Source organism: Mycobacterium sp. SM3041 (genome assembly GCF_039668335.1).
Lineage (GTDB): Bacteria > Actinomycetota > Actinomycetes > Mycobacteriales > Mycobacteriaceae > Mycobacterium.
The window spans coordinates 229,626-286,433 of record NZ_JAYXBQ010000001.1; the positions used below are offsets into that span (position 1 = coordinate 229,626).

Genomic DNA, 56,808 nt, shown 5'->3' on the forward strand with positions numbered 1-56,808 from the left:
ACGGTCCCGGACCGGTCAACAACATCCCGTTCGCGGCCCGGATCACCGGACCATGCGACGTCGACGCCTTCGTCGCGGCGCTCGGTGACCTGGTCGAGCGGCACGAGGTGCTGCGCACCACGTACACCGAAATCGACGGCGTGCCATACCAGGTCGTGAACGACCCGGCGCCGCTGCCGGTGCGCCGCGCGCGCGGCGCCGACGAGGAGTGGCTGCAGGCCGAACTCGACGCGGAACGTCGCTACGTGTTCGACCTGGAAGCACAGTGGCCGATCCGCGCCGCGGTGCTGTCCATCCCCGGGCAGCACGTGTTGTCGATCATGGTGCACCACATCGCCGCCGACCACTGGTCGGCCGGCGTGCTGTTCACCGACCTGGTCACCGCCTACCGGGCGCGCCTCGAACAGCGGGCACCCGAGTTCGCGCCGCTGCCGGTGCAGTACTCGGATTACGCGGCCTGGCAGGCCACGCTGCTGGCCGACGAGTCGGGAACGCTTGCCGCGCAACGGGACTACTGGCGCAGCCAGCTGGCCGAGCCGCCCGCCGACCCGGGTCTGCGTCCCGACTTCACGCGGCCGCCGGTGCTCTCGGGTGAGGGTGCGTCGGTGCCGTTCGTCGTCGACCCCGAGGTGCGGACCAAGCTGACCGCGCTGACCCGCGAACTCGGTATCACCGACTTCATGCTGCTGCAGTCCGCGGTGGCGGTGGCGCTCGCGAAATCGGGTGAGGGGCTCGATATTCCGCTCGGTACTCCGGTGGCCGGGCGTACCGAGGCCGAACTCGACGCGCTGGTCGGCTTCTTCATCAACATCCTGGTCCTGCGCAACGACCTGAGCGGGGACCCGACACTGCGCGAGATTCTGGTCCGGTCCCGCGACACCGCGCTGGCCGCCTACGCGCACCAGGACCTGCCGTTCGATCACGTCGTCGACGCGGTGAGCCCGGCGCGTTCGCTGTCACGTAACCCGCTGTTCGGTGTCGTCGTGCACGTACGCGAGGACCTGCCCACCGATCACGTCATCGATTCCCGGGCCGACGGCGACACCACGTTCACCGCGCTCGAGCCGACGTTCGACGTGGCGCACGCGGACCTGTCGGTGAATTTCTTTGCCACCCAGGACAGTTACCGTGGCCACCTGATCTACCGCACCGATCTGTACACGGCGGAGACCGCGCAGCGGCTCGCCGACCGGTTGGTCCGGGTGATCACGGGCATCGCCGAGAACGCCGATCAGCGGCTGCGGGACCTGCGGGTCGACGAAGCCGTCCGAGGCAAAGACGGGGTGCAGGTGCTCGATGAGTGGCAGCAGCCCGTGGGCGTCGGCGTGGTGGGCGACATCTACCAGGATTCGGCACCCACCGGCGAACGCGGCAGGTGGCTGGCCGACGGACGGCTCGAGCGCATCGAGGCCGTCCAGTTGCGCGCCGTGCGCACCGGGTCGGCGGTGGCAGAGCCCGCGCGTACCGACACCGAACGCGCCCTCATCACCCTGCTGACCGAGGTGCTCGACGCCGAAGGCGAGATCGGCCGGGGCGACGACTACTTCAGCCTCGGCGGCGACAGCATCAAGGCGGTCCAGCTGGCGGCGCGCGGCCGCGACGCGGGCATGAAGCTGACGGCCCGCATGGTCTTCGAGTACCCGACGGTGCACGAGCTGGCCGCGGCGATCGACGCCCGGTCGTCGGCGGAAACCCAAGGGGCACCAGGTGAGGACCGCGAACACGCGCCGATGACGGTCTCGGGCCTGTCGGCCGACGAACTCGCCGAGCTGACCGCATCGTTCGCGTCATCGTGGAACGCACCGCAGGAGCCGCAGTGACAACGGTGCAGCCGGCGCCGGTCATCGAGGACGTCCTGGCGCTCAGCCCGCTGCAGCAGGGGCTGTACTCGATGGCGCAACTCGATCAGGCGGACGACCCGTATCTGATCGCGATGTCCGCCGACATCGACGGCGACGTGGATGCGGCGCTGCTGCGGGACTGCGCGGCCGCATTGCTGGTGCGTCACCCCAACCTGCGGGCCAGCTTCGTGCAGGCCGGAGCCCGCACGGTGCAGGTCATCCCGAGTGCGGTCGACCTGCCGTGGCGGCAGCTGACCGCCGCGTCGCCCGATGCCGCCGACGACCTCGAAGCGCAGGAACGGCGCCGGCCCTTCAGCCTGGAGCGCGGCCCGGCGATCCGGTTCCTGCTCGTCGAAATGCCTCAGCAGCGTTGGCGTTTCGCGGTCGTCGCGCACCACATCGTCATCGACGGGTGGTCGCTGCCGTTGTTCGTCGGTGAACTGCTCGCGCTGTATGCCGCCGGCGGCGACATCTCCGTGCTGCCTGCCGCGCCACGCCCGTACCGCGACTACATCGGCTGGCTCGCGGCCCGTGACCCGGAGACCAGCCGCGGTCTGTGGCAGCAGCACCTGGCCGGGCTCGACGGCCCCACGATGCTGGCTCCGGCCCTCGGCTCCGGTGAACTCGGCGACGACCTGCCGCACACCACCGAGATCAAGGCACCTCGAGACGAGACGCACCGTCTGGCCGAGGCCGCGCGGGCCCGCGGTGTCACGCTCAACACCCTCACCCAGATGGCCTGGGCGGCAATCCTGTCAGTGCTCACCGACCGCCGCGACGTCGTCTTCGGCGTCACGGTCTCGGGCCGGCCGGGCGAGCTCGCCGGCGTCGAGACCATGGTCGGTCTCTTCATCAACACCGTGCCGCTGCGAGTTCGCCTGGACCCGCTGCGCCGCGTCGGCGAGCAGTGCCTGGCCCTGCAGCGGGACGCCGCCGAGCTGCGCGAGCACAGCTACCTGTCGCACACCGAGCTGCGCTCGCTCGGCGGTGTCGGCGAACTGTTCGACAGCCTCCTGGTCTATGAGAACTTCCCGCCGGGCGGGCTTGTCGGCAGTGGCGAATTCGACGTCCGCGGAGCCACTTTCCGGCCCCGGGCTCTGCAGAGCCTGGCGCATTTCCCGATCACTGTCGCGGCGCACCTGACCGATGGCGAACTGACCATCCTGGTCGAGACGAAAGACGGTGCCACCGGGCTCGTGCCACCGGAGAGCCTCGGCCGGCAGGTGCTCGCGGTGATGCAGCGCCTCGTCGACGGCTGGGACCGCCCGTTGCGCGACGTCGGTATCCATCTCAACGCGCCCACGGTGGCAGCACACCCCGCCAGCACCGAAACCGGTGGCATCCACGAGAAGTTCACCACTACCGCGCGCAGCAAGCCGGGTTCGGTGGCACTGAGCTATGACGGCGGCGCGCTGACCTTCCGCGGTCTCGACGAGGCGTCCGACCGCGTCGCCACCGAACTGCGGCGCCGGGGCGTCGAGACCGAGACGCCGGTGCCGGTGCTGCTGCGCCGGGGACCCGACTACGTGGTGGCGATGCTCGGCGTGCTCAAGGCCGGTGGGTTGATCGTGCCGCTGGATCCGTCGATGCCCGCCGACCGGATCGAGGAGATCCTCGGCCAGACCAACGCGTCGGTGGTCGTGGACGACGCCCTGCTGGCGGCCGCGGGCAACCACCCCGCCGGTGAATTCACGCCGCTGCCAACACATCCCGGACAGGGCGCCTACATCGTGTTCACGTCGGGTACCACCGGCAAGCCCAAGGGCGTCATCGGTACCCATGACGCGGTGCTGGCCTATGCTGCAGACCATGCCGCCCGGGTGCTGCGGCCCGCGGTGGCGAAAGCCGGTCGGCCACTTCGGGTCGCGCACGCCTGGTCGTTCACGTTCGACGCGGCCTGGCAGCCGCTGGCCGCGCTGCTGGACGGCCATGGTCTGCACATCGTCGGCGACGAGGTGCAGCGTGATGCCGAGGCACTGGTGGCGACCATCGGACAGTACGGCGTCGACCTGATCGACACGACACCGTCGATGTTCACGCAGCTGCAAGCCGAAGGCCTCCTGACGACGGTGCCGCTGACCGCGCTGGCGCTGGGCGGTGAAGCCGTCGACCCGAACGCGTGGGCGGCCATCCGCAACGAGTGCGACCGCACCGGCATGTCGGCCTACAACTGTTACGGCCCAACCGAAACCACGGTCGAAGCCGTCGTGGCCGCATTCACCGAGCACGACACCCCCTCGATCGGGCACCCGACCACTGCGACGCGCGCCTACGTCCTCGACGCCTGGCTGCGCCCGGTGCCGGACGGTGTCACCGGTGAGCTCTACCTGGCCGGTGGACAGCTCACGCGCGGCTATCTGGGCCGCGCCGCCGAGACCGCCGCGCGATTCGTCGCCGACCCGTTCGTCGCCGGCGCGCGGATGTACCGCACCGGCGACGTGGTGCGCCGCGATCCCGGCACCGGTGGCCTGCAATTCCAGGGGCGGTCGGACGATCAGGTGAAGATTCGCGGGTTCCGGGTGGAACCCGGTGAGGTCGCCGCGGTCCTGCACGCGCACCCGGGTGTGCGGCAGGCGCACGTCACCGTCCGGCGGCACGGCAGCGGGCCGCGGCTGGTCGCGTACGTCGCCGGGGCGGCAGGGGCCACCGAGTTGCGGCGCATGCTGGCGTCCCGGCTGCCCAGATACCTGGTGCCGCACCACATCATCGCCGTGGACGAGATTCCGCTGACGGTCAACGGCAAAGTGGACGACGCGGCATTGGCCGCGATCGATGCCGCCGCCGGCACCGGGCAGGCGGCAGCGCCGGCCACCGCGACCGAACTGGCCGTGGCCGAGTTGTTCGCCGACGTGCTGGAGGTGGCCGACCCGGCCGGACTCGACGTCACCGCCGATTTCCTGGATCTGGGGCTCGACAGCATCGTCGCGCTGTCGGTGGTCCAGGCCGCGCGCCGCCGCGGCCTGGCGCTGCGCGCGCGGATGATGCTGGACTGCAGCAGCATTCGCGAACTGGCCGACGAACTGGACGCCGAGAACGAATTGGCCGCCACGGCGGTCGAGGAGGCGGGCCCGGTACCCGTGCTGCCCAACGTGCATTGGCTGTATCAGTACGGCGACGGCCGCCGCCTGGCCCAGACCCAGGCGGTGCGGCTACCGGATGCCATCACCGCCGAGCACCTGACCACGTTGCTGCACAGCGTCATTGCCGCGCACCCCGCCCTGCGCAGCCGCTTGGACCGGGCCACCATGACCCTGGTCGACCATCCGGTGGACGACGTCCTGTCCGAGGTCACCGTCGACGGTGACGTCGTGGCCGCGGTGGCCGAGCAGACCGATCTCGCGGTCGAACGACTCGATCCCGAGCAGGGGCGCCTGCTGCAGGCGGTGCTGCTGAACACCAAGTCCAGCGGCAAGGTGCTGGTCCTCAGTGCTCACGTGCTGGCTGTCGACCCGGCATCCTGGCGAATCGTGCTCGGCGAGTTGGAGAATGGCTGGCACGCGCTGGCCTCCGGTGCCCGGCCCGCAGTCATCCGCGAGCACACCAGCTACCGGGCCTGGTCACGGCTGGTCGCCGAACGGGCGCAGCACCTCGACACCGTGGACTTCTGGGAGGCACAGGTCGCCGGCCCGGATCCCGCGCTCGGCCGTCGCCGCGTGCAGCCCGAGACCGACTGTGCCGCAGACGTGGTGGTCGCCATGTCGATCCTCGACACCGACCTGACGGCGCGCGTACTGGGCGCCGGCCAACCGGTCACCGATCTGCTGGCCGCGGCGACCGCGCGCACCATCACCCGGTGGCGGCAGCGTCGCGGCCAGGACACCCCGGCGCCGCTGGTGGCGCTGGAGACCCATGGCCGCGCGGACACCGTGGTCGCCGGTGACGAGGTAGACACCGGCGACACCGTCGGACTGTTCAGCGCCATCTACCCGGTGCGCATCAGTTCCGAAGCGCCACAACAGGTCAGCGCCGAGATCGCCGCGGTCCCCGGCCACGGCATCGACTTCGGGCTGCTGCGGTATCTGCGCGCGGACACCGCGGAGCGGTTGGCGGCCTACCCCGAACCACAAGTGCTGCTGAACTACCTGGGCCGGGTACACCTCGGGGCGAGTGGGGCCGCACTGCAGCTCGACGGTGCGCTCCTGGCCGGTGCGTCACCGGTGCCCGAACCGAACTACGCGGTGCACCACGACCTGACCCTCCTGGCGGGAATCATCGACCATGACGGCACCGCGGCGCTCGGTGTCCAATGGCGCACGGTGCCAGACATTTTCAGCGCAGACGACATTGCCGAATTGCAACAGCTGTGGGAATCGCAGCTCAGGGAAGTGATGAAATGACCGACACCCGAAATACCCTGGCCGTCATCGGCGCCGGCGCCAAGGCGGTCGCCGTGGCCGCCAAGGCCGCCGAGCTGCGGGCCATGGGCGTGGACGCGCCCGACGTCATCGCGGTGGAGCGCCTGGGCGTCGGCGCCAACTGGCAGGCCGCAGGCGGCTGGACCGACGGCCGGCACCGGCTGGGCACCGGCCCGGAAAAGGACGTCGGCTTCCCGTACCGGTCGGCGCTCGTGCCGCGCCGCAACGTCGAGCTCGACGAACGCATGATGCGGCACAGCTGGCAGTCGTACCTGATCTCGACGGGACAGTTCGCCGAGTGGATCGACCGCGGCCGGCCCGCACCCACCCACCGGCGCTGGAGCCAGTACCTGGCGTGGGTCGCGGAAAGCGTTGCCATGCAGGTGGTCACGGGTGAGGTCACGCAGCTGTCGGTCGACGGCGACCAGTGGGTGCTGCACTGCCGCGATCAGCAGGTGCGCGCCGATGGCGTGATGATCACCGGTCCGGGACAGGCCGAGCGGTCCATCCTGCCGGGGCATCCGCGGGTGCTGTCGATCGCTCAGTTCTGGCACCGCGTCGCCCAGGACGAGCGCATCAATGCCGAGCGGGTCGCCGTCATCGGTGGTGGCGAAACCGCCGCCACCATGCTCGATGAGCTGTTTTCGCACCGGGTTTCGACCATCACGGTGATCTCCCCGGGCGTCACGCTGTTCACCCGCGGCGAGGGCTACTTCGAGAACACCCTGTTCTCCGACCCCACGGGCTGGGCCGGGCTCAGCATCTCCGAGCGCCGAGATGCCATGGCCCGCACCGACCGTGGCGTGTTCTCCGCCCGCGTCCAGGACTCACTGCTGGCCGACGACCGCATCCGGCACCTGCGCGGCCGCGTCGCCCATGCCGTGCCCCGCGAAGACCGGATCCGGTTGACCCTGCAGACCGAACGCGACTCCGGCTGCCTGGAGACGGTGCACGGCTTCGATCTGGTGATCGACGGTTCCGGCGCCGATTCGATGTGGTTCGCGCCGCTGTTGAGCCAGGACGCGTTGGACGTGCTGGAGCTCGGTATCGGTGCGCCGCTGTCGGCCGACTCCCTGCAGCGGTCCATCGGCTACGACCTCGCCGTCAGCGGCGTCACACCGAAGTTGTTCCTGCCCAGTCTGTCCTGGCTCACGCAGGGCCCCGGATTCCCCAACCTCAGCTGCCTCGGTCTGCTCAGCGACCGCGTGCTGGGGGCCGAATATGCCACACCATCCGTGAGGAGAAGCGATGAGCAGCAATCCGTTCGATGACGACAGCGGCGCGTTCTACGTCCTGATCAACGACGAAGAGCAGCACAGCCTGTGGCCGGTGTTCGCCGACGTGCCCGCCGGCTGGCGGGTCGTGTTCGGTGAGAGCACGCGCGCCGACTGCCTGGCCTACGTCGAAGAGACCTGGACCGACATCCGGCCGAAGACGCTGCGGGAGACCCTGGCCGGCTGAGCCGGGGTAAAGTCGCGGAAGCCAGAGCTGACCAGGGGGAGTGCAGCAATGACGTATCCGGATCCGCGGTATCCGCAGCAACAACCGCCGGCGGGGTCGTATCCGCAAGGCCATCCCGCCAGGCATGGGTACGGATATCCGCCGGCCGGCGACCCGTACCCCCAGCAGCCATACGTCCCACAGCAACCGCCCGAGCCGAAGAGCAATGGCAACTCCGCGGGCTGGCACGCCGCGAGCATCGCGATGGCCACGTTGTTCCGTGGCACCTACCGGCTGGGTGGCGACGCCCGCAGCCGCGTCGTCACAGCGCTGATGTGCCTGGGCATCGGGCTCGTCGCGCTGGTGCTCGTAGTGCTGGTCGGCACGTACCTGCGCTAGCGCACGCTCATTCGCCGGCCGGCGAAAGCTGCTGCGACAGCGGCACATCCATGTCGTACACCCGGGCGTGCAGCACCACCCGGTTCCGCAACGCCGACCGCACCGCACGGTGCAGGCCGTCCTCCAGGTAAATGGTGCCCTGCCAGCGCACGGCATGCGGGAACAGATCGCCGTAGAACGTCGAATCCTCGGACAGCAGCCGGTCCAGGGCGAGCACCGTCGTCGTGGTGACGATTTCGTCGAGACGCAACTGGCGCGGCGGAATCTGGGCCCATTCGCGGTAGCTCAGCCCATGCTCCGGGTAGGGCTTTCCGTCGCGTACCCCTTTGAAAATCATGAGTAGATCACTCTGCAAAGCTCCCCGTGAGCCGAGCGGGTCCGCGGTGACAGCGTCGGCATACAGGTGACCCTAGCGGGTCGACTCGGCGTTTGCCGAGGCATCCGACCACCAGATGCTGCCGAATGACGTCTGTCGACCGCCCGAATCCATCGTCACCGTAAAATGGCGGTGAAACTGGAGGTGACGAATGGGTAGTGCCGACGACCGTCGCTTTGAAGTGCTGCGTGCCATCGTTGCCGACTTCGTCTCCACGAAGGAGCCCATCGGCTCCAAGACGCTTGTCGAGCGCCACAACCTCGGCGTTTCGAGCGCCACGGTGCGCAACGACATGGCTGTGCTGGAGGCGGAGGGCTACATCACGCAGCCACACACCAGCTCGGGCCGGGTGCCCACCGAGAAGGGCTATCGCGAGTTCGTCGACCGGATCGACGACGTCAAGCCGCTGTCGTCCAGCGAGCGCCGGGCCATCCTGAGTTTCCTCGAATCCGGCGTCGACCTGGACGACGTGTTGCGCCGCGCGGTGCGCCTGCTCGCGCAGCTCACCCGGCAGGTCGCCATCGTGCAGTACCCCACCCTGTCGCGCTCCACGGTGCGCCACCTCGAGGTCGTGGCGCTCACCCCGGCCCGGCTGTTGCTGGTGGTCATCACCGATACCGGACGCGTCGACCAGCGCGTCGTCGAGCTCGGCGACGCCATCGGTGAGCACGAGCTGTCGCAGCTGCGGGAGCGGCTCGGCGCGGCCCTGGAAGGCAAGCTGTTGTCGGCCGCGTCGGTCGCGGTGGCCGACCTGGCATCGCAGATGGACGGTCACGGCGGCCTGGGCGACGCGGTGGGCCGCGCGGCGACGGTCTTGGTCGAGACGCTGGTCGAGCACCAGGAGGAGCGGCTGTTGCTCGGCGGCACCGCCAACCTGACGCGCAACACCGCCGATTTCGGCGGGTCCCTGCGGTCGGTGCTGGAGGCGCTGGAGGAGCAGGTCGTGGTCCTGCGGTTGCTGGCCGCCCAACAGGAGGCAGGTAAAGTCACGGTACGCATCGGCCACGAAACCGAGGCCGAGCAGATGGCTGGGACGTCCGTCGTGAGCACCGCCTACGGCAGTTTGGGCAAGGTTTACGGCGGCATGGGCGTGGTGGGCCCCACCCGGATGGACTATCCGGGCACCATCGCCAACGTCGCGGCTGTCGCCCGGTACATAGGCGAGGTACTGGGCACCCGGTGAGGGTGCCCAGCAGTTCGAGAGATTAGGCAAGGTTCTTAGGCGTGGCACGCGATTACTACGGCCTGCTCGGCGTGAGCAAGGGCGCCAGCGACTCGGAGATCAAGAAGGCCTACCGCAGGCTGGCCCGGGAGCTGCACCCCGACGTCAATCCCGACGAGGGTGCACAGCAGCGGTTCGCCGAGATCAGCACCGCGTACGAGGTCCTCAGCGACCCGGAGAAGCGGCGCATCGTCGACCTCGGCGGTGATCCCATGGAGAGCGGCGGCGGTGGCGGCGGTGCCGGTGGCTTCGCCGGTTTCGGAGGCCTCGGCGACGTGTTCGAGGCCTTCTTCGGTGGCGGCGCGTCCGCGCGCGGTCCGATCGGCCGGGTGCGCCCGGGCTCGGACTCGCTGCTGCGCCTGCGGCTGAACCTCGAGGAGTGCGCGACGGGCGTCACCAAGCAGGTCACCGTCGACACCGCGGTGCTGTGCGACCTGTGCCAGGGCAAGGGCACGCACGGCAATTCGCAGCCCGCCCGCTGTGATACCTGCCACGGCCAGGGTGAGGTCCAGACGGTCCAGCGCTCGCTGCTCGGGAACGTCATGACATCGCGGCCCTGCCCGGTGTGCGGTGGTGTCGGCGAGGTCATCCCCGACCCGTGTCACCGCTGCGGCGGCGACGGCCGGGTGCGCGCACGGCGCGACGTCAGCGTGAAGATTCCGGCCGGCGTCGGTGAGGGCATGCGGGTGCGCCTGGCGGCGCAGGGCGAGGTCGGCCCGGGCGGTGGCCCCGCCGGCGACCTGTACGTCGAGGTCCACGAGCAGCCTCATGAACTGTTCCTGCGCGACGGCGACGACCTGCACTGCACCGTCTCGGTGCCGATGGTCGACGCCGCGCTGGGCACCACCGTCACCGTCGACGCCATCCTCGATGGGCCCACCGAGATCACCATCGCGCCGGGTACCCAGCCCGGTTCGATCACCACGCTGCGCGGCCACGGTATGCCGCACCTGCGGTCCGGGGTCCGCGGCAACCTGCACGCGCACATCGACGTCGTGGTGCCGACGCGGCTCGACAACCGTGACCTCGAACTGCTGCGCAAGTTCAAGGAGCAGCGGTCCCGCGACGTCACCGAGGTGCGCTCGACGCAGGCCGTCGCCGGCGGCGGGGGCGGCCTGTTCAGCCGCCTGCGCGAAACCTTCAGTGGCCGTTAGCCTTCGGGGCTATTGGTGAGCCGGGCGCTGTTCTACGTCGACGCGGTACCGGAGGTCGGCGGTCTCGCCGTCGTCGACGGCGACGAGGGCTTCCACGCGGCGACGGTGCGACGCATCCGTCCGGGCGAGGAACTCGACCTGTCCGACGGTGCCGGGGCGCTGGCGCACTGCGTCATCGAAGACGCCGTGAAGGGCCGGTTGACAGCACGGGTGCTGTCGATCACCGACGTCCCGGCCGCGGTGCCGGCGGTGACGGTGGTGCAGGCCCTGCCCAAGTCCGAACGCTCCGAGCTGGCCATCGAATTGGCCACCGAGGCCGGTGCCGACGCGTTCGTCGCGTGGCAGTCCGAGCGCTGCGTCGCGCGCTGGGACGGTACGGCCAAGGTGGAGAAGGGTTTACGGCGCTGGAGTGCGGTGGCCCGGTCGGCGGCGCGGCAGTCCCGTCGCCCGTACGTACCTTCGGTCAGTGGCCCGGTGTCGACGGCTGAGCTGGTCGCGTCGATCGGCGAGGGAAGCGACGGGACGGGTCACGTCACGCTCGTGTTGCACGAATCCGCGGAAGTTCCCCTGCGCGAGGTGGTTTCGGCAGCCACCGAGGCGGTGACGCTGATCGTGGGTCCGGAAGGCGGCATCACCGACGGCGAGGTGGCGGCGTTGGTGGGCGCCGGCGCCGTTGCCGTTCGGCTGGGGCCGTCGGTGTTGCGCACGTCGACTGCGGCCGCGGTTGCCTTGGGTGCGCTGGGTGTGCTGACGCCGCGCTGGCAGGTCTAGAACTCAGCGCGGCCGGTCAAGGGCAGCCGAACCTCTCAGCCGCCCAACCATGTTCGGGCAGGTGTCGCCGGCCGGCTAGCGATGCTCACCGCGCAGGTATGCCGCCTCTGCCTCGGCGACCGCGTCGTCGGCCTGTCGCGGTGTCGGCAGGTCGGGCGCGTTCATCTCGATGATGGTCTCGACGCGCTCTTCGTCGAGCCCTTCGGCCGCGAGGACGCCTTCGATGAGTGCCCGTTGCACCGCACGGCCCTTCATGTTCGCGAGCTTCGCGGTCGCCAGGATGTTGCGGGCAAGTTCGGCCTCGGGCATCGAGGCCGCCTTGGGCGCCAGCTTGATCCGCTGGATCGACCCGGCGATGGACGCCTCGGCCGTGACGTTTCCTGCGGGGTCGGAGACCGCGAACACCACCACCCGGGGTGCGTCGTCGTCCGGCGTTTCGTCGTCGGCGTCGTCCACCGCGCCACCGACATTGGGCGCCATGGCGTCCGCATAGGAGCCCGCCGTCTCGTCGTCGTACGTCTCGTGATCCGACGTCACCAGGTGGTCGAGACCCGAATCGCCCGGGTCCGGGTCGTCACTGCCGTCGGTGGTGAAGTAGTCGAGCGAGCTCTCGGGTTCGGCGAGATGCTCGTCGTCGTCGTGGTCGTCCCAAGAATGGTCTGACATCGATCAGATCTGCATCTGCTTGCCGAGGTTGGAACCTTCCTGCGCATCCGTCTGGTCGTATTGCGCCGCGGCCTTGTTCAGGTTCGAGGCCAGGTTGCGCGACTTGTTCATCATCTGCTCGCAGGCGGCCTTGCGCGCGTTGTTCGCAGCACTCAGTGCCGATTGCGTCGACATGCACAGCGGCCCGTGGGTCGCGAGCACCTTGACCTCGACGTAGGACGTGGTGTTGCCGGCGGCGCTGAACGTCGCGGCCGCATCGGTCTGCTTGGTGGAGAGCGCCTGCAACTCTGAGGTCTCCACGGTGAGCTTGCCGCCCATGTGTTGCTCCTTTCGGGAAAGCCGGAAAAACTAGGTTTCGGTCGTGATGCGCGGGGGCGCAGTGGGATTCGACGGGTCCAGGCTCACGTGCACGGGGCCTTTGGCGGTGTCGGGATCGACGGCCACCTCGACGTGGTGCGCGCCGTCGTCGAACGACACCTGGATGGGCGCCCGTCCCGCGCGCGACTCCGTCCCGGCTGCCGCGCCCGGCGGATTCGCTTCCGCGGGTTGGGCATTGGGGTCGGCGGCCGGATCGTCCGGCTTGCCGTCGCCGTCTTTGTCTTCGCCGAGCGCGTTGGGGTCCTGTGCGTTCGGATCCTGCTTGCCCTGCTGGGCGGCCTGGGCCGCCTGCGTCGCGGTCTGTGCCGCCTGGCCGGCCAGGCCGGCGAGGGTGCCGAGGAGACCGCCGCCTCCGCTGCCGGAGCCACCGCCGCCCATCTGCGGCAGCGACGGCATACCGCCCATACCGGACCCGGACCCGGCGCCGGTGCCGGCACCCGATGCCGCTGGGGCGGAAGGCATCTCGGGTACCTCGGGCATCTTCGGCATGCTCGGGGTGCCGCCGCCACCGGCGCCCGAACCGCCGCCGGAGCCCGAGCCGCCGCCACTGCCCGAACCGCCACCGCCGCCACCGGTGCCCGTCGGGCTGCCGGTGGCGGGCGGGTTGCCCGTGGGCGGACCGGACGGCGTGCCCGTCCCCGGCCGCCCGGGCTGGTTGGGATTGCCCGGCGCGTTGGGGTCGGCATTGCCGAAATCCGGTCCGTCGCCCGGCTTTTTGGCCGGGGGCGGCATGGTGCTCAGCGGCGGAGCGTGCGAGGCGCTCTGGTACATGCTCGTCGCCTGGCTCAATTGCGCTGCGTTGCTCGATGACTGAGCCATCATGTTGTTCATCGTCACGGCCGAAGCCGCGGCGGCGACGGCGACGGATGCGGCCTGCAGCGCGAGCGACTCGGGAGCGCCGATGACCGTCGCCTCCAGGGCGAGGCAGACGGGGATCATCGCGCCCAGGCAGGTGGCGATGTTGTCCATCTGCTGGCGGCCCGCGTCGACCTGCTCGGCTTCGGCGCTCAGGATTTGTACGACGAGATTGTCGGCCTGCAGCAGCTGTTCGGCGCTGCCGATCTGTTCGGCGTTCCGGTTGGAGTAGGCCGTGGAGGAGGTGCCCTGCCAGACGGTCGGATAGGCGCTGCTGAGTCCGTCGCCGGCGGCCTGGAAGAGCTCGGCACCGTCGGAGAACGATTCGCCGGTGTCCGGATCGCCGATGCCGAAACCGAGCCCCGCGAGATCCAGGGCCCACAAGCCGCCCTCGATGATGGGCGTGCCGGCGGCCGCGGGCATCAGCATCTTGGCGATGTCGCCGGCATCGCTGATCAGCCCGACGGCGCCCATCGGATCGCCTTCCATCAGCTTCTTGACGTTGTCGGCGATGTCCGAGGCGGTGTCCAGGACGTCGTTGGCCTTGTCGAGGATGTCGTTGATCTTCTCGCCGAGGCTCGGGCTGTCACCGCCGTCGTGGTCACGCCGGTGCGAGTTGCCGTCGTGATCGTCGTGGCGCCGCGGGTTGTGGTCGTTGCGGTCGTTGTGGTTCGGCCGGGGGATGCGCACCGTGGGCTCGTCGTCGTGGCGCGGATGGCGGTTGCTCGGCGAATTGTGCGAACCGCCGTGATGACCGCGACCCCTACCCATGCAGAACCCTCCCCGATTCCTCATCGCCCCGGCGGACCCTCGCCGGTGAATCGAGCGTAACAGCGGCCGGCGCCCCTCCAATGCGCTAATTCCGAACTCCGCGACGTGGCCTTTCGGGCCATTCCTGTGGCCTGGGTTACAGCAATTCCTGCCAGTAAACACTAATTTCCTGCCAGCGGAATTAATCCTTTGACCTGCCTGTTTACATGGATGTCACAGCGGCTCGGGCCGCCAGGGGACAAAGACGGACAGAAGACGCGAAGGGAACACTCCATGAAGAATTTCGGAATTGCAGCAGTTATCGCCGGTGCATTGGCCGCCGGTGCCATGGGGTTCGCCGTTCCCGCCGTAGCCGCCACCGGACCGGCCCCGACAGGGGTGCAGGCAACAGTGGTGCCGACGGGAGTTGATCACCTGAACTGGCTGGACGACGTGCACCAGGGCGCCAAGTCGCCCAAGGTCGACACCAACGTCCACCAGAGCCGGTAATCGGCGACCCAACTACTACGCAACCCGCGGGCGGTACCGAAAGGTGCCGCCCGCGGCTTGCGTGACCAGCCAACTCGTTGGGCGTGCCTTCGGCCCGGCGGTAGAATGTGCTCCTCAGCTCGACACCAGAAAGCAGGCATCGAAAACCACGTGACGCCCCGCGATACGAACGCCGCCGCGTCGCGCTCCCCGGAGCTCGACCCGTCGGTTCGAAGCAGCATCACTGTTCCGCCTGATCTTGTCGTGGGCCTGCTCGGCTCGGCCGACGAGAATCTGCGAGCTCTCGAGAACCTGCTCGCGGCCGACATCCACGTCCGCGGCAATTCGCTCTCGATATCCGGCTCGCCCGCCGACGTGGCGAAGGCCGAGCGCGTGGTCAGTGAGCTCATCACGATTGCCGCCGGCGGGCAGACACTGACCCCGGACGTCGTGCGCCGCAGCGTCGGCATGCTCGACGGCGCCGACGCCGAGTCGCCGGCACAGGTGCTGACGCTCGACATCCTGTCGCGCCGCGGCAAGACCATCCGGCCCAAGACGCTCAACCAGAAGCGCTACGTCGACGCCATCGATGCCCACACCATCGTCTTCGGCATCGGCCCCGCCGGTACCGGCAAGACCTATCTGGCAATGGCCAAGGCCGTCAGCGCTTTACAGACCAAACAGGTCAGCCGGATCATCCTGACGCGTCCCGCCGTCGAAGCGGGGGAGCGCCTCGGCTTCCTGCCGGGCACGCTCAACGAGAAGATCGACCCGTATCTGCGGCCGCTGTACGACGCGCTGCACGACATGATGGACGCCGAGATGATCCCGAAGCTGATGGCAGCCGGGGTGATCGAGGTCGCGCCGCTGGCATACATGCGCGGCCGTACGTTGAACGACGCCTTCATCATCCTCGACGAGGCGCAGAACACGACCGCCGAACAGATGAAGATGTTCCTGACCCGCTTGGGTTTCGGTTCGAAGATCGTCGTCACCGGTGACGTCACACAGGTCGACCTGCCCGGCGGATCGAAGTCGGGTCTGCGGTCGGCCATCGAGGTCCTGGACGGTATCGACGACATCCACATCGCTGAGCTCACGAGTGCAGACGTGGTGCGCCACAAGCTGGTTTCGGAGATCGTCGACGCGTACGAAGCGGCGGAAGCCAAAGTGAGCGAGCACGGTCTGGCCAACCGCGCGCACCGTCGAGCCACCGGCCGGACGAGGCGGTGACGCAGTGACGGTCGAGGTTTCCAACGAGTCGGGAATCGACGTATCCGAAGACGAGCTGATCAGCGTGGCGCGGTTCGTCATCTCCAAGATGGACGTCAACCCCGCCGCTGAACTCTCGATGGTCCTCGTGGACCAGTCGGCCATGGCCGATCTGCACATGCGCTGGATGGACCTGCCGGGCCCCACCGACGTGATGAGCTTCCCGATGGACGAGCTCGAGCCCGGCGGCCGGCCGGATGCGCCCGAGCCCGGGCCGTCGATGCTCGGGGACATCGTGCTGTGTCCCGAGTTCGCCGCGAATCAGGCTGAGGCCGCCGGACATTCACTGGGTCACGAGCTGGCGCTGTTGACCGTGCACGGCGTGCTGCACCTGCTGGGCTACGACCACGCCGAGCCGGACGAGGAAAAAGAGATGTTCGACCTGCAGCGTCAGCTGCTCGAAGAGTGGGTCGCCGACCAGGTGCACGCCTACCACAAGGATCGGCAGACCGAGAAAGACCGCCGGCTGCTGGACAAGTCGCGGTACTTCGACGAACCGTGACCGGGTTGACGCCGTTGATCGGCGCCATAGTGCTCGTCGTGATCGGCGGGGTGTTCGCGGCGATCGATGCCGCCATCAACACCGTCTCGATCGCGCGGGTCGACGAGCTGATCCGTGACGAGCGGCCCGGTGCGGTGCGGCTGGCCAAGATCGTCCGGAACCGGCCGCAGTACGTCAATCTCGTTGTGCTGCTGCGGGTTGTCTGCGAGGCTTCGGCGACCGTCCTGCTGGTCGACTACCTCGACGAGCTGATGACGCGCGGGTGGGCCCTGGTGTCCGCCGCGGCCATCATGGTTGTCGTCAGCTTCGTCGCCATCGGCGTCGGCCCCCGCACCGTCGGCCGGCAGAACGCCTACTCCATCTCGCTGCTGTCGGCGCTTCCGCTGCAGGTGATCGCGGTGCTGCTGACCCCGATCAGCCGGCTGCTGGTGCTCATCGGTAACGCCCTGACGCCGGGCCGCGGTTTCCGCAACGGACCCTTCGCCTCGGAAATCGAACTGCTCGAGGTCGTCGACCTCGCGCAGCAGCGGGGTGTCGTGGCCGCCGAAGAGCGGCGAATGATCAAGTCCGTCTTCGAACTCGGCGACACCCCGGCACGTGAGGTCATGGTGCCCCGCACCGAGATGGTGTGGATCGAGAGCGACAAGTCGGCAGGCCAGGCGACCTCGCTGGCGGTCCGCAGCGGACACTCCCGCATCCCGGTGATCGGGGAGAACGTCGACGACGTCGTCGGCGTCGTCTATCTCAAAGACCTTGTGGAGCAGACCTACAACTCCACCAACGGCGGTCGCGAGACCAAGGTGGCCGCGGTGATGCGCCCCGCGGTGTTCATGCCGGACTCCAAACCGCTCGACGAGCTGCTCAACGAGATGCAGCGCACCCGCAACCACATGGCGTTGCTGGTCGACGAGTACGGCGCGATCGCCGGCCTGGTGTCCATCGAGGACGTGCTCGAGGAGATCGTCGGTGAGATCGCCGACGAATACGACACCGACGAGGTGCTCCCGGTAGAAGAACTGGGCGACAACCGGTTTCGGGTGTCGGCGCGGCTACCGCTGGAGGACCTGGCCGAACTGTGCGGCTTCGAGGTCGACGGCGACCTCGACGTGGACACCGTCGGCGGGCTCCTGGCGCACGAACTGGGGCGCGTGCCGCTGCCGGGCGCCGAGGTCCGGGTGTCGTTCCCGTCGCATCGATCGCAGTACCCGGCGACCCTCCAGCTGCGGGCCGAGGGCGGCCGGGACCATCGCGGCCGGGTCCGGATCGGCACCGTCCTGGTGACGCCGGTGGAGCCGGAACGCACTGATGACGTGGAAGAAGGAGAACCCGATGAGTGACGAATTCCGTTCCGGCTTCGTCTGTTTGGTCGGCCGGCCGAACACCGGCAAGTCGACGCTGACCAACGCGCTCGTCGGCACCAAGGTCGCGATCACGTCGAATCGCCCGCAGACCACGCGGCACACCATCCGCGGCATCGTGCACCGCGAGGACTTCCAGATCATCCTGGTGGACACGCCCGGTCTGCACCGGCCGCGCACGCTGCTCGGCCAGCGGCTCAACGAACTGGTCAAGGACACCTATTCCGAGGTCGACATCATCTGTCTCTGCATCCCGGCGGACGAGGCCATCGGGCCCGGCGACCGCTGGATCTACCAGCAGATCCGTGCTGTCGCACCGCGAACCACGCTGCTGGTGGTCGTCACCAAGACCGACAAGGTGCCGCGCGACAAGGTGGCCGCGCAGCTGCTGGCGGTCAGTGAGCTCACCGAGGGCAAGGCCGAGATCGTGCCGGTGTCCGCGGTGGCCGGCGAACAGGTCGACGTCCTGATCGACGTGCTGGCCGGCAAGCTGCCGCCGGGGCCGGCGTTCTACCCGGACGGCGAACTGACCGACGAACCCGAGGAAGTGCTCATCGCCGAGCTCATCCGCGAAGCCGCGCTGGAAGGCGTCCGCGACGAGCTGCCGCACTCCCTGGCGGTGGTCATCGAGGAGTTCACCGAGCGCGAAGGCCGCACCCCCGAGCAGGGCGAGATGTGCGACATCCACGCCATCATCTACGTCGAGCGCGACAGCCAGAAGGGCATCGTGATCGGCAAGGGCGGCTCCCGCTTGCGTGAGGTCGGGACGGCGGCGCGGACGCAGATCGAGAAGCTGCTCGGCACCAAGGTGTACCTGAACCTGCGGGTCAAGATCGCCAAGAACTGGCAGCGTGACCCGAAACAGCTTGGCAAGCTGGGCTTTTAATCACCCGCGAGCGGCCGTGTCTGTACGCGACACGCGGGTCTTGGTGCGCCGTCCGCGCACGCTCGCGGCCGGCGAGCGCGACGATAGTGCTCGGCTCACGCGGCGTGTCGCGGGCAGACACGCACGCTCGCGGAAAATGAATGGCCAGGGCCTCGGGGCAATGGCCAGGGCCTAGGGCTGAGTCCACCAGTTGTCGGGCTGCTTGGTGGCCCAGCCGGTGATGGCCTCCAGGCTGGCGGCCAGAGAGATCAGGAGCGGCTCGCTGCCTTCCGGGCCCATGAGCTGCACACCGATGGGCAGCCCGTCGGCGGCGAAGCCGGCCGGGATGTTGATCGACGGCCAGCCGAGTGCGTTCCACGGCCAGCACACCGGGCAGGCCGCGATGATCGCGCGGTCGGTGGCGGTGCTGCCCAGACGGTCGAAGGCATCGATCAGCGGTGGCGGCTGCGCCGTCGTCGGCGCCAGCACGACGTCGACGAGGTTGAAAATCCAGCCGATGCGGCGCGCCAGCGTCTTCTCCCGCTGCCGTGCCTGCCGGAGGGCGTGTTCCGACATCAGCCACCCGGTCCGGATGTTGCTGCGGGTGCGCGGGTCCAATGCCACACCGGGTCCGACGCGGTCGCGCCATTCGGCGAGCCCGGAGGTGGAGCGGGCCAGGAAGTCCAGGGACAGCCGCAGCCCGTACTCGGGATCGGCCGGCCGGACCGTGTGACCGAGCTCCTCCAGTTGTCCCGCAACGGTATTCAGCGCGGCCCGGATCTCCGGATGCAACCGGGCCGGGAACAGCGTGAACGGAAACTTGGTCGACAACGCGACGCGCAGGGGCCCCGGCGCTCGGCCGACGGCCTCGGCCGCCGCGATGGGCGCCGGCTTGTGCAGATCACCGTCGACGTTGCCGGCGGCGGCGTCGAGAACCAGCGCCGCGTCGGCGACGGTGCGGGCCAGCACCCCGTTGACCGTGATGCCGTTGAAGGCTTCGGGCAGCGGCCAGGTGGAGATGCGTCCGCGCTGCGGTTTGATGCCGACGAGATGCGTCCAGGCGGCGGGGATGCGGACGCTGCCCGCACCGTCGGATCCGATTGCGGCGGTGACCAATCCGGCCGCGACGGCCGCGGCGCTACCGCCCGACGACCCGCCCGGGGTGTGCTCGCGCGACCAGGGGTTGCGGGTGTGCCCGAAACCGGGCCCGCTGGTGAACGGCCACTGGCCGAGCTCGCAGGTGTTGGTCTTGCCGACGATCACCGCGCCGGCCGCCTTCAGCCGGCGCACCACCTCGGCGTCCGCGGTGGCCGGGGGCACGTCGCCGTCGGTGCCGAACCGGGTGGGCACGCCCGCGACGTCGACGTCGTCCTTGATCGCGATGGGTACGCCGAGAAGCGGAAGATGTTGTCCGGCAGCACGTTTGCGGTCTGCTTCGGCGGCGTCGGCGAGCGCCTGTTCGGTGAAGACCACCCGGAAGGCGTTCAGCTCGAGCTGACTGGCCGCGATGGCATCCAGCGACTGCCGCACGATCTGCTGTGACGTCACCGTGCCGCTCGCGAGGCGGTACAACTGCTGGGTCAGAGTCGGGAATCGGGGCTGCGCGGAACGTTCGGCCATGTCGGTTCCGAGGATAGTGGTGCGCACTTGCCCGGCGCTGCCTAACGGAAGTTGTCGGTCCGTGATGGGACAATCGCCCGATGCGGTTGTACCGGGATCGAGCGGTCGTGCTGCGCCAGCACAAGCTCGGCGAGGCCGACCGGATCGTCACGCTGCTCACCCGCGAACACGGGCTGGTCCGCGCGGTGGCCAAGGGCGTGCGGCGGACCCGCAGCAAGTTCGGCTCGCGGCTGGAGCCGTTCGCCCACATCGACGTGCAGCTGCATCCCGGCCGCAACCTCGACATCGTCACCCAGGTGGTGTCCCTCGACGCGTTCGCCGCCGACATCGTCAACGACTACGGCCGCTACACCTGCGGCTGCGCCATCCTGGAGACCGCCGAGCGGCTGGCCGGTGAGGAACGCAACCCGATGCCGGCACTGCAGCGGCTCACCGTCGGCGCACTGCGGGCCGTCGCCGACGGCAGCCGGCCCCGTGAACTGGTGCTCGACGCCTATCTGCTGCGGGCCATGGGGATCGCCGGCTGGGCGCCGGCCATCACCGAGTGCGCGCGCTGCGCCGCACCCGGTCCGCACCGGGCGTTCCATGTCGCGGCAGGCGGCAGCGTGTGTGTGCACTGCCGGCCGTCGGGATCGGTCACCCCGCCGCAGGGTGTGCTGGATCTGATGGCCGCGCTGCACGACGGCGACTGGGAGTTTGCGCAGGCCTCGCCGACCGGGCACCGCAGCCAGGCCAGCGGGCTGGTGGCCGCGCACCTGCAGTGGCATCTGGAGCGTCAGCTGCGGACATTGCCCCTCGTCGAGCGTGCGTACCGTCCCGATACCGCACTCATTGAGCAGCGCGTGACCCTACTCAGGCAGGATATTGCCCATGGCACTCAACCGGGCGCGCAAGACCAGCTATCCACAGCTGCCTCAGGCGCCTGACGACTATCCGATCTTCCCGGACGTTTCGACCTGGCCCGTGGTCTTTCCGGAGCTCCCACCGAACTCCAACGGCCGCTTCGCACGGCCGCCGCAGCACCCGTCCAAGGCCGTCGCACCGCAGATTCCCGCCGACCAGGTACCCAACCACGTCGCCGTCGTCATGGACGGCAACGGCCGGTGGGCCACCCAGCGCGGGCTCGGACGCACCGAGGGCCACAAGATGGGTGAGGCGGTGTTGATCGACATCACCTGCGGAGCCATCGAACTGGGCATCAAACACCTGTCGGTGTACGCGTTCTCCACCGAGAACTGGAAGCGCAGCACCGAAGAGGTGCGGTTCCTGATGGGCTTCAACCGCGAGGTGGTGCGCCGCCGCCGCGAGAACCTCAACGCGATGGGCGTCAACATGCGGTGGGTCGGGTCGCGGCCGCGCATGTGGAGCAGCGTCATCAAGGAGTTCGACATCGCCGAGCAGATGACCGTCGGCAACGACGTCATCACCGTCAACTACTGCGTGAACTACGGCGGGCGTACCGAGATCGTCGAAGCGGCGCGCGAACTCGCCGAGCAGGCGGCGGCCGGCAAGATCAACCCGAACCGCATCTCCGAGGCGTCGTTCGCCAAGCACCTGCACCGCCCCGACATCCCCGACGTCGACCTGTTCATCCGCACCTCGGGCGAGCAGCGCGCCAGCAACTTCATGCTGTGGCAGGCGGCGTACGCCGAGTACGTCTTCCAGGACAAGCTCTGGCCGGACTACGACCGCCGCGACCTGTGGGCGGCGTGCGAGGAGTACGTCAACCGCAACCGACGGTTCGGGAGGGCCTGATGGCGGACTTGTTGCAGCGGTTGGCAGCCGTGCTCGCGGATTCGGTGACCATCGTCGAAGAGACCGACGGCGCCCTCACCGTCGCACACGACGGGACGGTGGCGTCACTGCGCGTGGTGAACATCGGCGAGGGACTCGACCTGGTCTCACTGACGCAGCCACTGGCATGGGATATCAAGCTGGACAACAAGGTTCGGGACCGCGTGGCCGATCACGCGGGTCGCACCATGCTCGGCTCGGTGGTGCTGGTGGAGCGGGCCGGTGATCCGCGGTCCAACGGCGCCAAGAAGGTCGGCGACGTGATGCTGCGCTACAACTTCCCGGCCGCCGGACTCAGCGACGACGCCTTGTCCACCCTCGTCATGCTGGTGCTGTCCACCGGCGTCGACGTGCGGGCCGACCTGACGTCGTGACGCCGGCGTGACCGTCATCCGGATCGTCGCCGCGGTGGTCGCCGACGAACGCGGGCACCTGCTGGTCGTCCGCAAACGTGGCACGACGACGTTCATGCAACCCGGCGGCAAGTTCGAACCGGGGGAGTCGCCGGTCGACGCGCTGGCCCGCGAGATCCGGGAGGAACTCGGGGTCGGCATCACCGACGTGCGGGAGTTGGGTCACCACACGGCGGTCGCGGCCAACGAGCCCGGGCACACGGTCGACGCCGAGCTGTTCCTCGTGCAGCTCGACGGCGCGCCGCAGATCGCGGCCGAGATCGAGGAGATGGCCTGGATCGATCCGTCGGCACCCGGCGACATCAGGCTGGCGCCGCTGACGGCCGAGGCGGTGCTGGACTGGGCGCGGAGCCGGGCGGCTCTGGAGCCCTGAACGTCAGGCGCCGGTGCAGGCCGAGCACACCCCGAAAATCTCGATGGTGTGACTGACATCGGAAAAGCCATGGGCGGCAGCGGTTTCGGTGGCCCACGCCTCGACCTCGGTGCCGGCCACCTCGACCGTGGCGCCGCACTGCCGGCACACGAGGTGATGGTGATGGTGGGCCTGCGAGCAGCGCCGGTAGAGCGCCTCACCGCTGTCGTTGCGCAGGCTGTCGACCTGTCCGGCCGCGGCCATCGACTGCAGGGTGCGGTAGACGGTCGTCAGGCCGATGCCCTCGCCGCGGCGGCGCAGTTCGTCGTGCAGCTCCTGTGCGGACCGGAATTCTTCGACGTTGGTGAGCAGCGCCGCGATCGCGGTGCGCTGCTTGGTGGACCGGGTGGGAGCGCTCACGACCGGTCCTCCTCGACGTGCGCGATCGCGTCGACGACGATGTGCGCGAGGTGATGGTCGACCAGGCGGTACATCACCTCGCGGCCGGCGCGTTCACCCGCGACGACCCCGGCCGACTTGAGGATGCGCAGGTGCTGGCTGACCAGGGGCTGCGGGACTTCCAGGGCGTCGACGAGTTCGTGCACGCAGCGCTGTGACTCGCGCAGCTGCATCACGATGGCGATGCGGATGGGCGCGGCGAGGGCGCGCAGCAGGTCGCCGGCGGCGTCGAGCGTGTCCCGCGGCGGGGACGACGGAAACGGCGCGCCGCTGTGCTGGTGGTCGAGCTCGTCATGCGTAGTGGTGGGTGGCACCCCGGCAACTCCCGGCTATTGGAAATAGTTTTCATTTAGCTTTCCATGCGCGCATACGCATGTCAAAGGTGGGTGCGACATTGGCCGATCAGCGGGGCCTTTAGGCTGGACGGGTTGCATCCCAGCTGACTCGAGGAGTGCTCGAACATCGTGGCGTCCATCATCGACACCGTTGCCAACCTGGCCAAACGCCGTGGTCTGGTCTTCCAGTCCGGCGAAATCTACGGCGGCACAAAGTCTGCGTGGGATTACGGGCCACTGGGTGTCGAGCTCAAGGAGAACATCAAGCGCCAGTGGTGGAAGTCCGTCGTCACGTCCCGCGACGACGTCGTCGGCCTGGACAGCGCGATCATCCTGCCCCGTCAGGTGTGGGTGGCCTCGGGCCACGTCGCGGTGTTCAACGACCCGCTGGTCGAGTGCCTGAACTGCCACAAGCGGCACCGTCAGGACCACATGCAGGAGGCCTACGCCCTGAAGAAGGGCCTCGATGACCCCGATGCCGTGCCGATGGACGAGATCGTCTGCCCGGACTGCGGCACCAAGGGCCAGTGGACCGAGCCCCGTGACTTCAACATGATGCTCAAGACCTACCTCGGGCCCATCGAGTCCGAGGAAGGCATGCACTACCTGCGCCCGGAGACCGCGCAGGGCATCTTCGTGAACTTCGCCAACGTGGTGACCACAGCGCGCAAGAAGCCGCCGTTCGGCATCGGCCAGATCGGCAAGAGCTTCCGCAACGAGATCACGCCCGGCAACTTCATCTTCCGCACCCGCGAGTTCGAGCAGATGGAGATGGAGTTCTTCGTCGAGCCCTCGACCGCGCCGGAGTGGCACAAGTACTGGATCGACACCCGCTTCCAGTGGTACGTCGACCTGGGCATCAACCCGGAGAACCTGCGCCTCTACGAGCACCCGCTGGAGAAGCTGTCGCACTACAGCGCCGGCACCACCGACATCGAGTACAAGTTCGGCTTCGCCGGCAACCCGTGGGGTGAGCTGGAAGGCATCGCCAACCGCACCAACTTCGACCTCAGCACGCACGGCGAGCACTCGGGCGTCGACCTGTCGTTCTACGACCAGGCCACCGACACCCGCTTCGTGCCGTACGTCATCGAGCCGGCGGCCGGCCTGACCCGGTCGCTGATGGCGTTCCTGGTCGACTCGTATCACGAGGACGAGGCCCCCAACGCCAAGGGCGGCGTCGACAAGCGCACCGTGCTCAAGCTCGACCCGCGCCTCGCGCCGGTCAAGGCCGCGGTGCTGCCGCTGTCGCGCAACGCCGATCTGTCGCCCAAGGCCCGCGACCTGGCCGCCGAGCTGCGCAAGAACTGGAACGTCGAGTTCGACGACGCCGGCGCCATCGGCCGCCGCTACCGTCGCCAGGACGAGATCGGCACGCCGTTCTGCATCACGGTCGACTTCGACTCGCTCGAGGACCACGCCGTGACCATCCGCGAGCGTGACGCCATGACCCAGGAGCGCGTCGCCATCGACGCCGTCAGCGACTACCTCGCGGTGCGCCTCAAGGGCTGCTGACGGGCAACTGCCAACCGTCGTATGCGCACCGGTGAGAAATTGCCGCCGGGGACCCGCCGCGGGCTCGAATAGGCTTGTGGGCCAGGGGCAAGGGACGCCGGAGGGGGCGACAGTGACGGTTCTCGGCGCATTTCTTTCGACGTGGGACGACGCGCGCGCGACGTTCGGGTCCGGGACGCCGGTCGGCGGTGCCGAATTCGACATGAGCGACCAGTTCCACGAACTGCGCAGCACAGTGCTGTCGGCGGCGAGCGGCGGCGAGTGGACGGGCACCGCGGCCGAGGCGTACGACGATCGCAATCGCGCGCATGCCGGGGCCATCGGCAGGCTCGCCGAACTCGACCGACGGCTCGGTGTCGAGGTCGACCGGTCGGCTGCCGTGGTGACGGCGGGCCGCCGCGATCTCGACTCCGTCAAACAGTGGGTGGTCGACGCGGCCGCCAGCGTGCCGCCCACCGCCGCGGGCGACCGTGTACTGCTTCCCGTGGTGGTGAAGGGGACGGCCGAGATCGCCGACATCATCAGTCGGTCGAACGCCGATATGGATGCCATCGCGGCACGCATCCGCGAGATCGGTTCGGGCTATGAGGAAATCGCCGGGCGGGACGGACGCGATCCCGGCGATCCGAACGGAAAACCGGAGGACCCGCCGGCCGACAAACACCCGGGCGACACCATTCCGGCGCCGCCGCCATGGGCGAAACATGATGGCGGGGCTGGAGAGTGGGGTTCGCAGCCGTGGTACGCGCGGGGTGACGACGCCGCCTTCAAAGCCGCCATCGAGGCCGGGCTGCCATTGATCGGGCTCAAGTGGCCGCATGCGGCCGACCTGATGGATCACTATCTCGACAACACCGGGAAGCCCTACAACCTCGATGTGAATTCGATGATGAACGACATCCCGCAGATGCGCGCGCGAGCCGACGCCAAGATCAACGACGAGGTCAACCGGATTGTCGCGGACGCCGCGGCGACGGGGCAGTACGGCCGGCCGGTGGCGTTCCGGACGGGCTGGGACGGCTATTACATGGACGCCGAGGCCAATCCCGACTGGTACCACGCTGTCGGCGGCGTCGACATGTCGGTCGGTGGGGTGGTCACCGTCTACCCGCCGGACAGTCCGGGCGGGCCGCCTCGCGTCCACGTCGAATCGCAGGTGAACGTGGCGGATCAGTACAACTGGGACGAAGGGAAGGAGACCAAGGTGGGACCCATCACGATCACCGACAAGGACATGGGCGGCCTCCAGACCGCAGGCATGGCAAGGGAATTCGAGATCGCGGGTGCGTCGTCGGTCGCGACGTACGACGGGGTGCCGCGGTGATGCGGCACCTGGGAATGTTGGCCGCCGTCCTGGTGATGTGCGCGTTCTCCGCGTGTTCGGTCGAGAAAACAGGAGAGCAGAAGGTGTCTGCGGAAACGGCCGCGGCGTTCGGCAACGTGACCCTGCCGCAGGGCGCGCAGGTTCTGGCCACCGCCACCGATGCGGGCCGGGACACCCGCTACCGGCTGTCCCTGCGGCTGACCGACAGCCAGCTGCGCGAATTCCTGGGCCAGTTCCCGGCGCAGCCGCGGCCGTCCGAGATTCCGAAAACCATCACCGTGCTCGCCGGGCCGTCGCCGGCGACCGCGTCCAAGCCGTTGTTCCTGCAGGACAAGGTCACGACCAAGGACCACAAGCTGGTCAACCGTGAGGTCGTCGTCGACGAGCGCGGGCCCGACGAGGTGTACGTCCACCTGTCGCTGTACACCACCTAGACGAAGTGCTGAGCAGTCTCTCAGCACCCGTCGTCGATCCCGTTGCGCTCCCGGTATAGCGTGACGCCCATGACACGAGTTTCGGTGATCACCGGCGGTGCCGGCGGGATGGGCCGGGCGACGGCCAAGATCATCGGGCGGGACCACACGGTGGTGCTGGCCGATGTGCGTCAGGACCGTCTCGACGCCGCGGCGGCAGAACTGTCCGGTCTCGGGATCGCCGCATTACCGGTCCACGCCGATGTCACCGACCGGGTAGCAGTGGACCAATTGTTCGCCACCGCAACAGAGTTCGGTCCGATCGTGTCGGTGATCCACGCTGCCGGCGTCAGCCCGAGCATGGGGCCGGCGGATTACGTGGCACGCACCAATGCGATCGGCACCGTGAACGTCAACGAGGCCTTCTACCGCTTCGCGGACGCAGGCGCGGCGATCGTCAACGTGGCGTCGATGGCGGCACACCTGCTGCCCGACGAGATCATCCCCACGGCGAAGTTCCCGCTGGCCCTCACCGACGCGGACGCGTTCCTGGCCGAGATGCTGGCGGCCTGTGCGTTCGCGCCCGAGGAACTGCGCTCGGGCATGGCCTATGGGGTGAGCAAGAACTTCGTCAAGTGGTACAGCAGCTCCCAGGCCGAGCGCTTCAACGGCAAGGGGCTGCGCATCGTCTCGGTGTCACCGGGCTCGGTCGACACCGAGATGGGACTGCTCGAGGCCGACGCCGGCGCCGGCGCGATGGTCATGAACGCCGCGGTACCGCGCTGGGGCAAGGCCGAGGAGATGGCCGAGCTGTTCGCGTTCTGCGCCAGCGACAGGGCCGGGTACCTCACCGGCACCGACATCCTGAACGACGGTGGCGTGGTCGCCTCGATGCGCGAGCGGGCCCGTCGCGACGCCGCGGCGGGCTGATCGCTCACCGCGACTAGAACCGCCCGCCACCGCCGGAGAAGCCGCCGCCGGAGCCGCCGAAACTCGTTGAACTCCAACCACCCCCGTGGCTGCCACCGCCACTGCCGCCGCCGCGGATCATGCCCGACAAGATGCCGCCGATGATGATGCCGCCGATGTCGCCGGCGGTGCTCGTGCCGGTCCCGGCGTAGGCCTGGCGGGCGGCGCGGACGTCGTTGTCGGCCAGGTTCTGGGCCTGGGCGGCCAGGGCGTCTGCGGCGTTGGCCTGTTCGATGGCCGCCGGCAGGTCGGTGGCCTGCGCCGCCTGTGCGGCTTCGAGGCGGCGCTGCGCCTCGGCCAGCCGGGTGCGGGCTTCGGAGCCGACGCTGCCGCGGCGGGTGTCGATGAAATCGGAGACGCCGCGCACGCGGGACTGCGCCGCCAGCAGTGCCTGACCGAACGACTGCCGCAGCCGGTTCATTGCGGCGGTTTCTTCGGAGATGGTCGCGAGGAGCTTGTCCAGCTGCGAATCGGCGGCGGTCAGTTGGGTGAATGCGCTCAGCGGATCGGCCGTGCCCGACGCCTGGGCGTTCGAAACCGCCTGCACCGCAGCGGTACGCGCGGCCGTCAGCTCGGGGTAGTGCGTGCCGGGCGGTACCGCTTCCGCGGCCTTGATGCCGTTCTGGATATCGGAGATCGCGGCGGGCAGGGCGCTGATGGCGTGGGCGATATCGGTCGCGGCACTGTCGACCGAATCGAGCAGCCGTTGTGCCTGACCCAACGCCGATTCAGCGGCGCGGATGGCATTGACCAGGGCAGCCTGGCTGTCGCCCGGCTTGCTGACCAACGCGCGCGCGGTGGTGATGTTCTGGTCGGCGAACGTCAGCCGTTCTCTGGCGCCGTCCACGTTGCCGGCCACCGACGCCAGCGCGGTCTCGGTGAACTGGCCGTGCAGCCCGGTCAGGGTCTGCTGGGCCGGCTCGATGCGGGCGGTCAGGGCGACCATCTGCTGTGTCAGCGCGTCCAGCCGGGTCGGCGCGTTGATGACAAGGTCGCGCATCTGATGGAAGGCGGTGCGCTGGTTCTCCAGTTCTCTGTCGGCGCGGGCCGCCGAGACGACCACCTGGGTCAGGAGATCGCGGCGTTGTTGCGGCGTCTCGGGCACCGCGTCGTCGAGCGTCTGGCGCACGCTGAACGCCTGTGCCATGGCGGCTTTCGCGTTCTGCACGGCGGCGATGAACGGCGCGGTGTCGTGCTCGCCGAATTCGCCGACGGCCAGGGCCAGCTCGTTGTCGCTGGTGCGCACGGCGTTGTCGACCTCGACGAGGATCGACTTGGACAGGTCCTCCAACGTCTCCGGCGGCATCTTCGCGAGGACCGCGGGATCGGTGGCGTCAGCCTGCTGCGCGGCGTTGAGGTCGGCCTGCCGGCGCTGCCGACGCCGCCGCCGGGCCCACCAGATGAGCCCGGCGAACGCGACGCCGATGACCGCCAGCGCAATCACCAGCCCGACCCAGTTGAACGGCGCAGACGAGGCCCCGCGAAGTCCGTCGGCGGCCGCGACGGCCGCGCCCGCCCAGTCGCCGTCGTGCAGCTTGGCCTCGACGATCTCCTGGCGCAGGCGGTCGACGTCCACATCGCCCGTCGCGGCCTCGGGGACCAGGAGCGCGTAGGCACGATCCTTGATCGCCACGGCAAGGATGGCGTCGTGGTTGCCCAGAAAGCTTTTGCGCCAGGTGCTTTCTGCCCAGTCGCGGGGACTGGACTCGGAGAAGGTGTCGACATAGACGACCCACAACCGGGTACCGCGCTTGTCGTACAGCTGCTGCACCGCGCCGGAGACCTGGCTGCGTTGTTGCGCGTTGAGCGCACCGGCCCCGTCGGTGACGTAGTCCGGGAGCCGCATGGGTGGTTCAGCGCACGCGACCGGGGCCAGCAGCGTTCCCGCCAGCAGGACCGAAATCATCAGCCAGAGCACTCGCACGATGCGCATGTCGCTCAATGTAGTGACAGGGTATGTGGTAAGCGGACGCGCCCGGGCTGGCAGACTTCGGCCGTGGGCATTGCAAGCGACGGATACAGCGACTTCGACCGGCAGCGGCTGGTCGGGGAGGGCACGAAGAGCGCCACGCTGCCCGGCACCGATTCCGGCCACCGCACGGATTTCGCGCGTGACCGGGCCCGTGTGCTGCACAGCGCTGCGCTCCGCCGGCTCGCCGACAAGACCCAGGTGGTCGGGCCCCGCCAGGGCGAGACCCCGCGCACCCGGCTCACCCACTCGCTCGAAGTGGCACAGATCGGGCGCCACATGGCGGTGGGGCTGGGCTGTGATCCCGACCTGGTCGACCTCGCCGGTCTGGCCCACGACATCGGCCACCCGCCCTACGGCCACAACGGCGAACGCGCGCTCGACGAGATCGCCAAGCCGTTCGGCGGGTTCGAGGGCAATGCCCAGAACTTCCGCATCCTGACCCGGCTCGAACCGAAAACGCTTGACAGCGAAGGGCGTTCGGCCGGACTGAACCTGACCCGGGCCGCACTGGACGCCGTGATCAAATACCCGTGGTTCCGTGAGGACCGCGTGAAGTTCGGCTTCTACGACGACGACGCGGCGGCCGCCGCCTGGGTGCGCGAGGGCGCGCCCGCCGAGCGGCTGTGCCTGGAAGCCCAGGTCATGGACTGGGCCGACGACGTCGCGTACTCCGTGCACGACGTCGAGGACGGCATCATCTCGGGCCGTATCGACCTGCGCGTCCTCGCCGACGCCGACGCCGCCGACACCCTGGCCAAACTGGGTGCCCGGTCGCATCCGACGGTGACGCACGACGACATGCTGGCCGCCGCCGCGCGGTTGTCGCAGCTGCCCGTGGTCACCGCCGTCGGCAAGTACGACGGTTCGGTCGCGACGTCGGTGGCGCTCAAGCGGCTCACCAGTGAGTTGGTCGGCCGGTTCGCCAATGCCGCGGTCACCGAGACCAAGAAGCAGGCGGGCCGCGCGACGATGCGCCGTTTCGACGCCGAGCTCGCGGTGCCGACCCTGGTCCGGGCCGAGGTGGCGGTGCTCAAGATGCTGGCCCTGCAGTTCATCATGTCCGACCACCAGCACCTGCAGATTCAGGCCGACCAGCGCACCATGGTCCGCGAGGTCGCGCTGTCACTGTGGGGCCAGGCCCCGGCGAGTCTCGACCCGCAGTTCGCCGCCGAGTTCGCCCTCGCCGACGACGACGGGGCCCGGCTGCGGGTGGTCGTCGACCAGATCGCGTCGTACACCGAGACCCGGCTGGAACGCGTGCACGAGGCGCGCTCGCCGCGGCCGCTGGACTGAATCCCGCGCCGCCTACACTGGGCGCGTGGCCGGCCGGATTCCTGATCGCGATATCGCGGCCATTCGTGAACGCACCCGCATCGAGGACATCGTCGGCGAGCACGTGCAGCTGCGGCGCGCGGGCGCCGACTCGCTCAAAGGCCTGTGCCCGTTCCACGACGAGAAGTCGCCGTCGTTCCATGTGCGGCCCAACCATGGGCTGTTCCACTGCTTCGGCTGCGCCGAGGGCGGCGACGTCTACGCGTTCGTGCAGAAGATCGAGCACGTCACCTTCGTCGAAGCCGTGGAGCTGCTCGCCGACCGGCTGAACTACACCATCAGTTACGAGGGGTCGTCGACCACCAACGTGCAGCGCGACAAGGGCAGCCGCAGCCGCCTGCTCGCCGCCAACGCCGCCGCGCAGGAGTTCTACGCCGAGGCGTTGCAGTCGGCAGAAGCCGCCGCCGCCCGCCAGTACCTGATCGACCGGAACTTCGACGCCGACGCTGCCAAGCGTTTCGGCTGCGGATTCGCCCCGTCGGGCTGGGACACCCTGACAAAACACCTGCTGCGCAAGGGATTCACCTTCAAGGAGCTGGAGGCCGCCGGGTTGTCCCGCGAGGGTCGCCGCGGCCCGATGGACCGCTTCCACCGCCGGCTGCTGTGGCCCATCCGGGGCGCGACGGGTGAGGTGATCGGGTTCGGCGCCCGCCGGCTGTTCGACGACGACCACATGGAAGCCAAGTACGTCAACACACCGGAAACGGTGCTGTACAAGAAGTCCCACGTGTTGTTCGGCCTCGACCTGGCCAAGCGTGACATCGCCAAGGGCCATCAGGCCGTCGTCGTCGAGGGCTACACCGACGTCATGGCCATGCACCTTGCCGGGGTGACCACCGCGGTCGCATCGTGCGGCACGGCCTTCGGCGACGAGCACCTGTCGATGCTGCGGCGCCTGATGATGGATGACAACTTCTTTCGCGGCGAGCTGATCTACGTGTTCGACGGTGACGCCGCCGGACGCGCAGCCGCGGTGAAAGCCTTTGAGGGCGAACAGAATCTGACTGGCCAGTCGTTCGTGGCGGTCGCCTCCGACGGCATGGATCCGTGCGATCTGCGGCTCAAGTCCGGTGACGGTGCGCTGCGGGATCTGGTGGCGCGCCGAACCCCGTTGTTCGAGTTCGTGATTCGTACCGCGCTCGAAGAGCACGACCTGGACAGCGCGGAGGGCCGCGTGGCGGCGCTGCGCCGGTGTGTGCCGTTGACGGCCCGGATCAAGGACCCCACCCTGCGTGACGAGTACGCCCGTCAGCTCGCCGGCTGGGTCGGTTGGGACGACGTGGCACAGGTGATCGCGCGGGTGCGCGAGACCGCCAAGTCGGGCCCGGCGGCGTCGAAGCGGGACGCGCGGCGTCCGGCGGCGCCGGCGGCCCCGGCCGCGGCGGTGGCGGTGGGGCGCCCAAATCCGAAGGACCCGACGCTGTGGCCGCAGCGCGAGGCACTCAAGTCGGCTCTGCAGTACCCGGCGATGGCCGGCCCGGTGTTCGACGGGCTGCCGGTCGACAGCTTCACCCATCCCGGGTACGCGGCCGTCCGGCAGGCGATCACCGCGGCAGGCGGGACATCGTCGGGGCTGGGCGGTGCGGAATGGATCGAGGCGGTCCGGGCGGCCGAGCCGTCGGCCGCGAACCTGATCAACGAACTGTCGGTCGAGGCCTTCCAGGCCGAAGAGGACAAGCTGCCGCGGTACATCGCGAGCGTGCTGGCCCGCTTGCAGGAGGTCTGGGTCGGCCGCGAGATCGCCGAGCTGAAGTCGAAACTGCAGCGCATGTCGCCCGTCGAGCAGAGCGACGAGTACCACGCCCTGTTCGGCGACCTCGTCGCCATGGAGCAGTACCGGCGCAGCCTGCTGCAGCAGGCCAGCGGCGACGATCTCAGCTGAGGGCTTTCGTCTGCTGTAACGCGGGGACGCAGTCTGCGCGATATGGTGGGGCAGAACCGACCCCAGGGGAGAGGCCAATCATGACCTTCGGAGCAACCCGGCTCTTCGCCGCAGCAGCGCTCGTGGCCACCGCAGTGGCCGCCCCCGTCGTCGTTGCGCTCAGCAGCGCCCCGTCATCGCAGACGACGGCCGACGGTGGTTGCCTCGCCTGGTTCGGTAACAAGGAAGACGGCTACTGCATGGGCCGTTCCAACGGCCAGCCCGTGAACGTGGGCACGCCGTGGGGCGTCTGGGGACCGCAGGGCGGTATCAGCAGTGGCCCGCTGCTGCCGGGCCAGACCTGGAACCAGCCGCTCGGCTGACGCCTCCCGAACCGATAACCGCCCGATTGTCGGTCGCGTCAGTCGTGAACCGACTCCGGATGCAGCACAGCGGTCTGTGAGTCGATAGCCGTCAACCGCACCATGTTCGGGTCCGGGGACACCTTGTCGGCCAGCTTGCGCCGCCCGGCATCCAGCATCGCCTTGGTCATCGGGCTCTCGGTGATGGCGCGGTATGTGCCGGCGATCTGCTCGTAACGGCGACGGCCTGCTTTGGCTCCCAGAACATAGCCAACGGCCATGACGGCGACGGCTCGGATCACTGGACCCCTCCCTGATGACGGTGCGTGGCTCCATCCTGCCTCACGATCGCCGATGCGTCTGGCCCGACCGGCAGCTACCAGCCGATTCAAAGATCCGCGCAGTCATGCGCTAGAGTCATGCCTCGGTTCAGGGACACGCGCCCAGGGCCTGAGCACAATCCCCTGTAGCTCAATTGGCAGAGCTCCCGACTGTTAATCGGGCGGTTATTGGTTCGAGTCCAATCGGGGGAGCAACGGTGACCAGCACGAAAGTGCTGGTCATTTTGCATTGCGGGGCTGCTGCGTCGGCCTCGCCTCAGGCCCTGCGCCGAGCGGGCGGCCTGACGTGATTTTTCCGGCGCGTGACCTCGAAAAGACCCACGCTCGGTGCGCGCCCGGAGTTTGGTGCCCACGCTCACGGGTACCCGCAAGGCATGAACGAATCGCGTACCTCGGTCGGCGCCATGGTGCCGGGCCTGGTGACCATCGCCACGAGTTTCGTGGCCCTGGTCGTCGGAGCCGTCGCGATGGTGGCCGGATATCTGACGTTCGGCGCAGTGGCGATGATCGTCTCGCTTGCCGCTGCGACCTTCGGCGCCGTGTGGTTGCTGTCGGGCATGCTGCTCAGTGAGCACCATCCGCACCTCCACGGCCGGCACGTCTGAGCCGCCGGCAGACCCCAAAAGCACTCGAGAAAAAGGCATTTGAGCGCCTTTTCGGTGTGGTGTTGCCGCGTGCGGCAACTGGGACCGACCGAGATCGCCGTCAACACGCCCACGTGGGCCCGAACGGGTCTGCGGCGCAATGGGAAATAGGAGTACGGACGAAAGGGAGCGAATCTATGACGAACGTTTTGGAACAGATCAAGGGAGCGACCGCGTACGACCCGTCTGGCGAGAAGATCGGCAAGATCCACGAGCTCTATCTGGACGCACAGAGCAGGCAGCCCAAGTGGGCATCCGTTCACACCGGCCTCTTCGGTATTTCGGAGTCGCTGGTCCCGCTGGCCGGTGCCCGCCCCGACGGCGACGATTCGGTGCGGGTGGCCGTGGCGAAGAGCGCCGTCAAGAATGCACCGCACGTGGACATCGGTGACCGGATCAGCCCGGCCGACGAAGCCACCCTGATGCAGTACTACGGTATGCGGTCCGATCGGCCGGCCACCCCGCAGCCTGGGCAGCAACCCGCGCCGCAGCCCGGCCCCGAGACCCCGCCGTCCAATGGCGGCAAGCACCTGCGCGGAGCGGCACCGGCTCTCGGCGGCATCGGCGGCACCTCGGCGAACACGTCGGCCCACGCCTCCCAGGCGTCGCCGACTGCTCAGACCGGGCCGGAGATGATCCGTTCGGAGGAGCACCTCCAGGTGGGCACCGAGCGCGCGACGTCGGGTACGGCCCGGCTCAACAAGCATGTGGTGACCGAGCAACAGACCGTCCAGGTGCCCGTCGCCCACGAAGAGGTGCGCGTGGAGCGCGCCGCCATCACCGACCCGTCCCATGCCCGTGACAACCGGATCGCCGACGACCAGCGCGAAGTGACGCTGCACGAGGACAAGGTCGTCGTGAGCAAGGAATCGGTTCCTGTCGAACGGGTTCGACTCGCAGTCGACGAGGTCACCGAGAACAAGCAGATCACCGAGAACGTGCGCCGCGAAGAGATCAACGCGGAAGGCGTGCACCGCCGTCAGCGCTGACCATCTCAGTCGAGCGGAGCCGACGGGGCGGGGCCCAGATGCAAGATCGGAAACGGTCGCCCGTCGCCGTCGGTCTCCGACCGGCTCAGGGTGACGAAGCCGTGACGCTGGTAGAACCCGACAGCTTGTGGATTCTGCTCGTTCACATCGACCAGCAGCCCCGGATTCTTGGCCCGCGCAGCGGCCAGCAGGACCGAGCCCGCGCCACGACCACGGTGCTGGTGGTCGATGAACAACATCTCCAGGTTGCCACCGGCAACACCCGAGAAGCCGACCGGCACACCGTCGGAATCCGCGACCGTGAGGTCGACCATCTTCAGGTACTCCTCGGCCAGCCGCCGCTCGTAGAAATCGATGTCGCCGGCAGTCAGGAAGTCATGCGTCGCTTCGACCGCACTACGCCAGATCTGTAGGAGGACCGGCCATTCCGCGGGTCCGTGGCATGGCCGGAGTACGAAGTCTTGCGTTGTGGTCACGTTCTCAGCGTAAAGACACGCCGGGTCGCCTCACCAAGCCAGGACGTGATCCGGGCCGGAATTCGGTTCTTCGTCGGCGGCCGCCGGGGGCGTCAGCAGGTCGCCCCAATGCTTCAGAGCGATTCGCATCGCGTCGGGTCGAGACCCTCCCGCCAGCCGCAGCGAATGGCCACCGGACAGTTCGACCAGGGCCTCGGCCAGGACGTACGGCGACATGTCGGAATCGTGGGCGACGCCGATCAATTCGACGGCCGCATCCTGCCACCGCCGTCGCTGCAGGCCGACGAGAACGCCGACGGCAAGGGCCAGTACGCGACGTTGCGCCTTGCTGCCCGCGGCCGGCCAGGTACCGCCGCCGTAGAGACCGGCGACGCCTCCAGGCAAATCACCGTCATACTCCGGTGGCCCACTACCGACCGTGATCGACATGGCCATTGTTTACCCGCGCGACAGTGCGGCGAAACGCACAGCTATCCGGAGCGGTGCCGGCGCACCGCCCCGGATGACTGGATGACGCTACTTCTTCGTAGTGTTCTTCGGTGCGGTGTTCTTCGGGCCGGAGTTCGTCGGCGCCGACTTCGCCTTCGGATTCTGTTTCGGTGTCGTTGCCTTCGAGGACGGCGCCGATGCTGCGGTATCGGCGGTTGTCGTCGAGGTGGTCGCTGACGCTGTGGGCGCCAACGCCTTTGGCGCGGCCGGGGCCGTTGGCGCGGCCGGCGCCGAGATGGGTGCGGCCGGCGTCGCGGGAGCTGCCGGTGTGGCGGGGGTGGCCCGTGTTGCCGGGGTGGCCCGTGTCGCCGGAGTGGTGGCGGTGGCCGGGACTGCCGGCGTGGCTGCGATAGCTGCAGTGGCCGGGGTCGCCGCAGTGGCAGGCGTCGCCGGGACGGCAGTGACGGGCGTGGTGGCCGCGGCGATCGGGCCGGCGATCACGGGCACCGCCGCCGGGTCGGTCGCTGCCGAGGTCGTGCTCGTCGTCTTCAGCGCTGCCGCAGTCTCAACGGAGGCAGTGCGCATCGTCGAAACCGATGGATCGGCGACGGGATCGGCGGTGGCGCTCAGTGTCGAAACGGATGGATCGGCAAGGGATCTGGTGGCGCTGAGTGTCGTGAGAGCCATCATGGGGCTCGAGACTGTCGCCGGGTCCGACGCGCCGATCGGCGTCTGCGGATGCGTCGCCGTCCACTGGGCGATGACGTTCGCCGCGGGCTTGGGCGTCCAATCCGTCTGGAAGACACCGAGAGTGTCCTGGTCGCTCGTGCTGGCGGTGTTCCGGTCGCGGGTGGTGTAGATGAACATCGGCCCGGTGTAGTCGAAGCTGCTCCACGAGTTCAGGAAGTTGGAGATGAACGCTGCCTGGGTGTTGTTGTCGACGACCGAGGTCGGCTCTCCGTACTCGGTGGCCCAGATCTGCTTGCTGCCGTCGCCGGCCGCGACCATTTCCTGATGGATCGTCGCGAGCTGGTTGATCGGGGCCACCGGCCCGTACGGCGTGCCGTTCCCGAAGGGCACCTGGTACTGGTACGGGTGGAACGAGAGCGCGTCGAAATACCCTTGGGCTCCGTTGTCGTACATGCCCTGGACGTATGAGGCCGCGTTGATGGCCAGGCCAGGGGTATCGGTGACCCAACCGACCACGCCGCCGATCACCGTCGCGTTCGGGTCAGCGGCCTTGATCGCCGGATATGCCGCCTGCAGCAGCCGGGTGTACGCCGCGGGATCGGGTGTCGGGTACCAGGAGGGCGCCGCGTTGGGCTCGTTCCACACTTCGTAGGCCGACACCTTGCCCGCGTAGCGCTCCGCCACTGCGCTGACGAATTGCGCGTACTGCGTGTTGTCGGCCGGCGGCGCGGCCACGGCCGGATAGCCGGGCTGCACTGCCCACGCCGGCGTGGCGTTGAGCACGCCGAGGATGCCCATGTTGCGTTCGGCGGCAGCGTTCACCAGGGTGTCGACCGTGCTCCAGTTCCAATAGCCCGGTGCGGGCTCGATGTTGTTCCACGGGAGCAGGATCCGCACGTTCTGCACGCCGAGGGACTGCATCTCGTCGAGTGTCTTGTTGATGTCGGCAGTCGACATCCCGATGATGTCCGAATCGGCGAAACCCACCGTCGTGTTCGATTCGGTGATCGCCGCGGACAGCAAATAGGGCACCGGTCCAGGACCGGTGCCCACGCTCGCAAAAATCAGACCTGCAACCCCAACGGGCAATGCCGCCGAGATCGCCACTCTCACACCGGTCTTGATCACCGGCCGTTGCTGTTGACCTCGCTTCTGTCTGTGCCACATCGAAATTCCCCTAATCACAATTGATTTCGCTCCCGGCTAACCCCGCCGGGGCGTCAAAGACAAGGTTTGGGTGCCCCGTGCAAACTGTGGGCAAACCAGGTTCCTGTCAAAAAGCTTGGTGCGCTTGGCCGTAGGCTGGCCGCATGCGGTCCTTCGGCTACCCCTCGGCGTTCGTCCTGCTCTCGGCATCTGCCCTGCTCACCGCGGGATGTGGGTGGAGTCCGAAAGGTCCGGACCCGATGCCGCAGGCCGACAAATGCACACCCGCCGACGGGCCGGCGCAGAACGTCGTGACCGCAGCCATCTACGCGCTGCCGGCACCGCCGTCGGGCAAGTGGACCCAGATGGGCAGTGGCCACACCGCGAACTGCGCGCTGTACTGGGTGCAGGTGGGGCAGAACAATTCGACGCCGGACAGCCTGCAGCAGGTGGTGTTCTTCAACAAGAACACGATGATCGGCACGCCGACGCCCGACGCGCGGCCGTACATCACCGTGACCGCGAGCGCTCCGGACACCGCGACGGTGCAGTACCAATGGCAGCAGCCGAAGGATCAGCCGGGGATGCCGACCGGTATCGGCAGTGTGCGGTTCACCGTCGACGGCGGCGCGCTCAAGGCGCTGGACCCGATCCCCGGGCCGTGAGCGTCAGTGCGCGGCGAGCAGACCGCGCATGATCTCGACGGCCGCCGCGAGGGTGTCTCGATCGGCGCTGTCGAGTTCCGCCAGGAACGGGTCGATGGCGTTGCCGCGGTCGGCGCGCACCTGCGCCAGCGTGGCGATGCCCTGCGGCGTGATGCTGATGAGGACGGCGCGGGCATCGTCGGGGTCGACGGTGCGGGACACCAGTCCGGCATCCTCGAGGCGACGGACCTGGGTCGTCATCGTCGGCTGTGAGCAGTGGTCGAGCGCGGCGAGATCGGAGATGCGGGCGCGGCCCTCGGCTTCGATGGTGGAGAGCAGCCGGGCCTGGGCGAAGGGCAGCGGAAGCCGGACGCGCTGATTGGCCAGGCGGTTGATGCGTGCGACGACGGCGAGCAGATCCGAGGCGAGGGTCGTTTCGGTCGCCGGTGCAACTGTCATGTTCAACATGGTTCCATAGATTCTCTATGTAGTCGAACCTGTCATCGAGAGTGGTGACGGTCACAACACCGTCGAGTTTACGCGTCTGCGCAGCTGGCAGAATTGTGCAATGACTGCTGCCGGCACCAGAGATAAGGCCGGTCCCCTCAATCCGGGCGAGTACGCCCAGGCCGCTGTGATGGCGGCACTGAGCGCGGCCACCGCCATCATCGCCGTCGTCGTCCCGTTCGCCGCGGGGCTCGGCATGCTGGGCACGGTCCCGATGGGACTGCTGGCCTACCGCTACCGGATTCGGGTGCTGGTCGCCGCGACCATCGCCGGCAGCACCATCGCGTTCCTCATCGCCGGCATGGGCGGTCTGATGACCGTGGTGTTCTGTGCCTACATCGGCGGACTGACCGGCATCGTCAAGCGCACGGGGCGCGGGATCGTCACCGTCCTGTGGGCGTCGGTGGTCGCGGGCGCCGCATTCGGCGCGTACGTCATCGGCATCCTGCTCGTGGTGGCGCGGCTGCGAGAGCTGATCTTCGCGTCGATGACCTCGAACATCCACGGCATCGCGAACGTCATCGCGGCGGTCCCGGGCGGGGAGCGCGCGGCCGAGGATCTGCGCACCGATTTCGCCGTGTTCCTGCACTACTGGCCGGTGCCGGTGATGATCTCCGTGATCATGCACATCATCGTCGTCACGCTGCTGGGCTGGTGGGCGCTGTCGCGGGTGCTGAAGCGGCTCTTCGGAATTCCCGATGTGCACAAGCTCGACACCGTCGAATCCACCGGCCTCGTCGCACCGGTGCCGGCGCGCGTGCGCGACGTCCGATTCCGGTATCCGGGTACCGATCGCGATGCGCTCGGCCCGGTCAGCATGGACATCGACGCGGGTGAACATGTCGCCGTCACGGGCGCCAACGGATCGGGCAAGACCACCCTCATGCTGACGCTCGCCGGCCGTGCGCCGACTGCCGGCACCATCGACCGGCCCGGTGCGGTGGGGCTCGGCAAGGCCGGCGGCACCGCGGTCGTCATGCAGCATCCGGAGAGTCAGGTGCTCGGCACCCGCGTCGCCGACGATGTGGTCTGGGGCCTGCCGTCGGGGACGACGATCGACGTCGAAAAGCTGTTGGGTGAAGTCGGTTTGAGCGGCATGGCGGACCGCGACACCGGCGGGCTGTCCGGTGGCGAACTGCAGCGCCTCGCCGTCGCCGCCGCCCTGGCACGCGAGCCGGCACTGCTGATCGCCGACGAAGTCACCAGCATGGTCGACCAGGAGGGCCGCGACGTGCTGCTCTCGGTGCTGTCCGACCTCACCCGGCACCACCGCACCTCGCTGGTGCACATCACGCACTACAACGACGAGGCCGACTCGGCTGACCGGGTCGTCCGGCTCGACGGCGCCAGTGACAACATCGAGATGGTCGCGACCGCACCGGTGCCGATCGTGTCCGCCGGCGTCGAACCCGACGGCCCGGCGGTGCTCGAGGTCCAAGGCGTGGGACACCAGTACGGCAGCGGGACGCCTTGGGAATCAACGGCATTGCGCGATATCAGCTTCACCGTCCACGAGGGCGAGGGTGTGCTGATCCACGGGCTCAACGGCTCCGGCAAGTCGACACTGGCCTGGATTCTGGCCGGCCTCACGGTGCCGACCACCGGAAGCTGTCTGCTCGACGGCAAGCCTGTTTCCGACCAGGTTGGCGCCGTGGCGATCTCGTTCCAGGCGGCGCGGCTGCAATTGATGCGGTCCCGCGTCGGTGCCGAAATCGCGTCGGCTGCGGGCTTCTCGAAGCGCGACACCGTCCGGATCACCGAGGCGCTCGCGATGGTCGGGCTCGATCCCGAACTGGCCGACCGCCGCATCGATCAGCTCAGCGGCGGCCAGATGCGCCGGGTCGTGCTGGCGGGCTTGCTGTCTCGTCGTCCGCGCGCGCTGATCCTCGACGAGCCGCTGGCCGGATTGGATGCGGCCAGCCAGCGCGGCCTGGTGACGTTGCTCGCCGAACTGCGCCGGACCACGGGGCTGACGGTCGTCGTCATCTCGCACGACTTCGCCGGGCTCGACGAGCTGTGCCCGCGCATCCTGCGGCTGCACCGCGGCGAACTCGTCGAGGCTCCGATCACTGCGGGAGGACGATCATGACGGCTCCCGCGACGCAGCGCCGGTCGATGGTGCTGCTGCGTCCCGTGCCGGGGACGTCGCCCATTCACGAACTGTGGGCCGGTACCAAGCTCATCGTGGTGGCGCTGATCGGCATCGTCCTGACGATGTACCCCGGCTGGGTGCCGATCGGCCTGGTCGCCCTGCTGGTGCTGCTCACGGCGTGGCTGGCGCACATCCCGCGCAGCGTGCTGCCGTCGGTACCGCGCCTGGTGTGGGTGCTGCTGTTGCTCGGTGGTGGAACGGCGGCCCTGGCCGGCGGCGAGCCGTTCCTCGACTTCGGGTCTGTGCATCTGGGAGTGGGTGGTCTGCTGAACTTCCTGCGGATCACGGTGCTGTCGATCGTGCTGCTGGGACTCGGCGGGCTGGTCTCGTGGACCACCAACGTCGCTGAAATCGCGCCCGCGGTGGCCACTTTGGGTCGGCCGCTGAAGTGGCTGCGCATCCCTGTCGACGAGTGGGCGGTCACGCTGGCCTTGGCGCTGCGGGCCTTCCCGATGTTGATCGACGAATACCGGGTGCTGTTCGCGGCCCGCCGGTTGCGGCCGAAGGTGCGGCCCGAGACGCGACGGGAGCGCAGCCGGCAGCGTCGCGCCGAGATCGTCGACCTGCTGGCGGCCGCCATCACGGTGGCGCTGCGCCGCGGCGATGAGATGGGCGACGCCATCACGGCGCGCGGTGGCGTGGGCCAGATCGTCGCCAGTCCGGCACGGCCGGGACGGGCCGATACGGTGGCGCTGCTGATGGTCGTCGCGATGTGCGCGTTGTCGCTGTGGGTCGAGGTGGCCACGCCGCTGGCCACCCACCGGCTTTAGCGATCAGCGGCGGCGTTGGCTGCGCGCTGGGCATCGGCCAGCGTTGATGCGACCGGCGCGCGGCCCAGGAACATCTCGTCGAAAAATGGCCTGATGGCGAGGAACCCGGCCGGGAAGCCCGCGCCGCCGGGGGCCGGCAGACGGGGCCCGTCCAGCACGGTGAAGAAGGGCTGCACGTCGACACCGCGCCGTTTCCAGTAGTCGAAGTAGACCGGTTGGGCAGCCAGTACGGCCGGCACTGCCGCCCCTTTGGTGCCCAGGAACGCATTTCCGTCGGCGCTGCCCATCCACTGCAGTACCGCGCGCACCGCATCGGGATGGCGGGTGGCCGAATTGGCCGCGGCGGCAATCCCGTTGGTGACGCTGACGCGGCCGTCCGGTCCGCTGGGCAGCTTGGCCACACCCCACCGGAAGCGCGCCTGATCGGCGATGGCGGCCAGGTTGTAGGTGCCCGACTGGAACAGCGCCATGCGGCCCTGCAGGAACTGGTTGCGGGAGAAGTCGCCGTTGCCATTGGTGTCGGCGGCCGAGGGGGAGACGTGGTCGGAGTTGATCAGCCGCACCAGGTACTCGAAAGCCTCCCGGGCACCCGGATTGTCGAACGCGAACCGGTCACCGTCGCTGAATTTCCCACCGGCCGAACCGATGTAGTTGAGATAGATACCCTGCAGATCGTTGGCGGCGTTGTAGCCCCACTGCCGTACCTGCTCGGGGTCGAATCCCGGTGTCCCGGCCTGGTTTCCGTGCCGATCCAGCGTCAGCCGGGCCAACAGCGGACGCAGCGTGTCATCGGCGCCGGGGGACCAGCGCAGCGTCTCCAGGTCGGCGGGCTCGATTCCGGCGGCCGCCAGCAGGTCGGCGTTGTAGTACACCGCGATGCCGCCGTCGGTCAGTTGCGGTACCGCCCACAGCGTCCCGTCGCGGGTGAACTGCTGATTCACCGACGGCTCCCACGCATCGGCGGCGCCGCGGCCCAACAACTTTCCGATGTCGAGCAGCCGGCCGGTGTCCGCGTAGCCGGCCAGGTAGGCGTTGGACAGCCAGAAGATGTCGTCGGCGCCGCCGCCGGCGACATCGGTGCGCAGCGAATCGAAGTACGACGCATAGGCGACGGCGTCGACCCGGACCTCGATGCCCGGATGCCGGCGGGCGAACTCCGCGAATGACGACCGGTACGCGGCTGCGACCTGCGCGTCCCACAGCCGCACCGTGACAACGGTTTTCCCGGTGTCCTGCGTCCGGCCCATCAGCACGGCGGCCACCAGCAGCACCGCCATGGTGGCGGCCAGCGCGATGACGAACCGGGTCGAGAACTTCATTTCAAGCCGGTGACGACGATCGAGCGGACGATGTGCCGGCCCAGCACGCTGAACAGCAGGATCAGCGGCACGATCGCGACGGTCGTCGCGGCGAGTACGACGGTCCACTGGGTGTCGAACTGGGATTGCAGCCCTGCGGTCGCGACGGTCAGCACCCGCCAGGACGAGCCGCTGGTGATCACCAGCGGCCACATGAAGCTGTTCCATTGCGAGACAACGGTGATCAGTCCGAGCGTGACGAGAATCGACCGGCTGGCTGGCAGCACCACGTGCACGATGACGTCCAGCGTGCCGGCACCGTCGATGCGGGCGGCGCGGATCAGGTCGGCCGGGATGGACCGGAAGTACTCGCGCAGCAGGAAGATCGCGTAGGGCGAGCCGAACATGAACGGCAGCACCAACGCCCAGAAGGTGTTACGCAGCCCGGCCTCGGCCATCATGAGATACAGCGGCACGACCGTCACCGTCGCGGGCACCATCAGCGTCGCCAGGTACAGCCAGAACAGGGTGTCGCGTCCCGGAAATTCGAGCCGGGCGAAGGCGTACGCGGCGGTCACCGAAAACGCCAGCTGGCCCAACAGGATCACCGCGGTCATCAACGCGGTGACCAGCGCGGCCCGGCCGAAGCCGGCGTCGGACAGGGCGGTGTAGTTGGCCAGCGTCGGTGGATTCGGCAGGGACAGCGGCGATTCGGTGTTGAACTGGCGCGCCGAGGTGAACGACGTCAGCAGGCCCAGGCCGAACGGCACGAGGGTGATCGCAGCGGCGAGCACCAGCACCGTATAGATGAGTGCGTTACGTGAGGTCATAGGTGACCCGCCGGCGGAAGTAGAGGTGCTGCACCAGCGTGATGCCGAGCAGCAGGACGAACAGGATGAGGGCCATGACCGCGGCGCGGCCCACGGCCGCCGAGCCGAAGGCCTCGGCATAGATGCGGTGGGCGATCAGGTCGGTGCGGCCCTCGGGGCCGCCGCCTGTGAGCGCGTAGACGGTGTCGAAGACCTGCGCCGCGCTGACGACACCCGTCACCAGGACGAAGAAGAATGTCGGCCGCAGCATCGGCAGCGTGATGCGGCGGAACCGTTGCCAGGCGCTCGCCCCGTCGATGCGGGCCGCGTCGTGAACGTCGTTGGGGATGGCCAGGATTCCGGCGAGGAAGAACAGCGTCACATAGCCGACGTTGGTCCACACGGTCACCGCCGAAACCAGCGGCAGCGCCAGGGTGGGGTCGGTCAGCCATTCGATGCGGTGCCCGAGCACGGTGCTCACCGCGCCGTCGGTGGGGCTGAGAATCCAGCGCCACAGCACCGCGATCGCCAAGGGCGAGCAGATCCAGGGCAGGACATAGAGCGTGCGGAAGAATCCGGTGCCCGACAGTCCGCGGGCCAGCAGCATCGCAGCCGCCAGACCCAGCACCGTCTGGACCGGCACCACCAGTGCGACGAAACCCAGCGTCACCGCCAGCGAGCGGCCGAATGTCGGGTCGGTCAGCACGGCGTGCCAGTTGTCGAGTCCGACGAACCGGATGGGTCCGAGCAGGTCCCACCGCTGCAGGCTCAGCCAGCCGACGACCAGCATGGGGAGCAGCAGGAACATCACCACGCCGAACAGACTGGGGGCGAGCAGCGCATAGCCGGTCAGGGTGTCCCGAAACCTGCGGCGTGCCACCGGATCATTAAAGCGTGTGGTGCTACTACGGTGTAGCCGTGACTGCGCTGCGACGGGTTGACGCCGACTTCCTGGCCTTGCCGCGCCATTTGCTGGCCGAGGCCGCGGTGTCGGCCGCGCTGGCTGCCGGTGCGAGCTACGCCGACCTCCGGATTCACCGGATCACCACCGAACACATCCAGCTGCGTGACGGCGAGCTGGAATCCTCGGTGGTCAACCGGGAAATCGGGCTGGCGGTCCGGGTGATCGTGGACGGCACCTGGGGTTTCGCCTCGCATGCCGAGCTGAACCCCGAGGTCGCGGCGGAGACCGCCCGGCGCGCTGTGCAGGTCGCGGTGGCGCTGGCGCCGCTCAATGCCGAGCGCATCGAGTTGGCTCCCGAACCGGTCTACACCGACGTGTCATGGGTGTCGCCGTACCGGATCGACCCGTTCGAGGTCACCGCTGCCGACAAGATCGCGCTACTGGGCGAGTACTCGGGCCGGTTGCTCGCGGCCGACGGCGTGGACCACGTGTCGGCGGGACTGCAGGCGGTCAAGGAGCAGGTGTTCTACGCCGATGCGTTCGGTTCGTCGATCACGCAACAACGGGTCCGGGTACAGCCGACGATCGAGGCCGTCGCGGTGGATGCCGCAGCCGGTGCTTTCGAAACGATGCGCACACTGGCGCCGCCGACCGCGCGTGGTTGGGAGGCCGTCGCCGGTGACGAGGTCTGGGACTGGACAACCGAATTGGCGGAGCTGCCGACGCTGTTGGCCGAGAAGATGAAGGCGCCCAGCGTGACGGCCGGTCCCACCGATCTGGTGATCGACCCGACCAACCTGTGGCTGACCATCCACGAATCCATCGGCCACGCCACCGAATACGACCGGGCCATCGGCTACGAAGCGGCCTACGCCGGTACGTCGTTCGCCACCCCGGACAAGCTGGGGACCATGCAGTACGGGTCACCGATCATGAACGTCACCGCCGACCGCACCGTCGAACACGGTTTGGCCACCATCGGATTCGACGACGAAGGCGTCCGCGCGCAGAGCTGGGACCTGGTGCGCGACGGTGTCTTCGTCGGCTATCAGCTGGACCGCGTGTTCGCCCCGAAGCTCGGGGTCAGCCGGTCCAACGGCTGTTCGTATGCGGATTCGCCGCATCATGTGCCGATCCAGCGGATGGCCAACGTCTCGCTGCAGCCGGGTACTGACGACCTCAGCACCGAGGATCTGATCAGCCGGGTCGAGAACGGGATCTACATCGTCGGCGACAAATCGTGGTCAATCGACATGCAGCGGTACAACTTCCAGTTCACCGGGCAGCGGTTCTTCAAGATCCGCGACGGCAAGCTGGACGGCCAGGTGCGCGACGTCGCCTACCAGGCCACCACCACCGACTTCTGGGGATCGATGGAAGCCGTTGGCGGAGAGTCGACCTGGCGACTCGGTGGCGCGTTCAACTGCGGCAAGGCCCAGCCCGGCCAGGTGGCCGCCGTCAGCCACGGCTGCCCGTCCGCGCTGTTCCGCGGAATCAATGTGCTCAACACGCGAACTGAATCGGGGCGTTGATGCTGAATAATTCTCCCGGTCGCTACGCTCGCCCTGCTGCACCGCAGGTTGTCGACCTGGTGTTGGCCGAGGCTGCCCGCCGGGGTCGAGCCGACGAGACCATCGTCCTGGTGACCGACAGGTCCACCGCGTCACTGCGCTGGGCCCGCAACACCATGACCACCAACGGTGAGTCGGTGAGCCGCGAGACCACCGTCATTTCGATTGTCCGCCAAGGGGATAAGGCCCGGGTCGGCGTCGTGAAGTCCAGTGAGGTCGATCCGTCGACCATCGCGGGCCTGGTGGCGGCGTCGCAGGACGCCGCGGAGGCGGCGCCCGAGGCGCGTGACAGCGCGCCGCCGCTGGCCGGCGTGGAGACCTCCGACGACTGGGACGCACCGTCGCCGCTGACCGGTGCCTCGGTGTTCGGGAACGTGGCCACGCGTCTGGTCGACGGCTTCCACCGCAGCGACGCGCTGTACGGGTTCGCGCGGCACGAACTCGACACCACGTACCTGGCGACGTCCGGTGGCATCCGGCGGCGGTTCACCCAACCGACGGGCTCGGTGGAGATCAACGCCAAACGCGATGGTGCCAGCGCGTGGGCGGGCGTCAGTACCGCCGACTTCGTCGACGTGCCAGTCGATTCCATGCTCGACGACCTGTGCCTGCGCCTCGGGTGGGCCTCGCGGACCGTCGAGTTGCCCGCCGGTCGGTACGAAACGCTGATGCCGCCGTCGACCGTCGCGGACATGATGATCTACCTCGGCTGGAGCATGGATGGCCGTGGCGCGCAGGAGGGCCGGACCGCGCTGTCGGCGCCGGGCGGCACCCGGGTGGGGGAGAAGCTCACCGACCTCGGGCTGACCCTGTACTCGGATCCCTTTGCGCCCGGGCTGGATTGCCTGCCGTTCGTGGCGACGTCGAGTTCGTCGGAGCGGGTGTCGGTGTTCGACAACGGCCTGGACATCGGTCGCGTCGACTGGATTCGCGACGGTGTCGTGAACGCGTTGGCGTATCCGCGTTCTGCCGCAGCGGAATTCGACGCGCCCGTGGCCGTGCCGGCCGACAATCTGCTGATGACGGGCGGCTCGGTGAGTCTGTCCGACATGATCGCCGGCACCGAGCGCGGCCTGCTGCTGACCACGCTGTGGTACATGCGTGAGGTCGATCCGACGGTGCTGCTGCTGACCGGTCTGACGCGCGACGGCGTCTACCTCATCGAGGACGGGGAAGTGACGGCCGCGGTCAACAACTTCCGGTTCAACGAGAGTCCGCTGGACCTGCTGCGGCGCGCGACCGAGGCCGGCGTCAGCGAGACCACGCTGCCGCGCGAATGGGGCGACTGGGCCACCCGGGCCCAGATGCCGTCACTGCGGATTCCGGACTTCCACATGTCGTCGGTCAGTCAGGCGCAATAACTTTCAGTGCCTCGGCGACGTCGTCGTCGGTGGTGGCCCAGGAGCAGACGAAGCGCACGATCGGTCGCAGCGGGTCGGGAGCATGGACCGCGAACCGCTCCCGGACCCGCGCGGTGGTTGCGGCATCGAGGATGACGAACACCTCGTTGGCCTCGGTCGGCGCCGCCAGTTGCAGCCCTGCCTCCGCGAACCCGGCGCTCAATGTCGCCGCCATGCGGTTGGCGTGGGCTGCCGTCTGCAACCAGAGATCGTCGTGCAGCATGGCCTCGAACTGAGCCGAGATGAAGCGGTGCTTGCTGGCGAGGTGGCCGATCTGCTTCTGTACGAAGCGGATTCCCTCGAAATGTGCGGGCCGGCGGATCAGTACCGCGTCACCGAACAGCATGCCGTTCTTGGTGCCGCCGACGGTGACGATGTCGGCGTCGCCGATGGCTTCCTGTGGACTGATGCCAAGGGCGGCAATGGCATTGGCGACCCGCGAGCCATCCACGTGGACCAGCAGGCCGTGCTGGTGGGCGTAGTCGATGAACTCCGTCAGCGCGGCGGGCGACCAGACGCGGCCGTTCTCGGTCGACTGGGTGATGGTGACGATGCGCGGCTGCGAGTGATGTACCTCGCCGCGGCGCGCAATGTGCCGATCGAGTTCCTTCGGTGAGATCAGGCCGTCATCGCTCGCTAGCGGGGTCAGTTGTGCCGCGGCGATTCGTACCGGCCCGCCGGCTTCGTCGAGCAACGAGTGCGCGATATCGCTGCACAGAATTTCCTGCCAGGGCCGCACTGCCGAAGCCAGCGCGATGATGTTGGCCGCGGTGCCGGTCAGCGCGAACAGGACCTCGGCATCGGGGGCCCCGAAGGCCGCTCTGAGGGCCTGCGCTGCGCGTTCGGTGCCCGGGTCGGTGCCGTACGAGCTCACCGGGCCCTGGTTGGCGGCGACGATCGCCTCCAGCACCCGTGGGTGAGCGCCAGCAGCGTTGTCGGAGGCGAATGCGGCCGAGACGGTCGAACTCATGCGTCGATCGTCTCATCGCGGCAATAATCCGGGGTGTGGAGGAGCTACTGACGTCCCTGATCGCACTGTCGCCGCCCGCCGATCGGCGGCTCAACGCGGCGATGCGGCAGACGTGTGCCGAGACCCTGGGCCTCGCGCCATTGCCCTATGAAGCAGTGTTCGGGCCCGTGTCCGACGCCGAGCCGCTGGTGGCTGAGTTCGCCGAGCAGTTCAGCACCGACGTGTCGGTGATTTCCGCGGCTCAGCGCGGAGAGCTCACTGCAGCGCTGGGCGCCAACAGTTTTCGCATCGTGGCGTTGATGTACGTCGCGGACTTCGTGCCGCGAGTGCAGGCCGGATTTGCGGCGCTCGGGCTGCCGCCGATCGCCGATCCCGACGGCTGGGATCACGACACTGACCCGGTGGACCTGCTGTTGAACCGCTTCGCAAGTTCGGTAGGGGCACGCCGCGAGCTCGATCCGGTGCTGACCGAAGTGGTGCGACTGCGCGGCGCGGCCGCGCACAACTGCCGGCTGTGCAAGTCGCTGCGCGAGGGCACAGCATTGGATGCCGGCGGCAATGAGTCGCTGTACTCGGAAATCGAACTGTACGAGTCGTCGACGCTGCTCGACGAGAGGCCGAAAGCCGCGCTGCGCTACGTCGACGCTCTGGTGTGGACGCCGTCGCGGATACCGGCCGACGTTGCCGCAGGGGTGCGGGCGCACTTCTCCGACGCGGAGGCCACCGAGATCACCCTCGACGTGATGCGCAACGGCATCAACAAGATTGCCGTCGCTTTGGGTGGCGACGCGCCGCGGGTCAGTGAGGGCACCGAGCGCTATCTGCTCGGAGCCGACGGGCAGCCGGTGTTCTCCTAGGGGCTGTTCTGGGAGCGCTCTGAAAAACTTTGGTCACTTTGTTTGCGCTGGTCACGGTAGGTAACTAGCGTCACATCGCTGGCGGTTTCGTGTCGGTGGTTCGAACTAGTGTTCGATGTATGGGATTGACCGATCCGGCCGCTGTCGAGGAGGCGTACGCCGCCTACGAGGCGGCGCACGCGCGGCTCGCGGCCCTGGACTACACCGGCCTGGACGTGGCGACGTTGTTGGCGTTGAAGTCCCGCCGCGAGAGGTTGAGGTGCGCGGCCGAGGCCGTCGATCACCGGATCTTGGTTGCGGCGCAGTCTCAGGTCACGGCCCGTGAACTGGGCGCGAAAAATTGGGCTGAGGTGCTGCGTATCCGCTTGCGCCTGGACGCCACGGAAGCCAACCGCCGGGTCCGCGACGCTCAGTATTTGGCGCCCCGCACCGGGCTGACCGGCGAGCCGTTGCCGCCGGAGTGGGAGTTCGTCGCCGCGGCCCAGGCCGAAGGCGTGATCAACACCGAGCACGTGAAGGTGATCGGCCAGTTCATCAACAAACTCCCCGGGTGGGTCGACCCCGGCACCCGCGGGCAGTTTGAACAGTCCCTGGTTGCCGGGGCGCGGCACCAGACCCCGGAAGAACTGCGGGCCGCGGCTGAGGCGCTGCTGTACCTGCTCGATCAGGACGGGCCGCTGCCCGATGACGCCGAACGCGCCCGCAAACGCAGCTTCCGCATCGGCAAGCAACAACCCGACGGCATGTCCAAAGTGGACGGCTGGCTCGACCCCGAAGCACGCGCCACCCTCGAAGCAGTCCACGACAAACTCGGCGCCCCCGGCATGTGCAACCCCGCCGACCCCACACCCTGCCAATCCGGCACCCCCACCCAAGCCCAGATCGACCACGACACCCGCAGCACCGACCAACGCAACCACGACGCCCTGGCCGCCATGGGCCGCATCGCCCTCGGCACCGACCTCGGCGACCACAACGGCCTACCTGTGGCCATCGCGGCCACCTGCACTGTCGCCGACTTGGAGCGCGGCACCGGCCACGCACTGACCCTCACCGGCAGCCGGTTACCGATCCGCGATCTCATCCGCATGGCTGCCCGCGGCGCCGACCACTACCTCGTCGTCTTTGACGACCACACCGAACAACCGCTGTACCTGGGCCGAGCGCGTCGCACCGCCACTGTGGCGCAACGATTCGCCCTGTTCGCTCGCGACCTGGGCTGCACCAAACCCCACTGCACCGCCCCCGCCTCACGCTGCCAGGCCCATCACGTCGACACCGACTGGCGCGATGATGGCCCCACCGACATCACCAACCTCGCCCTGGCCTGCGGACCCGACAACCGCCTCGCCGACACCGGCGGCTGGCACACCACCATGGCCAACGGCCGCGCCCACTGGACCCCGCCACCACTACTGGACGTCGGCCAACCCCGAACCAACCACTACTGGCACCCCACCCTCTACCCACCCGAGAGCGGCGACGATGACGGCGGCGAAAGTGACAGTCCCGCAATCTGATCCGGCACCGCGCCACGGCATACCATGCCGCGACGGCAGTGCCACGTGCGCCGCAACGAGTCGCTCGCTGGTGAGGACTTCAGCCCTTGAAGTACACGATCTGATGGGTGCTGGCGAGCAGCGCGCCATCGCGGGCCCACACATGCGCACTCTGGTCGAAGTACCCGTCCGAGAAGCGATTCGCGTGCGCACTGCCCAATACGTAGTCCCCGCCGATGCTTTCGAGTTCCTGCCCATTGGCGTGGAAGTACGTGGTGAGTGAGATGGTGCCGGCCGGGAAGAATCCGCCGCGCCGCAGGAAAACCCGGGGATAGAAGATGTCGGACATCGCGGCCAGGGCGGCGAAGTCGAGGCCGCGCTGGTCGGCGTCCCGCACCCACAGCGTCGTCCGCGACGACTCACTGGGCTCGGAATCCTCTGCCGGGAAAGGGTTTTCGACGAAACGCATGTCGTACTGGCTGACCCACGGCAGGGGAGGGCCGCTGACTTCGAGCCCCTCCGGCCTGGGCGCACTCGGCATGCGTGACTCATCGTCCGACCAGGTGTCGCGGCGGATGCCGAAAACCATGGTGGCCGTGGTCTTGATGTCGCCGTCCTGGCTGAGTTCGGCGATCCAGTGCTGGTTCGTGCGGTTGGTGCGGGCGGGCTTCAAGGTGATGTCGAACTCGCCGTCGACGATGGGCGCGGCGAAGTTGACCGTGAGTGCCAGCGGCTCACCGATGCGGTCGGGTCGCAGCTCGACGGCGTGCAACAGCGTCGCCGCGGTGATGCCGCCGAAGGGGCCGACCATGTTCGCCCAATCCGGGTGCGTCTGCCCACGCATGCGCGTGTCATCGACGGGCTGCAGTTCCAGGGCTTGGTCGAACGAATGAGAGCCAGTCACGCTCCACATGATGCCTGGTGGCAGTTGGGCAGCCTGACCGTGTTGCCGCGCGACTGGACACCCTGCCGGTCGCGTCGGCGCGAAACAAGGCGTCGTTGAAGCCGTTCCACCGGCTTGGCGTGCAGCCAAAGAGACGCATCCGCTCAGGGCCGATCAGATGCCCGTTTACACCGAGCCACGATGACAAACGGCGCTGTGCGCAGTCTCGATATATAGGCGGTGAATTCGCAGAGGAGCTTCAGTGATGGCTATTCACCACAGCCGCATACAGGTACCACGTGTCGTGGACGCGCCTGCTGATCGCGTGTTCGCGTTTCTGACCACGCCGGACAACCATGTTGTGCTCGATACGAGCGGCATGATCCTCAGTTCGGCCGACCATCGCCGCCTCAGCGAGTTGGGTGCGGTGTTCGTGATGAACATGCGAGCGGGCAACCGAGTCGAGAACCACGTCATCTGTTACGAGCCCGACCGTGCTGTCGGATGGGCCCCCGCCGAACCCGGCCAAGAACCTGCGGGTCACACCTGGATATGGCGGCTCACGCCGATCGGACCGGAGCGGACACTTGTCACTGAGACATACGACTGGTCGGCATTCCGACACACCGACATGCTGGAGCGCCTGCCGGTCATCGGCCGCGCGCAGATGGAAGAGTCGACGGAGCGGCTGGCGGAAGCGCTCTGCCGGCGTGGCGGCTCTTAGACCGCAACGCCGATGGCAGCCCATGGGGTGCCCGCCCGCGGCGCCATGCGAACATGGTGGCCGCGATCTTCGCGATGGGGCGGTAGCTCAGTTGGTTAGAGCCGTGGACTCATAATCCATTGGTCGCGGGTTCGAGCCCCGCCCGCCCTACTCAAAGCTGTATTACGTCGGCTGATGGCTGACATTTCTCTGTCGGGTGATGCCTGACAGTGTTTCGGCTGATGCTTTACACCTAATTTGGTTGATCGTTGACGCTCCCCGAGTGGGCCGAGACTGTGCAGGAGGGTTCGTCGCGGCGTGTCGGACGCTGGTTCCGGCTGTGTACCCGACCTGTCTCCCATACTGAAGAGCTACGACAAGAGGACGTAGCTGACTGTTGTCGTCAGTGCCACTGCGGCCTAGTCACCGTTAAGGTCCTGCTGCTCGCTGGGAGCCGGGCGGCGGGGTGCATACCGCAGCCAATGTGTGACGGGGAAGTCGGACACTCGGCCGCGGGAAACCTCGAAGTGGTGCGGACAAGGAGGTATGCAACGATGGCAAAGTCGAGTAGCACTCGAGTAACAAGCGCCAAGGTTGCGAAGCAAGCTTCGGCGATGCTGAGCAACCCGAAGACGCCGGCGAAGGCGAAATCCGTAGCCGCAAGCGCGTTGTCGCAGGCGAAGAGCAAGCGGAAGTAGTTCCGGTTGGTTCGGCCGACAGAGCCGGCTCCTCTGTTGGTTTCTGTGTCTGACGTTTCGAAGCAGCTTGGGTCGATCAACTACCTCACGGTACGAAGGGTGCCGCGACGGCAAGGAACTGAAGGCGGCTACGTCTGCGCCGGCGGACTCAACGACACCCGCCGTGTGACCCGTGCCGAACTGCCCCGACTGTCCGTCGCTTCGACTTCGATCACGGCGATGACGGGTTCGCCTCGTTTCAGTGCGCGAGCGGCCTTGCGCTGCGCGACGGGAGGAATCTCGACAGCAAGCGTGGCTTTGCGCAAGGGCGGCAGGTTCAGCATGGCGGGCCGCAGATGCAGTGTCCGGGGCTGGCGCATCCGGCGGGGGACGTCGATCTCGCCGGTGGCGATCACGTCGCAGGGCAGGCCGGCCGAACGCACTTGCAGAACCACCGAATCGCCAAGTGGCTGATTGCGTTCACCGCCGAGCCACAGCCGCACGTTCGGCAGCGTCATGCCGCCGACTTCCTCATCGCGACTTAGCCGCGATGCGATGGCAGCGCTGATCAACCTGCTGGTCAGCCCACCTTTGCGACGTGCCACGACGGTAACTTACGCCGGTTGGCAACGCTGCGAAGCCAGAACCGCGACGTCCACCGAGCTGGACATGCCACACAGGCTGATGCCGCAGAATTGGCCTGTGCGGGTGGCGGCGGTGGTGCGGAGAGCGAGTGTCCTCAGCGCTGCCGACCCCGGACGCATCCGGTTGCGCAGCGCAGCGGCGACCACCTTCTCGCTGCTGCTGGCGATCGGCGCGATGTTGGTGTTCACCCGTGCGGCCGGCCAGCCGGTGACGGTCGCGATGCTGGGCGCGGTGGTCGCGATGCAGGCCTCGGCCGCCGTGAAGGACCGAGACCAGCGCAGCCGCAACATCACGACGCTGCTGCTGTTCTTCCCGGCGATCGGCGCCATGGCCTTGGCCGCATTCCTGGTGCCCCACGGGAAGATCGTCGACGTCGGCTTCATCGCTGTGCTCTTCGCCGCGGTGTGGGTGCGGCGGTACGGCCCGCGCGGAAACGCGCTCGGGATGGTCGCCTTCATCTCGTACTTCTTCGTCATGTTCCTGCGGACCCCGGTGCATCAGATTCCGGTGTTGGCAGTGGCCGTTGCGGTGGGCATCGTGTCGTCACTGTTGGTGCATGTGCTGCTGTTTCCCGAACGGCCACGTGTCGAGGCACGTCGCCTCCTGTCGGCACTGCGTGCCGCGTCGCTCTCGACACTGGATGTCGCCACCCGGCGCGGCGAGGTGAGTGTCGAGGTCGCGCGGCACCAACTCGACCAGCTCGGTGAGACGGCGCTGCTCATCGACGACTGGCTCGATCGGCACGAGGCCGCCAAATCACTGAGCGTCACCAGTAAGGACCTGGCGCTGCGGGTTTTCGAGGCGCAGATCATGCTGGAGCAGGCGGCGTCGTTCCTGTGGTGGCTGGACCAGGACGAGCCGTGGCCCGACGGCCTGGTTGATGCGGTCGCGGCGCTGCGGATCTGCCTGGACAACAACCCCACCGAAGAACAGTTGCGGCAGGCCCGGCGGATGGGTGCCGCAGCGGCGGACAAGGCCGACCTTTCGACCTCGGCGGGCGTCGCGACCGTCACGGCGTACCGGGCGATGCAGGCGCACTTGGCAATTCACCACATCACCACCAACGCCCGCGGCATCAGCGACGACGATATCGCCGCCGCCGAGACCGACGGCGACGACGACCACGACACGCCTCAGGGGCTCAATCCCAGCACCAAGGCCGCGATTCAGGTCGCGGTGGCGACCAGTGCCGCAACGGTTCTGGGCAATCTGATCTCGCCCGATCGCGGATATTGGGCGGTGCTGACGGCCTTCCTGGTGTTCACGGGCGTCTCGACGCGCGGCGAGATCCTTTCGCGTGCCGGTCATCGCATCGTCGGCACCATCGCCGGGGTGGTGGCGGGCGTGCTGCTCGCCGCGGAGATCGGGCGGAACCCGGCGCTGCAGATCGTCGTCCTCGTGGTCTGCGTGTTCTTCGCGTTCTACCTGGCAACCGTCGCCTACTTCTGGTTGACCTTCTTCGTGACGGTCCTGCTGGCGATGTTGTATGGCCTCCTCGGCAATTTCAGTGCCCAGGTGCTAGAGGTGCGTATCGCGGAAACGGCAGTGGGAAGCCTGGTGGGTATCGCCTCCGCGTATTTCGTCTTCTCCACCAAGACCCGCGCCACGTTCGCCGAAAAGGTCACCGATTACCTCGATCAGATGGAGCGGGTGATCGACACCGCGGTGACGGCGGTACTGACCGCCGGCGATGCCGGCGATCTGGTTGTCGACACCCGCCGGATGGACAACTCGTTGAAGGCAGCAATCACTGCCGGCAAACCGCTCCAGATGGGCCCGGTCTCGGAACTGCGGCACGGGGTGCGGCGCCTGATGCGCGGATTGCAGGTCGCGAACCGTTCGGCGCATGCCCTGGCGCGTGCCGGGGTGACCGCGTCGCATGCCGGGCAGCCTCCCGATGGCGCCGACGCCGCGTTGCATCAGGCCGCCGCACGCGCCGATGAAGCGATAGCGCGGGTGCGGAGACTGATCGCCGGCGAAGACGTCGGAGCTGAGAAGCGAAGCGACGCAGCCGTATTCGATGTCGGGCTGCCGGAGATGCGGCCGGGCCCGGTGCGTGCGTCGGTGCGGGCGCTCAACATGCTGGATCGGGCGCTGACCGAGGTCACCAGCAGGGTCTGAGTCATGCGTCAAACCTCCGAGAATCGGGGTTGCCGTTTACGCATCTGAAAGCGGGGAATGCCGGTCGATGAGAGGAGTCGATCGATGTCACTGCGAACCCTGGGCAGGCACGCGTCAGCGCACGTCATCCGCTCCGTCGCGATCGAGGCACCCGACGGGGTACCGCCGGTGGACGTGCTGGAACAGCTGATCGGCGATGCGCGAATCGTCCTCATCGGGGAGGCGTCGCACGGAACGCATGAGTTCTACGCCGCACGTGCCGCGATCAC

At 68.3% G+C, this 56,808-nt stretch carries 54 protein-coding genes, 2 tRNA genes and 1 pseudogene (2 of these 57 running past the window's edge); 38 read left to right on the plus strand and 19 right to left on the minus strand.

Annotated elements, in window-relative coordinates; all coding sequences use genetic code 11:
* The 5 genes in view from VXD91_RS00970 to VXD91_RS00990 are tightly spaced (at most 48 nt apart) and all read left to right on the plus strand, a layout consistent with a single transcriptional unit that may run on beyond the window.
* On the plus strand, positions 1-1,820 hold the 3' end of the coding sequence (locus tag VXD91_RS00970; RefSeq protein ID WP_346414404.1) for an amino acid adenylation domain-containing protein. Its footprint begins 3,274 nt before the window's first position; only the last 1,820 of its 5,094 coding nucleotides appear in the window; its start codon lies beyond the left edge, outside the window; the stop codon is at positions 1,818-1,820.
* Positions 1,817-6,178, plus strand: coding sequence for an amino acid adenylation domain-containing protein (locus tag VXD91_RS00975; RefSeq protein ID WP_346414405.1), 4,362 nt, complete (start codon positions 1,817-1,819; stop codon positions 6,176-6,178). Before VXD91_RS00970 ends, VXD91_RS00975 begins: the two co-directional genes overlap by 4 nt.
* Positions 6,175-7,467 (plus strand): NADPH-dependent L-lysine N(6)-monooxygenase MbtG, encoded by a 1,293-nt coding sequence (gene mbtG / locus VXD91_RS00980; protein WP_318985312.1) that lies wholly within the window; start codon positions 6,175-6,177, stop codon positions 7,465-7,467. The genes VXD91_RS00975 and mbtG overlap by 4 nt, the downstream gene beginning before the upstream one ends.
* Entirely contained in the window at positions 7,445-7,657 is a 213-nt protein-coding gene (locus VXD91_RS00985; protein WP_318985311.1) for an MbtH family protein, read from the plus strand. The genes mbtG and VXD91_RS00985 overlap by 23 nt, the downstream gene beginning before the upstream one ends.
* Positions 7,658-7,705: 48 nt before the next feature.
* On the plus strand, positions 7,706-8,035 hold the full coding sequence (locus VXD91_RS00990) for a hypothetical protein (protein ID WP_318985310.1): 330 nt from the start codon (positions 7,706-7,708) through the stop codon (positions 8,033-8,035).
* Positions 8,036-8,042: 7 nt separating this feature from the next.
* On the opposite strand, the gene VXD91_RS00995 is transcribed toward VXD91_RS00990, so the two are convergent.
* The gene (locus tag VXD91_RS00995; RefSeq protein WP_064860908.1) at positions 8,043-8,372 is read right to left on the minus strand and encodes a type II toxin-antitoxin system VapB family antitoxin; all 330 of its coding nucleotides are present in this window, start codon (positions 8,370-8,372) and stop codon (positions 8,043-8,045) included.
* 190 nt (positions 8,373-8,562) lie between these two features.
* On the opposite strand from VXD91_RS00995, the gene hrcA reads away from it, so the two are divergent.
* From hrcA to VXD91_RS01010, 3 genes are read left to right on the plus strand one after another with little or no spacing between them, the layout of a single operon-like run.
* Positions 8,563-9,594 carry a heat-inducible transcriptional repressor HrcA gene (hrcA, locus tag VXD91_RS01000; protein ID WP_212812251.1) on the plus strand — a complete coding sequence of 344 codons (1,032 nt, stop codon included), beginning with the start codon at positions 8,563-8,565 and terminating at the stop codon, positions 9,592-9,594.
* Between the two features lie 41 nt (positions 9,595-9,635).
* The gene (dnaJ, locus tag VXD91_RS01005; RefSeq protein WP_212812250.1) at positions 9,636-10,787 is read left to right on the plus strand and encodes a molecular chaperone DnaJ; all 1,152 of its coding nucleotides are present in this window, start codon (positions 9,636-9,638) and stop codon (positions 10,785-10,787) included.
* Positions 10,788-10,802: 15 nt separating this feature from the next.
* Positions 10,803-11,558: a 16S rRNA (uracil(1498)-N(3))-methyltransferase gene (locus tag VXD91_RS01010; protein WP_318985309.1), complete on the plus strand. Its 756-nt coding sequence runs from the start codon at positions 10,803-10,805 to the stop codon at positions 11,556-11,558.
* A gap of 75 nt (positions 11,559-11,633) precedes the next feature.
* Here VXD91_RS01010 and VXD91_RS01015 read toward each other — a convergent pair whose 3' ends face one another.
* The 3 genes from VXD91_RS01015 to VXD91_RS01025 are packed head-to-tail and all read right to left on the minus strand — an operon-like array spanning position 11,634 to position 14,228.
* Positions 11,634-12,224 (minus strand): hypothetical protein, encoded by a 591-nt coding sequence (locus tag VXD91_RS01015; RefSeq protein WP_318985308.1) that lies wholly within the window; start codon positions 12,222-12,224, stop codon positions 11,634-11,636.
* Between the two features lie 3 nt (positions 12,225-12,227).
* A complete protein-coding gene (locus VXD91_RS01020; protein WP_064980653.1) occupies positions 12,228-12,542 on the minus strand; it encodes an ESX-1 secretion-associated protein in 315 nt (104 codons plus the stop codon).
* Between the two features lie 30 nt (positions 12,543-12,572).
* Positions 12,573-14,228 carry an EspA/EspE family type VII secretion system effector gene (locus VXD91_RS01025; RefSeq protein ID WP_346414406.1) on the minus strand — a complete coding sequence of 552 codons (1,656 nt, stop codon included), beginning with the start codon at positions 14,226-14,228 and terminating at the stop codon, positions 12,573-12,575.
* Between the two features lie 273 nt (positions 14,229-14,501).
* On the opposite strand from VXD91_RS01025, the gene VXD91_RS01030 reads away from it, so the two are divergent.
* From VXD91_RS01030 to era, 5 genes are all read left to right on the plus strand, one after another.
* Complete coding sequence (locus VXD91_RS01030) at positions 14,502-14,717, plus strand: hypothetical protein (RefSeq protein WP_029105369.1); 216 nt, start codon at positions 14,502-14,504, stop codon at positions 14,715-14,717.
* A gap of 150 nt (positions 14,718-14,867) precedes the next feature.
* A complete protein-coding gene (locus tag VXD91_RS01035; RefSeq protein ID WP_212812246.1) occupies positions 14,868-15,929 on the plus strand; it encodes a PhoH family protein in 1,062 nt (353 codons plus the stop codon).
* 4 nt (positions 15,930-15,933) lie between these two features.
* Positions 15,934-16,470, plus strand: coding sequence for an rRNA maturation RNase YbeY (gene ybeY, locus VXD91_RS01040; RefSeq protein WP_020102089.1), 537 nt, complete (start codon positions 15,934-15,936; stop codon positions 16,468-16,470).
* A complete protein-coding gene (locus tag VXD91_RS01045; protein WP_212812245.1) occupies positions 16,467-17,807 on the plus strand; it encodes a hemolysin family protein in 1,341 nt (446 codons plus the stop codon). Before ybeY ends, VXD91_RS01045 begins: the two co-directional genes overlap by 4 nt.
* Complete coding sequence (era, locus tag VXD91_RS01050; RefSeq protein WP_212812244.1) at positions 17,800-18,714, plus strand: GTPase Era; 915 nt, start codon at positions 17,800-17,802, stop codon at positions 18,712-18,714. Before VXD91_RS01045 ends, era begins: the two co-directional genes overlap by 8 nt.
* Positions 18,715-18,885: 171 nt before the next feature.
* Here era and VXD91_RS01055 read toward each other — a convergent pair whose 3' ends face one another.
* Positions 18,886-20,313 (minus strand): amidase, encoded by a 1,428-nt coding sequence (locus VXD91_RS01055; RefSeq protein WP_346414407.1) that lies wholly within the window; start codon positions 20,311-20,313, stop codon positions 18,886-18,888.
* 80 nt (positions 20,314-20,393) lie between these two features.
* Here VXD91_RS01055 and recO point away from each other — a divergent pair, with 80 nt between their 5' ends.
* From recO to VXD91_RS01075, 4 genes are read left to right on the plus strand one after another with little or no spacing between them, the layout of a single operon-like run.
* Entirely contained in the window at positions 20,394-21,239 is an 846-nt protein-coding gene (gene recO / locus VXD91_RS01060; RefSeq protein ID WP_212812242.1) for a DNA repair protein RecO, read from the plus strand.
* The gene (locus VXD91_RS01065) at positions 21,184-22,068 is read left to right on the plus strand and encodes a decaprenyl diphosphate synthase (RefSeq protein WP_212812241.1); all 885 of its coding nucleotides are present in this window, start codon (positions 21,184-21,186) and stop codon (positions 22,066-22,068) included. The genes recO and VXD91_RS01065 overlap by 56 nt, the downstream gene beginning before the upstream one ends.
* On the plus strand, positions 22,068-22,481 hold the full coding sequence (locus VXD91_RS01070) for a hypothetical protein (protein ID WP_212812240.1): 414 nt from the start codon (positions 22,068-22,070) through the stop codon (positions 22,479-22,481). Before VXD91_RS01065 ends, VXD91_RS01070 begins: the two co-directional genes overlap by 1 nt.
* A 7-nt stretch (positions 22,482-22,488) precedes the next feature.
* Positions 22,489-22,893, plus strand: coding sequence for an NUDIX domain-containing protein (locus VXD91_RS01075; protein WP_212812239.1), 405 nt, complete (start codon positions 22,489-22,491; stop codon positions 22,891-22,893).
* Positions 22,894-22,896: 3 nt separating this feature from the next.
* On the opposite strand, the gene VXD91_RS01080 is transcribed toward VXD91_RS01075, so the two are convergent.
* Positions 22,897-23,292, minus strand: a complete 396-nt coding sequence (locus tag VXD91_RS01080; protein ID WP_212812238.1) for a Fur family transcriptional regulator — start codon at positions 23,290-23,292, stop codon at positions 22,897-22,899.
* Positions 23,289-23,645: a metalloregulator ArsR/SmtB family transcription factor gene (locus VXD91_RS01085; protein ID WP_212812237.1), complete on the minus strand. Its 357-nt coding sequence runs from the start codon at positions 23,643-23,645 to the stop codon at positions 23,289-23,291. The genes VXD91_RS01080 and VXD91_RS01085 overlap by 4 nt, the downstream gene beginning before the upstream one ends.
* Positions 23,646-23,795: 150 nt before the next feature.
* Between VXD91_RS01085 and VXD91_RS01090 the strand changes: the two genes are divergently transcribed.
* The 4 genes from VXD91_RS01090 (at position 23,796) to VXD91_RS01105 (ending at position 27,848) form a co-directional block, all read left to right on the plus strand.
* Positions 23,796-25,181, plus strand: a complete 1,386-nt coding sequence (locus VXD91_RS01090) for a glycine--tRNA ligase (RefSeq protein ID WP_346414408.1) — start codon at positions 23,796-23,798, stop codon at positions 25,179-25,181.
* A gap of 112 nt (positions 25,182-25,293) precedes the next feature.
* Entirely contained in the window at positions 25,294-26,505 is a 1,212-nt protein-coding gene (locus tag VXD91_RS01095; RefSeq protein ID WP_346414409.1) for an EspA/EspE family type VII secretion system effector, read from the plus strand.
* A complete protein-coding gene (locus VXD91_RS01100) occupies positions 26,505-26,939 on the plus strand; it encodes a hypothetical protein (RefSeq protein WP_346414410.1) in 435 nt (144 codons plus the stop codon). The genes VXD91_RS01095 and VXD91_RS01100 overlap by 1 nt, the downstream gene beginning before the upstream one ends.
* A gap of 69 nt (positions 26,940-27,008) precedes the next feature.
* Positions 27,009-27,848, plus strand: coding sequence for an SDR family oxidoreductase (locus VXD91_RS01105; protein WP_346414411.1), 840 nt, complete (start codon positions 27,009-27,011; stop codon positions 27,846-27,848).
* 13 nt (positions 27,849-27,861) lie between these two features.
* Here the strand turns inward: VXD91_RS01105 and VXD91_RS01110 are convergent, their stop codons facing one another.
* A complete protein-coding gene (locus VXD91_RS01110) occupies positions 27,862-29,820 on the minus strand; it encodes a TPM domain-containing protein (RefSeq protein ID WP_346414412.1) in 1,959 nt (652 codons plus the stop codon).
* A 63-nt stretch (positions 29,821-29,883) separates the two neighbouring features.
* Between VXD91_RS01110 and VXD91_RS01115 the strand changes: the two genes are divergently transcribed.
* The 3 genes from VXD91_RS01115 (at position 29,884) to VXD91_RS01125 (ending at position 33,435) form a co-directional block, all read left to right on the plus strand.
* Positions 29,884-31,152, plus strand: coding sequence for a deoxyguanosinetriphosphate triphosphohydrolase (locus VXD91_RS01115; RefSeq protein WP_346414413.1), 1,269 nt, complete (start codon positions 29,884-29,886; stop codon positions 31,150-31,152).
* A 25-nt stretch (positions 31,153-31,177) separates the two neighbouring features.
* Positions 31,178-33,073: a DNA primase gene (gene dnaG / locus VXD91_RS01120; protein ID WP_346414414.1), complete on the plus strand. Its 1,896-nt coding sequence runs from the start codon at positions 31,178-31,180 to the stop codon at positions 33,071-33,073.
* A gap of 80 nt (positions 33,074-33,153) precedes the next feature.
* Complete coding sequence (locus VXD91_RS01125; RefSeq protein ID WP_318985297.1) at positions 33,154-33,435, plus strand: hypothetical protein; 282 nt, start codon at positions 33,154-33,156, stop codon at positions 33,433-33,435.
* A 38-nt stretch (positions 33,436-33,473) separates the two neighbouring features.
* Here VXD91_RS01125 and VXD91_RS01130 read toward each other — a convergent pair whose 3' ends face one another.
* Positions 33,474-33,716, minus strand: coding sequence for a hypothetical protein (locus tag VXD91_RS01130; protein WP_212812228.1), 243 nt, complete (start codon positions 33,714-33,716; stop codon positions 33,474-33,476).
* 158 nt (positions 33,717-33,874) lie between these two features.
* On the opposite strand from VXD91_RS01130, the gene VXD91_RS01135 reads away from it, so the two are divergent.
* The 3 genes from VXD91_RS01135 to VXD91_RS01145 all read left to right on the plus strand — a co-directional run bounded on the left by VXD91_RS01135 (position 33,875) and on the right by VXD91_RS01145 (position 35,388).
* A tRNA-Asn gene (locus tag VXD91_RS01135) sits at positions 33,875-33,947 on the plus strand.
* A 182-nt stretch (positions 33,948-34,129) separates the two neighbouring features.
* Positions 34,130-34,360, plus strand: coding sequence for a hypothetical protein (locus VXD91_RS01140; RefSeq protein WP_133427281.1), 231 nt, complete (start codon positions 34,130-34,132; stop codon positions 34,358-34,360).
* Between the two features lie 176 nt (positions 34,361-34,536).
* Positions 34,537-35,388, plus strand: coding sequence for a PRC and DUF2382 domain-containing protein (locus VXD91_RS01145; protein ID WP_318985296.1), 852 nt, complete (start codon positions 34,537-34,539; stop codon positions 35,386-35,388).
* A gap of 5 nt (positions 35,389-35,393) precedes the next feature.
* Here the strand turns inward: VXD91_RS01145 and VXD91_RS01150 are convergent, their stop codons facing one another.
* The 3 genes from VXD91_RS01150 to VXD91_RS01160 all read right to left on the minus strand — a co-directional run bounded on the left by VXD91_RS01150 (position 35,394) and on the right by VXD91_RS01160 (position 38,036).
* Positions 35,394-35,864: a GNAT family N-acetyltransferase gene (locus VXD91_RS01150; RefSeq protein WP_318985295.1), complete on the minus strand. Its 471-nt coding sequence runs from the start codon at positions 35,862-35,864 to the stop codon at positions 35,394-35,396.
* A 30-nt stretch (positions 35,865-35,894) separates the two neighbouring features.
* A complete protein-coding gene (locus tag VXD91_RS01155) occupies positions 35,895-36,293 on the minus strand; it encodes a hypothetical protein (RefSeq protein WP_212812225.1) in 399 nt (132 codons plus the stop codon).
* Positions 36,294-36,380: 87 nt separating this feature from the next.
* Positions 36,381-38,036, minus strand: coding sequence for a cellulase family glycosylhydrolase (locus tag VXD91_RS01160; protein ID WP_318985294.1), 1,656 nt, complete (start codon positions 38,034-38,036; stop codon positions 36,381-36,383).
* Between the two features lie 257 nt (positions 38,037-38,293).
* Here VXD91_RS01160 and VXD91_RS01165 point away from each other — a divergent pair, with 257 nt between their 5' ends.
* On the plus strand, positions 38,294-38,794 hold the full coding sequence (locus VXD91_RS01165; protein ID WP_318985293.1) for an LppP/LprE family lipoprotein: 501 nt from the start codon (positions 38,294-38,296) through the stop codon (positions 38,792-38,794).
* A 3-nt stretch (positions 38,795-38,797) separates the two neighbouring features.
* Here the strand turns inward: VXD91_RS01165 and VXD91_RS01170 are convergent, their stop codons facing one another.
* Positions 38,798-39,241, minus strand: a complete 444-nt coding sequence (locus tag VXD91_RS01170) for a MarR family transcriptional regulator (protein ID WP_212812223.1) — start codon at positions 39,239-39,241, stop codon at positions 38,798-38,800.
* Positions 39,242-39,341: 100 nt separating this feature from the next.
* Between VXD91_RS01170 and VXD91_RS01175 the strand changes: the two genes are divergently transcribed.
* Positions 39,342-41,369, plus strand: a complete 2,028-nt coding sequence (locus tag VXD91_RS01175; RefSeq protein ID WP_346414415.1) for an ATP-binding cassette domain-containing protein — start codon at positions 39,342-39,344, stop codon at positions 41,367-41,369.
* Positions 41,366-42,202, plus strand: a complete 837-nt coding sequence (locus VXD91_RS01180; protein WP_212812221.1) for an energy-coupling factor transporter transmembrane protein EcfT — start codon at positions 41,366-41,368, stop codon at positions 42,200-42,202. The genes VXD91_RS01175 and VXD91_RS01180 overlap by 4 nt, the downstream gene beginning before the upstream one ends.
* On the opposite strand, the gene VXD91_RS01185 is transcribed toward VXD91_RS01180, so the two are convergent.
* From VXD91_RS01185 to VXD91_RS01195, 3 genes are read right to left on the minus strand one after another with little or no spacing between them, the layout of a single operon-like run.
* A complete protein-coding gene (locus VXD91_RS01185; protein ID WP_318985291.1) occupies positions 42,199-43,521 on the minus strand; it encodes a sugar ABC transporter substrate-binding protein in 1,323 nt (440 codons plus the stop codon). The genes VXD91_RS01180 and VXD91_RS01185 overlap by 4 nt on opposite strands.
* Positions 43,518-44,330, minus strand: a complete 813-nt coding sequence (locus tag VXD91_RS01190) for a carbohydrate ABC transporter permease (protein ID WP_318985290.1) — start codon at positions 44,328-44,330, stop codon at positions 43,518-43,520. Before VXD91_RS01190 ends, VXD91_RS01185 begins: the two co-directional genes overlap by 4 nt.
* The gene (locus VXD91_RS01195) at positions 44,317-45,189 is read right to left on the minus strand and encodes a sugar ABC transporter permease (RefSeq protein ID WP_318985289.1); all 873 of its coding nucleotides are present in this window, start codon (positions 45,187-45,189) and stop codon (positions 44,317-44,319) included. The genes VXD91_RS01190 and VXD91_RS01195 overlap by 14 nt, the downstream gene beginning before the upstream one ends.
* A gap of 38 nt (positions 45,190-45,227) precedes the next feature.
* Here VXD91_RS01195 and VXD91_RS01200 point away from each other — a divergent pair, with 38 nt between their 5' ends.
* Both VXD91_RS01200 and VXD91_RS01205 read left to right on the plus strand, forming a co-directional pair.
* The gene (locus tag VXD91_RS01200; RefSeq protein WP_318985288.1) at positions 45,228-46,745 is read left to right on the plus strand and encodes a TldD/PmbA family protein; all 1,518 of its coding nucleotides are present in this window, start codon (positions 45,228-45,230) and stop codon (positions 46,743-46,745) included.
* A complete protein-coding gene (locus tag VXD91_RS01205; protein WP_318985287.1) occupies positions 46,745-48,145 on the plus strand; it encodes a metallopeptidase TldD-related protein in 1,401 nt (466 codons plus the stop codon). The genes VXD91_RS01200 and VXD91_RS01205 overlap by 1 nt, the downstream gene beginning before the upstream one ends.
* On the opposite strand, the gene VXD91_RS01210 is transcribed toward VXD91_RS01205, so the two are convergent.
* On the minus strand, positions 48,129-49,154 hold the full coding sequence (locus tag VXD91_RS01210; protein ID WP_318985286.1) for an aminotransferase class I/II-fold pyridoxal phosphate-dependent enzyme: 1,026 nt from the start codon (positions 49,152-49,154) through the stop codon (positions 48,129-48,131). The two genes, VXD91_RS01205 and VXD91_RS01210, sit on opposite strands and share 17 nt — an antisense overlap.
* Before the next feature lie 14 nt (positions 49,155-49,168).
* On the opposite strand from VXD91_RS01210, the gene VXD91_RS01215 reads away from it, so the two are divergent.
* Positions 49,169-50,011: a carboxymuconolactone decarboxylase family protein gene (locus VXD91_RS01215; protein WP_318985341.1), complete on the plus strand. Its 843-nt coding sequence runs from the start codon at positions 49,169-49,171 to the stop codon at positions 50,009-50,011.
* Positions 50,012-50,130: 119 nt separating this feature from the next.
* Complete coding sequence (locus tag VXD91_RS01220; RefSeq protein ID WP_346414416.1) at positions 50,131-51,531, plus strand: DUF222 domain-containing protein; 1,401 nt, start codon at positions 50,131-50,133, stop codon at positions 51,529-51,531.
* A gap of 79 nt (positions 51,532-51,610) precedes the next feature.
* On the opposite strand, the gene VXD91_RS01225 is transcribed toward VXD91_RS01220, so the two are convergent.
* Positions 51,611-52,414, minus strand: coding sequence for a thioesterase family protein (locus VXD91_RS01225; protein ID WP_318985284.1), 804 nt, complete (start codon positions 52,412-52,414; stop codon positions 51,611-51,613).
* A 244-nt stretch (positions 52,415-52,658) separates the two neighbouring features.
* Between VXD91_RS01225 and VXD91_RS01230 the strand changes: the two genes are divergently transcribed.
* Together VXD91_RS01230 and VXD91_RS01235 are read left to right on the plus strand one after the other, a co-directional pair.
* Entirely contained in the window at positions 52,659-53,117 is a 459-nt protein-coding gene (locus tag VXD91_RS01230) for a polyketide cyclase (RefSeq protein WP_318985283.1), read from the plus strand.
* A 76-nt stretch (positions 53,118-53,193) separates the two neighbouring features.
* Positions 53,194-53,267, plus strand: a tRNA-Ile gene (locus tag VXD91_RS01235).
* Positions 53,268-53,922: 655 nt separating this feature from the next.
* Here the strand turns inward: VXD91_RS01235 and VXD91_RS01240 are convergent.
* Entirely contained in the window at positions 53,923-54,291 is a 369-nt protein-coding gene (locus VXD91_RS01240; protein ID WP_346414417.1) for a hypothetical protein, read from the minus strand.
* A gap of 166 nt (positions 54,292-54,457) precedes the next feature.
* Between VXD91_RS01240 and VXD91_RS01245 the strand changes: the two genes are divergently transcribed.
* Both VXD91_RS01245 and VXD91_RS01250 read left to right on the plus strand, forming a co-directional pair.
* Positions 54,458-56,539, plus strand: a complete 2,082-nt coding sequence (locus VXD91_RS01245) for an FUSC family protein (protein WP_346414481.1) — start codon at positions 54,458-54,460, stop codon at positions 56,537-56,539.
* A gap of 114 nt (positions 56,540-56,653) precedes the next feature.
* A pseudogene (locus VXD91_RS01250) lies at positions 56,654-56,808 on the plus strand (erythromycin esterase family protein); its annotated part runs 1,180 nt beyond the window's last position; the annotation flags it as partial.

Coding starts and splice junctions, on each gene's coding strand:
- VXD91_RS01175 (WP_346414415.1), top strand. CDS start 39,342: ATGACTGCTGCCGGCACCAGAGATAAGGCCGGTCCCCTCAATCCGGGC.
- VXD91_RS00995 (WP_064860908.1), bottom strand. CDS start 8,372: ATGATTTTCAAAGGGGTACGCGACGGAAAGCCCTACCCGGAGCATGGG.
- VXD91_RS01145 (WP_318985296.1), top strand. CDS start 34,537: ATGACGAACGTTTTGGAACAGATCAAGGGAGCGACCGCGTACGACCCG.
- VXD91_RS01070 (WP_212812240.1), top strand. CDS start 22,068: ATGGCGGACTTGTTGCAGCGGTTGGCAGCCGTGCTCGCGGATTCGGTG.
- VXD91_RS01065 (WP_212812241.1), top strand. CDS start 21,184: ATGGCACTCAACCGGGCGCGCAAGACCAGCTATCCACAGCTGCCTCAG.
- VXD91_RS01240 (WP_346414417.1), bottom strand. CDS start 54,291: ATGACGCTGCCGAACGTGCGGCTGTGGCTCGGCGGTGAACGCAATCAG.
- VXD91_RS01170 (WP_212812223.1), bottom strand. CDS start 39,241: ATGTTGAACATGACAGTTGCACCGGCGACCGAAACGACCCTCGCCTCG.
- VXD91_RS01055 (WP_346414407.1), bottom strand. CDS start 20,313: ATGGCCGAACGTTCCGCGCAGCCCCGATTCCCGACTCTGACCCAGCAG.
- mbtG (WP_318985312.1), top strand. CDS start 6,175: ATGACCGACACCCGAAATACCCTGGCCGTCATCGGCGCCGGCGCCAAG.
- VXD91_RS00990 (WP_318985310.1), top strand. CDS start 7,706: ATGACGTATCCGGATCCGCGGTATCCGCAGCAACAACCGCCGGCGGGG.
- VXD91_RS01245 (WP_346414481.1), top strand. CDS start 54,458: ATGCCGCAGAATTGGCCTGTGCGGGTGGCGGCGGTGGTGCGGAGAGCG.
- VXD91_RS00985 (WP_318985311.1), top strand. CDS start 7,445: ATGAGCAGCAATCCGTTCGATGACGACAGCGGCGCGTTCTACGTCCTG.
- VXD91_RS01015 (WP_318985308.1), bottom strand. CDS start 12,224: ATGTCAGACCATTCTTGGGACGACCACGACGACGACGAGCATCTCGCC.
- VXD91_RS01180 (WP_212812221.1), top strand. CDS start 41,366: ATGACGGCTCCCGCGACGCAGCGCCGGTCGATGGTGCTGCTGCGTCCC.
- VXD91_RS01125 (WP_318985297.1), top strand. CDS start 33,154: ATGACCTTCGGAGCAACCCGGCTCTTCGCCGCAGCAGCGCTCGTGGCC.
- VXD91_RS01140 (WP_133427281.1), top strand. CDS start 34,130: ATGAACGAATCGCGTACCTCGGTCGGCGCCATGGTGCCGGGCCTGGTG.
- VXD91_RS01230 (WP_318985283.1), top strand. CDS start 52,659: ATGGCTATTCACCACAGCCGCATACAGGTACCACGTGTCGTGGACGCG.
- VXD91_RS01020 (WP_064980653.1), bottom strand. CDS start 12,542: ATGGGCGGCAAGCTCACCGTGGAGACCTCAGAGTTGCAGGCGCTCTCC.
- VXD91_RS01100 (WP_346414410.1), top strand. CDS start 26,505: ATGCGGCACCTGGGAATGTTGGCCGCCGTCCTGGTGATGTGCGCGTTC.
- VXD91_RS01220 (WP_346414416.1), top strand. CDS start 50,131: ATGGGATTGACCGATCCGGCCGCTGTCGAGGAGGCGTACGCCGCCTAC.
- VXD91_RS01105 (WP_346414411.1), top strand. CDS start 27,009: ATGACACGAGTTTCGGTGATCACCGGCGGTGCCGGCGGGATGGGCCGG.
- VXD91_RS01155 (WP_212812225.1), bottom strand. CDS start 36,293: ATGTCGATCACGGTCGGTAGTGGGCCACCGGAGTATGACGGTGATTTG.
- VXD91_RS01205 (WP_318985287.1), top strand. CDS start 46,745: ATGCTGAATAATTCTCCCGGTCGCTACGCTCGCCCTGCTGCACCGCAG.
- VXD91_RS01025 (WP_346414406.1), bottom strand. CDS start 14,228: ATGGGTAGGGGTCGCGGTCATCACGGCGGTTCGCACAATTCGCCGAGC.
- VXD91_RS01185 (WP_318985291.1), bottom strand. CDS start 43,521: ATGAAGTTCTCGACCCGGTTCGTCATCGCGCTGGCCGCCACCATGGCG.
- VXD91_RS01110 (WP_346414412.1), bottom strand. CDS start 29,820: ATGCGCATCGTGCGAGTGCTCTGGCTGATGATTTCGGTCCTGCTGGCG.
- recO (WP_212812242.1), top strand. CDS start 20,394: ATGCGGTTGTACCGGGATCGAGCGGTCGTGCTGCGCCAGCACAAGCTC.
- VXD91_RS01210 (WP_318985286.1), bottom strand. CDS start 49,154: ATGAGTTCGACCGTCTCGGCCGCATTCGCCTCCGACAACGCTGCTGGC.
- VXD91_RS01190 (WP_318985290.1), bottom strand. CDS start 44,330: ATGACCTCACGTAACGCACTCATCTATACGGTGCTGGTGCTCGCCGCT.
- VXD91_RS01030 (WP_029105369.1), top strand. CDS start 14,502: ATGAAGAATTTCGGAATTGCAGCAGTTATCGCCGGTGCATTGGCCGCC.
- era (WP_212812244.1), top strand. CDS start 17,800: ATGAGTGACGAATTCCGTTCCGGCTTCGTCTGTTTGGTCGGCCGGCCG.
- VXD91_RS01165 (WP_318985293.1), top strand. CDS start 38,294: ATGCGGTCCTTCGGCTACCCCTCGGCGTTCGTCCTGCTCTCGGCATCT.
- hrcA (WP_212812251.1), top strand. CDS start 8,563: ATGGGTAGTGCCGACGACCGTCGCTTTGAAGTGCTGCGTGCCATCGTT.